The organism is Bifidobacterium sp. W8114, assembly GCF_016101165.1.
Lineage (GTDB): Bacteria > Actinomycetota > Actinomycetes > Actinomycetales > Bifidobacteriaceae > Bombiscardovia > Bombiscardovia asteroides.
In genome coordinates, this window is the sequence record NZ_JACFRA010000003.1 from 230,510 (window position 1) to 288,180 (window position 57,671).

44 protein-coding genes and 2 tRNA genes (2 of these 46 running past the window's edge) are annotated in these 57,671 nt (G+C 59.4%); 30 read left to right on the forward strand and 16 right to left on the reverse strand.

Going from position 1 to position 57,671, the window contains the following annotated elements; genetic code table 11:
- From H3T89_RS05610 to H3T89_RS05625, 4 genes are all read left to right on the forward strand, one after another.
- On the forward strand, positions 1-53 hold the end of the coding sequence (locus H3T89_RS05610) for an ABC transporter substrate-binding protein (protein WP_198216468.1). Its footprint begins 1,258 nt before the window's first position; only the last 53 of its 1,311 coding nucleotides appear in the window; its start codon lies off the left edge, out of view; the stop codon is at positions 51-53.
- A gap of 31 nt (positions 54-84) precedes the next feature.
- The gene (locus tag H3T89_RS05615) at positions 85-1,020 is read left to right on the forward strand and encodes a carbohydrate ABC transporter permease (RefSeq protein ID WP_024627639.1); all 936 of its coding nucleotides are present in this window, start codon (positions 85-87) and stop codon (positions 1,018-1,020) included.
- Positions 1,021-1,040: 20 nt separating this feature from the next.
- The gene (locus tag H3T89_RS05620) at positions 1,041-1,922 is read left to right on the forward strand and encodes a carbohydrate ABC transporter permease (protein ID WP_046322455.1); all 882 of its coding nucleotides are present in this window, start codon (positions 1,041-1,043) and stop codon (positions 1,920-1,922) included.
- A 100-nt stretch (positions 1,923-2,022) separates the two neighbouring features.
- Positions 2,023-3,147 (forward strand): glycoside hydrolase family 172 protein, encoded by a 1,125-nt coding sequence (locus tag H3T89_RS05625; protein ID WP_232348500.1) that lies wholly within the window; start codon positions 2,023-2,025, stop codon positions 3,145-3,147.
- 20 nt (positions 3,148-3,167) lie between these two features.
- Here the strand turns inward: H3T89_RS05625 and H3T89_RS05630 are convergent, their stop codons facing one another.
- Together H3T89_RS05630 and cysS are read right to left on the reverse strand one after the other, a co-directional pair.
- Entirely contained in the window at positions 3,168-4,181 is a 1,014-nt protein-coding gene (locus H3T89_RS05630) for a LacI family DNA-binding transcriptional regulator (protein WP_198216470.1), read from the reverse strand.
- Positions 4,182-4,184: 3 nt separating this feature from the next.
- Positions 4,185-5,762 carry a cysteine--tRNA ligase gene (cysS, locus tag H3T89_RS05635; protein ID WP_198203659.1) on the reverse strand — a complete coding sequence of 526 codons (1,578 nt, stop codon included), beginning with the start codon at positions 5,760-5,762 and terminating at the stop codon, positions 4,185-4,187.
- A gap of 91 nt (positions 5,763-5,853) precedes the next feature.
- Here cysS and H3T89_RS05640 point away from each other — a divergent pair, with 91 nt between their 5' ends.
- Positions 5,854-6,579 (forward strand): type 1 glutamine amidotransferase, encoded by a 726-nt coding sequence (locus H3T89_RS05640; protein WP_198216471.1) that lies wholly within the window; start codon positions 5,854-5,856, stop codon positions 6,577-6,579.
- A 2-nt stretch (positions 6,580-6,581) separates the two neighbouring features.
- Here H3T89_RS05640 and H3T89_RS05645 read toward each other — a convergent pair whose 3' ends face one another.
- The 9 genes from H3T89_RS05645 to coaD form a co-directional block, all read right to left on the reverse strand.
- On the reverse strand, positions 6,582-8,546 hold the full coding sequence (locus H3T89_RS05645) for an ABC-F family ATP-binding cassette domain-containing protein (RefSeq protein ID WP_198216472.1): 1,965 nt from the start codon (positions 8,544-8,546) through the stop codon (positions 6,582-6,584).
- A gap of 63 nt (positions 8,547-8,609) precedes the next feature.
- Complete coding sequence (locus H3T89_RS05650) at positions 8,610-9,269, reverse strand: sugar O-acetyltransferase (RefSeq protein ID WP_198216473.1); 660 nt, start codon at positions 9,267-9,269, stop codon at positions 8,610-8,612.
- 30 nt (positions 9,270-9,299) lie between these two features.
- Positions 9,300-9,854 carry an acetolactate synthase small subunit gene (gene ilvN / locus H3T89_RS05655; protein ID WP_015021375.1) on the reverse strand — a complete coding sequence of 185 codons (555 nt, stop codon included), beginning with the start codon at positions 9,852-9,854 and terminating at the stop codon, positions 9,300-9,302.
- 14 nt (positions 9,855-9,868) lie between these two features.
- Entirely contained in the window at positions 9,869-11,809 is a 1,941-nt protein-coding gene (locus H3T89_RS05660; protein WP_110416839.1) for an acetolactate synthase large subunit, read from the reverse strand.
- 217 nt (positions 11,810-12,026) lie between these two features.
- The gene (rnc, locus tag H3T89_RS05665; protein ID WP_198216520.1) at positions 12,027-12,788 is read right to left on the reverse strand and encodes a ribonuclease III; all 762 of its coding nucleotides are present in this window, start codon (positions 12,786-12,788) and stop codon (positions 12,027-12,029) included.
- Between the two features lie 142 nt (positions 12,789-12,930).
- Positions 12,931-13,125: a 50S ribosomal protein L32 gene (rpmF, locus tag H3T89_RS05670; protein ID WP_015021378.1), complete on the reverse strand. Its 195-nt coding sequence runs from the start codon at positions 13,123-13,125 to the stop codon at positions 12,931-12,933.
- 64 nt (positions 13,126-13,189) lie between these two features.
- Positions 13,190-13,810, reverse strand: coding sequence for a YceD family protein (locus tag H3T89_RS05675; protein ID WP_198216474.1), 621 nt, complete (start codon positions 13,808-13,810; stop codon positions 13,190-13,192).
- Entirely contained in the window at positions 13,807-14,499 is a 693-nt protein-coding gene (locus H3T89_RS05680) for a cell division protein (protein WP_198216475.1), read from the reverse strand. Before H3T89_RS05680 ends, H3T89_RS05675 begins: the two co-directional genes overlap by 4 nt.
- A complete protein-coding gene (coaD, locus tag H3T89_RS05685; RefSeq protein ID WP_198203665.1) occupies positions 14,496-15,005 on the reverse strand; it encodes a pantetheine-phosphate adenylyltransferase in 510 nt (169 codons plus the stop codon). The genes H3T89_RS05680 and coaD overlap by 4 nt, the downstream gene beginning before the upstream one ends.
- A 61-nt stretch (positions 15,006-15,066) precedes the next feature.
- Here coaD and H3T89_RS05690 point away from each other — a divergent pair, with 61 nt between their 5' ends.
- Positions 15,067-15,378, forward strand: coding sequence for a DUF3039 domain-containing protein (locus H3T89_RS05690; RefSeq protein WP_024627652.1), 312 nt, complete (start codon positions 15,067-15,069; stop codon positions 15,376-15,378).
- Between the two features lie 25 nt (positions 15,379-15,403).
- On the opposite strand, the gene H3T89_RS05695 is transcribed toward H3T89_RS05690, so the two are convergent.
- On the reverse strand, positions 15,404-16,423 hold the full coding sequence (locus tag H3T89_RS05695) for an aldo/keto reductase (RefSeq protein WP_198216476.1): 1,020 nt from the start codon (positions 16,421-16,423) through the stop codon (positions 15,404-15,406).
- Positions 16,423-17,769: a nicotinate phosphoribosyltransferase gene (locus tag H3T89_RS05700; protein WP_198203667.1), complete on the reverse strand. Its 1,347-nt coding sequence runs from the start codon at positions 17,767-17,769 to the stop codon at positions 16,423-16,425. The genes H3T89_RS05695 and H3T89_RS05700 overlap by 1 nt, the downstream gene beginning before the upstream one ends.
- A gap of 103 nt (positions 17,770-17,872) precedes the next feature.
- Between H3T89_RS05700 and H3T89_RS05705 the strand changes: the two genes are divergently transcribed.
- The 8 genes from H3T89_RS05705 (at position 17,873) to H3T89_RS05740 (ending at position 36,355) form a co-directional block, all read left to right on the forward strand.
- Positions 17,873-18,511: a Pr6Pr family membrane protein gene (locus tag H3T89_RS05705; protein ID WP_033511228.1), complete on the forward strand. Its 639-nt coding sequence runs from the start codon at positions 17,873-17,875 to the stop codon at positions 18,509-18,511.
- A 65-nt stretch (positions 18,512-18,576) separates the two neighbouring features.
- Complete coding sequence (gene rph, locus H3T89_RS05710) at positions 18,577-19,341, forward strand: ribonuclease PH (protein ID WP_015021386.1); 765 nt, start codon at positions 18,577-18,579, stop codon at positions 19,339-19,341.
- Positions 19,342-19,376: 35 nt separating this feature from the next.
- Complete coding sequence (gene rdgB, locus H3T89_RS05715; protein WP_015021387.1) at positions 19,377-20,063, forward strand: RdgB/HAM1 family non-canonical purine NTP pyrophosphatase; 687 nt, start codon at positions 19,377-19,379, stop codon at positions 20,061-20,063.
- A 174-nt stretch (positions 20,064-20,237) separates the two neighbouring features.
- Complete coding sequence (locus H3T89_RS09200) at positions 20,238-23,198, forward strand: hypothetical protein (RefSeq protein ID WP_198216477.1); 2,961 nt, start codon at positions 20,238-20,240, stop codon at positions 23,196-23,198.
- A 381-nt stretch (positions 23,199-23,579) separates the two neighbouring features.
- Entirely contained in the window at positions 23,580-26,483 is a 2,904-nt protein-coding gene (locus H3T89_RS05725) for a hypothetical protein (RefSeq protein WP_198203669.1), read from the forward strand.
- Positions 26,484-26,895: 412 nt separating this feature from the next.
- The gene (locus H3T89_RS05730) at positions 26,896-29,757 is read left to right on the forward strand and encodes a hypothetical protein (RefSeq protein ID WP_332461047.1); all 2,862 of its coding nucleotides are present in this window, start codon (positions 26,896-26,898) and stop codon (positions 29,755-29,757) included.
- Positions 29,758-31,371: 1,614 nt separating this feature from the next.
- Positions 31,372-33,003 carry a hypothetical protein gene (locus H3T89_RS08990; protein ID WP_232348485.1) on the forward strand — a complete coding sequence of 544 codons (1,632 nt, stop codon included), beginning with the start codon at positions 31,372-31,374 and terminating at the stop codon, positions 33,001-33,003.
- 418 nt (positions 33,004-33,421) lie between these two features.
- Positions 33,422-36,355, forward strand: coding sequence for a hypothetical protein (locus tag H3T89_RS05740; protein ID WP_198216480.1), 2,934 nt, complete (start codon positions 33,422-33,424; stop codon positions 36,353-36,355).
- Positions 36,356-36,406: 51 nt separating this feature from the next.
- On the opposite strand, the gene H3T89_RS05745 is transcribed toward H3T89_RS05740, so the two are convergent.
- Together H3T89_RS05745 and H3T89_RS05750 are read right to left on the reverse strand one after the other, a co-directional pair.
- Positions 36,407-36,487 (reverse strand) — tRNA-Leu (locus H3T89_RS05745).
- Positions 36,488-36,527: 40 nt separating this feature from the next.
- Positions 36,528-36,600 (reverse strand) — tRNA-Thr (locus H3T89_RS05750).
- Positions 36,601-36,722: 122 nt separating this feature from the next.
- On the opposite strand from H3T89_RS05750, the gene H3T89_RS05755 reads away from it, so the two are divergent.
- The 14 genes from H3T89_RS05755 (at position 36,723) to H3T89_RS05820 (ending at position 53,827) form a co-directional block, all read left to right on the forward strand.
- Complete coding sequence (locus H3T89_RS05755) at positions 36,723-37,847, forward strand: mannose-1-phosphate guanylyltransferase (protein ID WP_015021393.1); 1,125 nt, start codon at positions 36,723-36,725, stop codon at positions 37,845-37,847.
- Between the two features lie 129 nt (positions 37,848-37,976).
- Positions 37,977-39,674, forward strand: coding sequence for a glucose-6-phosphate isomerase (gene pgi, locus H3T89_RS05760; RefSeq protein ID WP_015021394.1), 1,698 nt, complete (start codon positions 37,977-37,979; stop codon positions 39,672-39,674).
- A 222-nt stretch (positions 39,675-39,896) separates the two neighbouring features.
- Positions 39,897-40,268 carry a 50S ribosomal protein L19 gene (gene rplS, locus H3T89_RS05765; protein ID WP_015021395.1) on the forward strand — a complete coding sequence of 124 codons (372 nt, stop codon included), beginning with the start codon at positions 39,897-39,899 and terminating at the stop codon, positions 40,266-40,268.
- Positions 40,269-40,413: 145 nt separating this feature from the next.
- Positions 40,414-41,178 carry a signal peptidase I gene (gene lepB, locus H3T89_RS05770; RefSeq protein ID WP_015021396.1) on the forward strand — a complete coding sequence of 255 codons (765 nt, stop codon included), beginning with the start codon at positions 40,414-40,416 and terminating at the stop codon, positions 41,176-41,178.
- Positions 41,179-41,185: 7 nt separating this feature from the next.
- Positions 41,186-41,893 carry a ribonuclease HII gene (locus H3T89_RS05775; protein WP_015021397.1) on the forward strand — a complete coding sequence of 236 codons (708 nt, stop codon included), beginning with the start codon at positions 41,186-41,188 and terminating at the stop codon, positions 41,891-41,893.
- Between the two features lie 38 nt (positions 41,894-41,931).
- The gene (locus H3T89_RS05780) at positions 41,932-43,053 is read left to right on the forward strand and encodes a LacI family DNA-binding transcriptional regulator (RefSeq protein WP_015021398.1); all 1,122 of its coding nucleotides are present in this window, start codon (positions 41,932-41,934) and stop codon (positions 43,051-43,053) included.
- A gap of 102 nt (positions 43,054-43,155) precedes the next feature.
- Entirely contained in the window at positions 43,156-44,769 is a 1,614-nt protein-coding gene (locus tag H3T89_RS05785; RefSeq protein WP_198216481.1) for a xylulokinase, read from the forward strand.
- A 64-nt stretch (positions 44,770-44,833) separates the two neighbouring features.
- Positions 44,834-45,526: an L-ribulose-5-phosphate 4-epimerase gene (locus H3T89_RS05790; RefSeq protein ID WP_015021401.1), complete on the forward strand. Its 693-nt coding sequence runs from the start codon at positions 44,834-44,836 to the stop codon at positions 45,524-45,526.
- Between the two features lie 28 nt (positions 45,527-45,554).
- Positions 45,555-47,069 carry an L-arabinose isomerase gene (gene araA / locus H3T89_RS05795; RefSeq protein WP_198203674.1) on the forward strand — a complete coding sequence of 505 codons (1,515 nt, stop codon included), beginning with the start codon at positions 45,555-45,557 and terminating at the stop codon, positions 47,067-47,069.
- Positions 47,070-47,313: 244 nt separating this feature from the next.
- The gene (locus tag H3T89_RS05800; protein WP_015021402.1) at positions 47,314-49,290 is read left to right on the forward strand and encodes a pilin N-terminal domain-containing protein; all 1,977 of its coding nucleotides are present in this window, start codon (positions 47,314-47,316) and stop codon (positions 49,288-49,290) included.
- A 195-nt stretch (positions 49,291-49,485) separates the two neighbouring features.
- Positions 49,486-50,337 (forward strand): hypothetical protein, encoded by an 852-nt coding sequence (locus H3T89_RS05805; protein ID WP_198216482.1) that lies wholly within the window; start codon positions 49,486-49,488, stop codon positions 50,335-50,337.
- A gap of 571 nt (positions 50,338-50,908) precedes the next feature.
- Positions 50,909-51,997, forward strand: a complete 1,089-nt coding sequence (locus H3T89_RS05810; RefSeq protein WP_198216483.1) for a class C sortase — start codon at positions 50,909-50,911, stop codon at positions 51,995-51,997.
- 117 nt (positions 51,998-52,114) lie between these two features.
- Positions 52,115-52,975 carry an aldo/keto reductase gene (locus tag H3T89_RS05815; protein WP_198216521.1) on the forward strand — a complete coding sequence of 287 codons (861 nt, stop codon included), beginning with the start codon at positions 52,115-52,117 and terminating at the stop codon, positions 52,973-52,975.
- A 54-nt stretch (positions 52,976-53,029) separates the two neighbouring features.
- A complete protein-coding gene (locus H3T89_RS05820; protein ID WP_232348486.1) occupies positions 53,030-53,827 on the forward strand; it encodes an HNH endonuclease family protein in 798 nt (265 codons plus the stop codon).
- Positions 53,828-53,985: 158 nt separating this feature from the next.
- On the opposite strand, the gene H3T89_RS05825 is transcribed toward H3T89_RS05820, so the two are convergent.
- Positions 53,986-55,557 (reverse strand): MDR family MFS transporter, encoded by a 1,572-nt coding sequence (locus H3T89_RS05825; RefSeq protein WP_015021407.1) that lies wholly within the window; start codon positions 55,555-55,557, stop codon positions 53,986-53,988.
- Positions 55,558-55,887: 330 nt separating this feature from the next.
- Between H3T89_RS05825 and H3T89_RS05830 the strand changes: the two genes are divergently transcribed.
- Together H3T89_RS05830 and pstC are read left to right on the forward strand one after the other, a co-directional pair.
- Complete coding sequence (locus tag H3T89_RS05830) at positions 55,888-57,036, forward strand: phosphate ABC transporter substrate-binding protein PstS (RefSeq protein ID WP_198216484.1); 1,149 nt, start codon at positions 55,888-55,890, stop codon at positions 57,034-57,036.
- A protein-coding gene (gene pstC, locus H3T89_RS05835; protein WP_015021409.1) for a phosphate ABC transporter permease subunit PstC crosses the window boundary here: on the forward strand, positions 57,033-57,671 show its 5' portion. The gene runs 315 nt beyond the window's last position; 639 of the gene's 954 nt are visible here — the first part of the coding sequence; it begins with the start codon at positions 57,033-57,035; the stop codon falls past the right edge of the window. Before H3T89_RS05830 ends, pstC begins: the two co-directional genes overlap by 4 nt.

Here is a 57,671-nt window from a genome sequence, read left to right on the forward strand (position 1 = left end):
TGCATAAGAACTACGACGACGGCGTCGCCCAGCTCGATCTGGATGACGACTGAGTTGCGTCAATCCGCCAAGGAGAGTACAAGCATGTCTGACACACATAGCAGGAAGAAGGCGCAGTCCCGCATACCGGGCAGTGCGCCCTCGCGCTTCGTCCCTTATCTGATTCCCGGTCTGATAGGCATTGTGGCCATCGTCATCGTGCCCATCTTCTGGAACATCTACTTGAGCTTCACCCGTTGGAGGGGGGTGGGGCCGACCAAATGGGTGGGTCTGCGCAACTGGCGACGACTCATGGGCGACTCGACCTTCTGGGTCTCCTTCGGGCACACCCTCTGGATCATCGTGGCCATCGTCATTATTCCCACGGTTCTGGGTCTGCTGATCTCCTCGGCCCTGACCGATGTGATCCAGAAGAAGTTCGGCCCCCACACCTCTTCGACCCTGCGGGCCCTCTATTACCTGCCCCAGGTCCTGCCTGTGGCCGTGGCCACCATCATTATGGGCTGGATCTTTCGGCCTGAAGACGGAGCGGTCAACGACCTGCTGACCAAGATCGGCCTGGGTGGCCTGGCCCATAACTGGCTGGGTTCGACCACCACGGCCCTGCCCATCCTTATGGTCATCCTGATCTGGATCCAGCTGGGCTATCCCATCGTCATCTTCATGTCCGGACTGCAGCGGGTGGATCCCGAGCTCTACGAGGCGGCCAGCCTGGACGGGGCCAACTGGTGGCAGAAGTTCCGCGTCATTACCCTGCCCTCCATCATTCCCGAGCTGCTGGTGGTCATCCTCACCTCCACCATCGGCGCTCTGAAGACCTTCGCTCCGGTCTATCTGCTGACCAAGGGCGGGCCCGGCACCTCCACCATGGTCCCCTCCTACTACTCCTACAACCAGTTCTTCCAGGTGCAGCAGGTGGGCTACGGCGCCGCCATCTCGACATCCCTGACCGTGGTCATCGTCATCTTCTCCATCGTCTTCACCATCGTGCAGAAGCGCGTGCAAAAGAGCATCGCCTGAGGAAGGCAAGGAAGCACATCATGAATAATCAAGCTACACTGCAAGCCGACGCCCGGGTGTCCTCCCGGCATGCCCGTAGAATCCGCACCTGGGGGAACTGGGCCGGTCTGATCCTGCTCATCGCGGGAGCTGTGATCATGCTCTTCCCACTGCTGATCCTGGTCCTGAATGCCTTCAAGACCACGGCTGACTACAACGCCACGGGCCCCCTGTCCGTGCCCGCCCACTTCAGCATGGACGGCATCATCTCCTTCTGGAACAAGAGCAATTTCCCGCTCAAACTGGGCAACTCCCTGCTGATCTCCCTGGTGGTGGCCGTGGTCGGGGTCCTGCTTTCGGTCCTCAACTCCTTCGCCCTGGGCATCGGCAGGGTCAAGGGCAACACGGTCATCCTCCTGTTCATCATGCTGGCCAACATGGTTCCCCAGGAGGCCTTGCTCTACCCGCTCTACGTCATGTTCAAGTGGATGGGCTTCTATAACTCCCAGTGGTCCATCATCATCATCTTCACCATCATCCAGAGCGCCTACGGCACCTACCTGCTCTCCTCGGTCTACGGGACCTTCCCCCAGGCCATCCTGGAGGCGGCCACCGTCGACGGGGCCTCGCGCTGGCAGATTCTTCGCAAGATTGTACTGCCGGTGTCCTGGTCGACCATCAGCGTCCTCTTTGTCTTCTTCTTCATCTGGACCTGGAACGAGTACATGATCCCCATGGCCTTCCTGATGAGCGAGAAGACGCAGACCATCCCGCTGGCCCTGGCAACCATGCAGGGGCAGCACACCATGGCCGCCACTGACCTGGCCTCCGCCTCCCTGCTCAGCATCATTCCCACCATCATCTTCTTCATCTTCTTCCAGAGGAAGCTCTCGCAGGGAATAGTGGCGGGCGCTGTCAAGTAATCGCCGCTGCACAAGTACACTGAACATGGCCGCCTGCTGCAAGAAGGCAGAGGAGGGGGAGCGGGCGGCCCGAATATGAAAGGCAATCACAACCATGGGTATGACCATGCCGAACATCACCAACGGTCTTGAGGCGCTGACGCGCCCATCCGCAGACCGCACCCGCTGCATCAACGCCGAGAACCCTCGGGGAGGCAAGGGCAGTGCAGCCATGACGGCCAGCAATCTCGGTCCATCCAGAAAGGGGACCCCTTGCCTCAGGAACATTCCTCCCGGGCAGGATATGGTCCTGGCCGATCTGTCCGGCGCGGGCGAGATCCGTCATATCTGGATGACCGTGACCGATGCCACCTCGCCCACCGGGCCCAACGTCCTGCGCAATCTGATCCTGGAATGCTACTGGGATGGCGAGCAGACACCCTCGGTTTGCGTGCCCTTGGGCGACTTCTTCTGCTGCGGTCACGCCCAGGCCTGCAGGGTGGAGTCCGTGCCTGTGGCCGTCTACCCGCGCCGGGGCTTCAACTGCTATTGGCCCATGCCCTTCCATGACGGGGCCCGGATTGTCCTGCGCAACCGGCACAACGAACCCATTGAGGCCTTCTTCTACCAGATCGACTATGTGGAGAAGGACGAGCTGCCCGAGGAGGTCATGACCTTCCATGCCCAGTGGCGCCGTCAGCGGGTCACCGAACTTGGCCAGGACTATGTGATCCTGGATGGGGTGCATGGCCGGGGCTCATACGTGGGCACCTATCTGGCTCTGACCGCTCTGGAGAGCCGCTGGTGGGGGGAAGGCGAGGTCAAGGTCTACCTGGACGGAGACAAGGACTATCCAACCTGGTGCTCCACGGGAAGCGAGGACTACTTCGGCGGTGCCTGGAGCTTTGCCGGGCAGGACCCGGATGGCAGGATGCGCGAGGTCACCTACAGCGGGGCCTACATGGGATTTCCCTTCCACTCCAGGCAGTTGGACAACCGCGAATCCCAGTACTGGGATGCCGACACCCCGGTGACCAGGGGGTTCTACCGTTGGCACATCCCCGACCCGATTATTTTCAACAGCGATATCAAGGTGACCTTGCAGCAGATAGGCGTTGACGAACAGGGCTACTTCGAACGTCAGGATGACTTGGCCAGTGTGGCTTACTGGTACCAGCAGGAGCCCCATCAGCCCTTCCCGCGAAACGTGCTGGAGACAGGGGAGCGGGACCGTCGGCCCCGGTGATTGGCTCAGGCGGCATCCTGCTACTGTCGGCTGATGGAGGCTCGATCAATCAGCGTGGGGCGCTCCAGTAGGACTCGTCCAGCCAGGGAAGCCCCCTCCTCCACAGCCTGGGTCAGCAGATCCGCAGCCTTGGCACACAGCGAGCGGGGGGTAAGTGGCATCTCAGAGATGCCTTGAAGCTCAAGAGTGGGGCTGGTCTTGCCTGCGGCGCAGGACAGAACAGCCACGTCATCGGGAATGCTTATACCGTCTGAGCGCATGCGGACCACCACGGTGTCCAGCAGGGAGGGGCGGATCTGGCCGATCAGGCCATCAATGCGGCCGTGATGGATGATGTTCAGCACCTGCTGGGTGTATGCCAGATCGCTGCCGGTAGGTCCCGGTTCAAGTTGCAGATCTATGCCCAGACGGCTGGCCCAGGTCTTGAGACTGCGTAGCAGGATGAGGCGGAAGCCGGAACCGCGCCGGTACTCGCCCTCCAGATCCTCCAGAAAGAGCAGGCGTTTGCGTCCCGCTCTGGCCATGGCTTCCACCGCCATACGACCCATCAGGTCGAAGTCCAGATCCACACAGGCACATGCTGTGTGCTGCCGAGGCAACCCCAGTGCCACGCAGGGGCGTCCATACGAGGCGGCCTGGGTGGCGCGGATGTCATCGTCCACCAGATCCATCAGAACCACGCCGTCGGCCAGATTGCTGCGGGTGACCCGCCGGATGTCTTCAGCGCCATTCTCGGCAGTCAGCAATAGGGAGTCATAGCCACGGGCATGCTCGCAGCTGGCCATCTCTATGAAGTAGTCCGCGTAGGAGGCCCGGTTCTGACCGGGTCGGAGCGGGGCGCTCAGAGCGACGATCTGATTGCGCTTGGCCCGCAGCATCCGGGCGCCGGCATCCGGGGCGTAGTCCAGTTCATCGGCGGCCTGCATGATCCGCTGGTAGGTTCCCGGAGAGACGGGACGCTTGCCGGAGAAGGCATAAGAGACTGTGCTGACCGAAACACCGGCCTTCCTGGCAACGTCGCGTATGTCGGACATGGGTTAGCGGCTCAGGTCCCAGGTGCTGCCAGCGGGTGTGTCAGCCACGGTCACGCCGGCCGCCGTCAGCTGGTCCCGGATGGCATCGGCCCGGGCGAAGTCATGATCTTTACGCGCCTGATCGCGTTCCCGCAACTGCTGGCCTACCAAGGCATCCAAGGTGTTCATGGCCCGATTGTCACTGACGGCTGCGGCTCCTGGCCAGTGGGGATCAAGTGGATCAAGTCCGAAGACATCCAGCATGGCTCTGACCTGGAGCAGGGCATTAGCCAGCCACTTGCGATCCAGGGCAGCCGGGTCCGAATCCATGGTCGCGTTGGCTTGACGAATCAGCGCATAGAGGGCAGCCAGGCCGCCAGAGACGTTGATGTCGTCATTCATGGCCTGCACAAAGTCTTCCGGCAGATCGTCCGCGTCCAGTCCAGTCACGCGGTCACGCTCGGGCTGTGCTCCCAGGATCCGACCGGCCCGGTCCACAAAGTTGCTGATGCGCTCGTAGGCGCCTTCGGCCTCCTGCAAGGATTGGTCTGACCATTCCAACATGGACCGGTACTGCACCGAGACCAGAGCGTAGCGCACCACCCAGGCTGGGTGCTGGGACAGCACCTGGTCCACGGACAGCCCGTTGCCCAGGGACTTGCTCATCTTCTCGCCCTTCTGGGTCACCCAGGCCGTGTGCATCCATCGATGGGCGAATCCCCAGCCAGCCGCGTGCGACTGGGCCATCTCGTTCTCGTGATGGGGGAATCGGAGATCAAGGCCGCCTCCGTGGATGTCGAAATCCGCACCCAGATAGCGGTGGCTCATGGCCGAGCATTCCAGATGCCAGCCTGGCCGACCTGTGCCGAAGGGGGTTTGCCAGCGGGCCGTGGGCGGATCGGTGGGCTTGGGTGCCTTCCAAAGTGCGAAGTCACGGGGGTCACGCTTGCCTGGCTCCTCCTCGGCATCGGTATTCTGCCCATCGGTGTCGATGCTGGGTCCCAGCCGGTCGTTGGCGGCGGCCTGTTCGTCGGCGGGCTGGGTACCGGTCTGCTGGTGGGTCAGGGCACCATACTCAGGCCAGGAGGCCACGTCGAAGTAGACGTTGCCTGATGGTCGGCCCTGCTCGTCGGGCACCACATAGGCGTGGCCGTGGTCGATGATGCGCTGGATCAGGTCGATCATCTCGGGGATGTGCCCGGTGGCCCTGGGCTCGTAAGTAGGTGGCAGGACTCCCATGGTCTCGTATGCATGGGTGAATTCGCGCTCGTAGATGTAGGCCCGCTCCCACCAGCGCTGGCCGTTGGCCGCCGCCTTGGCCAGGATCTTGTCGTCGATGTCGGTCACGTTCCGGATCAGGGTCACCTGGTATCCCAGCCTGAGCAGCCAGCGTCGGATCACGTCGAAGGCCAAGGTAGTCCTGATATGGCCAATGTGGGGCGAGCTTTGTACCGTGGCTCCGCACACGTAGATGCCGACCTTGCCCGGTTCAATGGGGCTGAAGGGGGTCACCTGGTGATCAGCAGTGTCATACAGACGTAGACCAGCTGCGGCCAGGCTGACTGAAGCCTTGGAATCATGCGGTTGCGAACTCGTATCCATATCCTTGAGCCTACCAAGGCTTACTGACCGTCCAAGGGGAAATGCCGAGCCCGCAGACCCGGTCCGACGGCATGTGTGCAAGAATGGAATCATGGCGAAACCTAGGGTGCTGGTGCTTCAGCATGTGGATTGGGAAAAGCCGGGTCGCATTCTCGACAATCTTCAGGAGTGCGGGCTGGACACCGAGATCACCAATATCGTGGATGAGAAGAAGCCCGAGTTGCCGCGCTCACGTGAATTGGCGGGGCTGGTCATCATGGGCGGGCCCATGTCGGCTGACGATTATGAGCATCACCCCGGACTCAAGATGGAGACCAAGCTGGCCAAGGCGGCGATGGCTGCCAACAAGCCCATTCTGGGGATCTGCCTGGGTCATCAGATTCTGGCGCACGCCCTGGGAGGCACCCTGATGAAGGACCAGGATCCCGAATACGGCATGGGGCCCATCCGCTGGGTGGGGCAGGACGACGACGTGGCCATGTGGAGCAAGAACACGGATGTGCTGCACTGGCATGCCGACCAGGTCACCCTGCCGCCGGGGGCCAAGCTACTGGCCCGCTCCCAGGCAACCAAGGTTCAGGCTTTTCGGCTTGGGTCAGCCCTGGGTCTGCAGTTCCACCTAGAGGTGACGGCGCCCATCTTCGAGGAGTGGATGCAGGTGCCCAGCATGGTTGGCACGATGAAGAAGTCCAAAATCGCTAAAATGCGCGACGAATTTATCAAAGGGATGCCGCAGATGCAACCTCTGGCCGACGCAATCTTCTCCGCCTTTGCAGCCCGGTGCTCGACCCAGGCCGCCCAGTTGGCTGCCGCCTGAGACTACTCCAGCTCCTCCCCGATGGTCAGCCACTCCTCCTCCAGCTGGTCCGACTGCCCGGTCAGATCCTTGAGCTTGCTGTTTAGCTCGTTGAGACCCTGATAGTCGCCGGGGTCGTGCTCAGCCATCTGCCGTTCAAGTTCCTTGCGCTGATCGGACAGCTTGGCCAGCTTGCGTTCGATGGCGGAGGCCTGCTTGCTCAGATTCCGTCTGGCAACTCGTTCGGCCTTGGCCTGATTGGGATCCCCAGCCTCCTTGGCTGATGTCCCGGCTGGTGCATCCGCAGCCTCCCGGTCGGCAGACTCGACCATATCCAGGTAGTCCTGGACACCGCCGGGCAGATGAACCACCTTGCCGTTGATCAGCGCGAACTGCTGGTCGGTCACCCTCTCCAACAGGTAGCGATCGTGGGAGACCACGATCAGTGTGCCGGGCCATGAGTCCAGCATGTCCTCCATGACGGCCAGCATGTCAGTATCCAGGTCGTTGCCTGGCTCGTCCATGATCAACACGTTCGGCTCGTCCAGCAGGATAAGCAAGAGCTGCATGCGGCGCTTCTGTCCGCCAGACAGGTCGCTGATCCTGGTCATCAGCTGGGAGCTTTCAAAGCCCAGGCGCTCCATCAATTGGCTCGGGGACACCTCCTTGCCCTCCACCAGATAGGTGGGCTTGTAACGGCTGAGGACCTCCTTGATTCTATAGCGGCCCAGTTTCTCCAGTTCATCCAGCCGCTGGGTCAGCACCGCAAAGCGGACCGTCTTGCCGACCTTGACGTGTCCTGCCGTGGGAGCCACACTGCCGTCGATCAGACCCAGCAGAGTGGACTTGCCCGCTCCGTTGGCGCCTACGATGCCAAACCGGTCGCCAGGGCCGATCAACCAGGTCACATCGTCCAGGACCTTGTGTCCGCTGATGGTAAGGGTGCCGGCAGCCGCAGTGCCCGGGCGGTCCTGGCCGTCCTCACCTGCCTTGTCGGGATCAGCGGCCACGGTCACTGATCCCATCAGAGGGCGTTCGGCATGAGGGGAGGGGACCCGGTCGTTCTCGTTCCCATCGACATCGGAGTCGGCCCCTGGATAGATCTTGGTCACGTCGACCAGGTCCACCACCTGTTTGCCCAGGCGGGAGGTGGCCATTCGCTTGAGTTCCAGGCTGTTGCGCATGGGTGGCACGTCGGCGATCAGCTCCTGCGCGGCCTTGACATGGAACTTCTGCTTGGTCGAGCGGGCCCGGGCGCCTCGGGTCAGCCAGGCCAGTTCCTTGCGGGCCAGGTTCCGGCGCTTGGTCTCGGCCAGATCCGCCTGGCGCTCGCGCTCGACCCGCTGGAGCATGTATGCGCTGTAGCCGCCTTCGAAGGGGTCGATGGTTCCGTCATGCACCTCCCACATGGAGGTGCAGACCTCGTCCAGGAACCAGCGGTCGTGGGTGACCAGCAGGAGTGCTCCGGAATTCTTGGCCCAGCGGTTCTTCAGGTGCTCGGCCAGCCAGTGGATGGTGAGCAGGTCCAGATGGTTGGTCGGCTCATCCAGGGCCAGGATGTCCCAATCTCGGAGCAGCAGCCGTGCCAGATCCACCCTGCGGCGCTGACCGCCTGACAGAGTACCCACCTTGGCCTCCAGTTCCATGCCGCCCAGGAGGGACTCGACGATCTCGCGGGATCTGGGGTCGGCAGCCCATTCATAGTCTTGTCGATTCTCCAAGGCCGCCTTGCGGACCGTGTCTTGGTCCTTCAGGGGATCGCGCTGGTCCAGCATGCCGAAGGTGAGTCCATTGCGCATGGTCACCCGGCCCTGATCCGGTTCCTGGGTGCCTTTCAGCAGGTGCAGCAGGGTGGACTTGCCGTCGCCGTTTCGGCCCACGATGCCGATCCGATCACCCTCGAAGATGCCCTGAGTCACATCCGTAAAGACGGTTTTGGTGGCGAATGACAGAGCGACGTGTTCCAGACCGAGATCATAGATGGGCATGATTCCCCAATCTACCGCCAGCCTTGGATGGAATGAGCTGTGGGCTTTTCAGGGGGGGGGGAGTTATTGGTCCTGGACGTTCTCCTGGTCACGCTGATGAATTCTGTCCAGGTAACCGGTTTCGTCCGCATCGGTGATAGGCCGTAGAACAGTGCATGGGTTGCCGACTGCAACTACCTGATCCGGTATGTCATGGGTGACGACAGACCCTGCCCCGATGACGGCTCCACGGCCAATCCGCACGCCGCCTAGGACGACCACGTGACCTCCCAGCCAGACACCCTGGCAGATTTCGATGGGTCGGGCCTGGCAGGCGCCAGCCTTCCGTTCCTCATAGTCCAAGGCATGGTTTGTGCAAAAGAGCCCCGCGCCGGGGCCTATCCACACGTTCCTACCTATGGTGATCGGAGCGTTGTCCAGCATGACGGCTCCGTAATTGATCAGAGTCTGGCTGCCGATCCGTATGTTGCAGCCGACCTCGCATCTGAAGTCCGGGTTGATGACGACATCTTGCCCCACCTGGCCGAGCAGGTCTTCCAGAATCCGTCGGCGTTCCTGCTTCTGCCCGGGGCCGGTCCTGTTGTATGCCAGAAAGAGGTTTTCCGCCCGTTCCCTTTGGCGATCGATGTCGGGATGGGTGTCCTGGTAGACCTGACCGGATACCATCCGCTCCCATTCGGCCCGGCCGGCCCGGCTCATTCCCGCCGTTTCATCGTCAGTCACGCGCACCACCTTCCAGGATTACAGGACCAATCAGCGGCCGGTGATCTGGGAGCCCAGCACCTTCTCGCTTAGGGCCCGGGGTCCCCGGGTTACGGCTACAGCGCCCGAACGGACCAGCTCGATGATGCCGAAGGGTCGCAGCAGCCGCAAAAGGGCTTCCAATTTGCCCTCGGCCCCGGTGGCCTCGATGGTCAGGGACTCGGGGTGGACGTCGACCACTCGTACTCGGAAGAGCTTGACAATCTCCAACACGTCGGAACGGTTGCGCTCGTTGGCTTTGACCTTGATCATGACCAGTTCGCGTTCCACGGCCTCATCGCCTTTGAGCTCGACGATCTTGAGCACATGCAGGAGCTTGTTGAGCTGCTTGATGATCTGCTCCAGGGGGACGGCCTCCACGTCTGCTGTGACCGTGATCCGGGAGATGTCGTCCCGTTCAGTGGACGAGACTGACAGTGAGTTGATGTTGAAAGCGCGCCGGGCGAACAGGCCGGCCACCCTGGCCAGGACGCCGGGGCGGTTTTCGACCAGGACGGAAAGGGTGTGCCGTTCGGAACCGGGCTTGGATGCTGGATAATTGGCCATGTGGTGCCCCTTTCCTACTTGTTTATACGACCAGCGGCGTCGCTGGCCATGGCTGCTCGATCGGCTCCGGTCTGCTCATGCGGCTCGGTCTGCTCCTGCTCCGGACGGATGCCGGCCAGGGGCTGCACGCCAGGCTTATAGATGATGGTGTCATTGGAGGCGCCTGCCGGGACCATGGGCCATACCATGGCATCCTTCCAGACGCGGAAGTCGATCAGAACCGGTCGATCAGTCACTGCGTTGGCCTTATCGATGGCCTCCAGGGCTTGCTCCTGGGTAAAGGCCCGCAGTCCCAGGCAGCCATAGGCCTCGGCGAGCTTGACGAAGTCGGGGATGCCGTTGCCGTCTGTGGGCTTTGCGCCGCCGTCCTCCAGGTTGGTCTGGGAGTAGTGGCTGCCGTAGAAGAGGGTCTGCCACTGACGGACCATGCCGTAGACCGAGTTGTTGAGTATGGCGATGCGAATGGGCAGCCCCGCCTGCCCGGCCGTGGCCAGCTCCTCGGAGGTCATCTGGAAGGAGCCATCCCCGTCGATCAGCCAGACGGGCCGTGGATCTTCCTGTTCCCTGGTGCCGATTGCCGTGCCGATGGCGGCGGGCAGACCATAGCCCATGGTCCCCAATCCGCAGGAGGAGACCCAGGAGCGGGTGCGTTCGAAGTCGATGAACTGGCTGGCCCACATCTGGTGCTGGCCTACGCCCGATACCCAGATGGTATTCGGATCGGCCTTGTTGCTCAGGGTCTGAACCACCCACTGGGGGGCCAGGGTACCGTCCGGGCTGGGCTCAAAGGTGGTGGGGTAGTCGTGCCGCCAGCCGTCGATCAGCCGCCACCAGGGCTTGAGATCGGGCTTGCCCCAGGTGCGTTGAGCCGCCTTGAGCGCCGGGATCAGGTCGTCCAGTACCTGGCCCACATCCCCGACGATGGGTACATCCGCCTGCCGGTTCTTGCCGATCTCGGCCGGGTCTATGTCTATATGAATGACCCTGGCCACCGGGGCGAAGTCCTCCAGGCTACCGGTCACCCGGTCGTCGAAGCGTGTGCCCACAGCCACCAGCAGATCAGAGTGCTGGATAGCCCCATTGGCGGCCACCGTGCCGTGCATTCCGGGCATTCCCAGAACTGCTGGGTCGGAGTCGGGCACGATGCCTCGCGCAGGCAGGGTAGTGACCATGGGGGCACCCGTAGCTCGAACGAGCTCCTGGACCTGCCGACGGGCGTCTGACCGGACTGCGCCGCCACCCACATAGAGGACAGGTCTGTGTGACTGGACCAGGAGTCGGGCGGCATCGTCCAGGACGTGCCCATGGGCCCGCGTCACCGGGTTATAGCCGGGCAGGATCATCTCCTGGGGCCAGGAGTAGAGCATTTTGCCGTTCTGAGCCGTCTTGCTCAGGTCCACTACTACCGGGCCGGGCCTTCCCGAGCGGGCGATGTGGTAGGCCTCGGTCATGACCCGGGGGATGTCCTGGGCCTTGGTCACCAGATAGGAGTGCTTGGCCACCGGGTAGGTGATGCCCACGATGTCAGCCTCCTGGAAGGCGTCGGTGCCGATGGAGTCCACGCCCACCTGGCCGGTCACCACCACCAGGGGAACCGAGTCCATCATGGCATCGGCTATGGGGGTGACCATATTGGTGGCTCCGGGTCCAGAAGTCACCAGGCAGACTCCCACCTTGCCTGTGGAGACGGCGTAGCCCTCGGCGGCGTGTCCGGCGGCCTGTTCGTGGCGGACCAAGGTGAAGTTAAAGCGCGCCTTTTCGTCAATGGCATCGTAGGTAGGCAGAATGGCCCCTCCTGGAACGCCGAATACCTGGGTGACCCCCAGGTCCTCCAGGGACCGAATCAGCGCTTGGGCTCCCGTCATGGGCTCGCCCTGGGCGGGGACATCCTTGTCGTCATGGTCCCAGTTCTTGGGTACCGAGCTGAACGCTTGCAGAGGTGTCGGCAGACTCATGTTTCCTCTCGACCTCCAGACTGCGCGCCGACCTGCGGCCGTGCATGTCGAAATACGAACCTGTCGGAGCGTCGGCGGGGTGGGCGGACGAATCCCGATCAGGAGGAGGCACCTTTGCTGCTCGTGACGGCGTGCCTCCGGGTTATGCCCATAGTCTAAACAGGGGTCTGGTCGGGGCGTGGCGGCAGTACCGTATGCCGGAATTCCGGCTGGAGACTCATGATGATTGCTCGGTGCGAAGGGTCTTAAGCAGATCCTGGTCGTCCAGCCGCTTCCACCCCTGGGCGGCCGCAGCCAGCTGGGCCTTCCGCTTGCTGCTGGCCCGGCCCTTGCCGATCACGGTCCCGCCGTCTTCCAGTCGCAGCTCGGCTGTGAAGACCTGGGCGTATTCCGGCCCGGAGACCGCCATGGCGTACCGGGGCTCACCCAAACCCAACTTGTGGGCCTTGACGGTAATCGAGGTCTTCCAATCCAGTGCTGGTCCCTCGGTGGCCACCTCGGCCAGGGTGCCGTCAAGAAGGGTGTGGACTGTGGTCCTGGCCCCCTCGATGCCGTGCTCCACGAAGACCGACCCGATCAGTGATTCGACGGTGTCGCAGAGTATGGAGTCCTTGTCGGCTCCGCCGTTCTCGCTCTCTCCCCGACCCAGAAGAATATATTGCCCCAGGTGCAGCTTCTCCCGGGCGATGGCCGACAGGGCCTCCTCGGAGACCGCCTTGGCCCGCATTTTGGCCAGTTGGCCCTCGGTCATGTCCGGATGAACCTTGTATAAGGTCTCGGTGGCAACCAGCTCCAGAACCGCATCGCCCAGGAATTCCAGCCGTTCGTTGTTGGGCATGCCTGGGTGCTCATGGGCGAAGGAGCGATGGGTCAGTGCGTGTACCAACAGTCCCGGGCTGATTCTGCCGCCCAGGGCCTGGAAGAGCTCCTCAGCCGCTTGGTTGCCGGGATTTACCTGCTCCTGTTCCTTCTGCTGCATGTGGTCTTCCTGATCCTTCCTGGAGTGCCCTGCCTGCATGGCCATTCTCGCTTCCTTGGCCTTTTCATCTGATGATATGGAAAAACCCCTGCCACCCGTCGATGGCCGGGGTTCTTTCATTGTGTACTGATCGCCGATCGGCTCACTTGCTGAACTGCGAGCGAATGGCGTCGCGGTAGACTCGCCCGCGGTACATGCCGCAGCTGGGGCATGCCATATGCGGCAGCGCGGGAGCTCCGCAGTTGGGGCAGGTAACCGTAGCGGCGGCCTGGGTCTTCCAGTTGGCGCGCCGGGAATGGGTGTTGGCGCGCGAGGTCTTGTACTTTGGCAGTGCCATATTGTCCTCTGTTTCGATCGAATACTTCGAGCTTAAGCGTAGAGCAGTTTACCGCAACCTCCGGTCATTCGCCAGTCTGGCCGTCGTTGCCGGGGTTCTCCTCCTGCTCCAGACGCTGCTTGAGTCCCTCCAGGGCCGCCCACCGGTCGTCCATTATCTCGTGGTGGTGATCGGGATGGTCATTCAGATCCATGCCGCACTGGGGGCACAGGCCCCGGCAGTCGGGTCGGCACAGGGGCTGCAGGGGCAGGGCCTCAACAAGTGTGTCACGCAGCAGGGCCTCCAGATCCATGAAGGCGCCGCCGCTGACCAGAGGATAGGTCTGGCCGCTGCCCTCCTCCTGTTCCGCCAGGATCTCCTCCTTGCCATGGGTCGGCTCCGGTTCGGGATCCTTGTAGGGGAAGAAGGCCACCGGATCGTCCTGGATGATGGTATTGACGGGCCTCAGGCAGCGGGTGCATTCGGTTTTCAGGGGTACGCTGATGTGGGCCTGCAATAAGAGTCCATCCACCAGGGAGTCGATGTCGCCCTCCACATGCACGGATGTTCCTGCAGGAATGCCCACCACCTGGTCGCCGATGCCCTCCGGGGCTGGAAAATCACGGTCCACCCGGGTGCTCTGCCCTGCCCGCGTCGACACCTGGGCCACTGAAACCGCCCAGGGGGAATCTTCCGCTCTGCTCATCCCTGCGTGTCCTTTCCCTGGTCCGAGACTGACGAGTTCATGCTACGCGCCGCCTCCTGCTCACGCTGGTGGAGAACCTCCAGGCCGGCGCGGACATCCTGACTCATCTTGCCCAGCTGGGTGTCAAGCTCGCCCATGACCTGGGCGGCATATCCATCGGCCCCTTGGACGAGACGGTCCGCCTGGGACTGGGCTGTGTCGATGATGGTCTGGGCCTTCTGTCGGGCTATGGCCACTACATTCTCCTGGCCTGCCAAAAAGCGGGCCTGCTCGCCGGCCTCCTTGACGATGTCTGCAGCCCGGCTCTGGGCGTCGGATATGGTGGCGTTGGCCTGGGTCTGCGCCGTGTTCAGCCGACGCTCCGCCTCCCTCATGAGCGCCGAGGCCCGCTCCAGTTGCACTGGCAGCATTTTCTTGAGCTCGTTGAGGTCGTCGGTTAGCTCGTCTCGGTCCACTTTGACCAGTCCAGGGCTGAAAATGGGAGCCTTGGCCTCATCCAGCATGGCCTGGATCCGGTCGATGATGTCATAGACGGTGGTGAATTCCGATCGAGGATTCCCGCTCTCGTTTCGATCCTCCTGCAGGTCGGGCAGGTCCTTCATGTCGACTGCGGACCTGGGGGCGCTCGCTTTGGTCGAGTCGTCGATAGGCTCGTCATCGTCCCTTTCCTGGGTCTGCTCGTTCATCATTGGCTCTTTTCCGTGTGCGGTGTGTCCCTGTGCAGTGTGCCCATCAGTGTGTCCACGACGCTGTTGGGGACCATGCCGGTGATGTCCCCTCCGTGTCTGGCCACGTCCTTGACGATGGTGCTGGAGATGTGCTCCCTCACCGGATCGGCTGGCAGGAAGAGTGTTTCCACCCCGGACAGCTTGCGATTGACCAGGGCCATGCCCAGCTCGGCCTCATAGTCACCGTTCTGCCGCAGCCCCTTGACGATGACCGAGGCGCCCACCTTACTGCAGTAGTCGGTGATCAGGCCATCTGTGGAGGCTACGGTGATGTTCGGGTATCCGTCCTCGTCCAGGGCTTGGCGGATCATGGCCACCCGCTTCTGTTCGCTGAACATGGGGGTCTTGGCGGCGTTGACGGCCACAACCACGTGGACCGTCTCGAAGAAGCAGGCGCAACGTTCGATCACATCCATGTGGCCGGAGGTGACCGGATCGTATGAGCCAGGGCATACAGCGATAGTCATGATTCTCAGCGTAGCGCGTCATAGGGAGCGAACGTGCAGCTTGCCGCCGTACCATGGTGTCATGACTGCAAGCAAGAGCATTCGCATGGAGGATCCGGAGCGGGAGCAGAACCCCGACCAGGGCACTGGCACGGCCGTGCTGGACCGCCCGGACACTGAGACCGCCGAGAAGACCCGGTTGAACGATCAGGGCGATGCCGACCGGTTCGCCCATTACGTCTCCCGTGAGCGCATCGCCGAGTCCAAGCTGACCGGCCGACCGGTCGTGGCCCTCTGCGGCAAGGTCTGGGTGCCCAAGCATGACCCCTCCCAGTATCCGGTCTGCCCGGACTGCAAGCGCATCTACGAACAGATGACCGGTGGCAGCCACTGAGCGCTACTGAACGGTCCAGGCTGCTTCAGGACTGCTTGTCCAAGGCGATCCGGTCGATCATCTCCAGTTCTTCCTGGCTGAAATCGGCCGACTGGACGGCTTTGAGATTGTCCAGGATCTGCTCGGGCTTGGAGGCGCCGATGAGCACCGAGGTGACAGTCGGGTCCCTTAGCAGCCAGGCCAGTGCCATCTCTGCCAGACTCTGGCCGCGTTGGTGGGCCATCTCGTTCAGAGCCTGGATCTGCTTCAGCCGCTGTGGGGTCAGGGCGGACTCCTTGAGGAAGCGACCGTCGGCACGAATCCGACTGTCCTCGGGAATCCCATGCAGGTAGCGGTCGGTCAGCAGCCCCTGGGCCAGCGGGCTGAAGGTGATCAGTCCCTTCTTCTCTTTCGTCACGGCCTCTTTGAGCCCGTTGTCCTCGATGGTTCTGTCGAAGATGGAGTAGCGGTTCTGGTTGATGACGAAGGGGACGTGCATCTCGGTCAGGATGGCCGAGGCCCGTGCCATGGTCGGCCCGTCATAGTTGGACAGTCCCAGGTAGAGGGCCTTGCCGCTGGTGACCGCCTGGGCCATGGCGCCCATGGTTTCTTCCAGGGGAGTGTCCGGGTCGGGGCGGTGGTGGTAGAAGATGTCCACATAGTCAAGTCCCAGCCGTTTCAGGCTCTGGTCCAGTCCGGACAGCAGATGCTTGCGTGAGCCGAAGTCTCCGTATGGGCCAGGCCACATTTCATAGCCGGCCTTGGTGGAGATGACCAGCTCCTGGCGGTGGTGGCTGAAGCACCGCCGCAGGATGATCCCCATGTTGCGCTCGGCGGCGCCCGGTTCAGGGCCGTAGTTGTCGGCCAGGTCAAAGTGGGTGATGCCGTGGTCGAAGGCCGTCGTGCATAGCTCCTGCATACGATCCAGGGGCGCGGTGTCGCCGAAGTTGTGCCAGCAGCCCAGGCAGATGGGTGGCAGTTTCAGGCCGCTGTCGCCGCAGGGCCGGTAGGTTGTGGCATCGTACCGGCTCGGGTCGGGCTGGTAGGTTTCGGATTGCGCGTTCATCAGATGCTCCTCACTAAGGTGGGCAGGACCGGTTCGCCCTTCATCAGGCTGAGTGCGTTGATGGGCATCTCCTCCAGGGCCTTGGCCCGGTGCTCCCGGGCATCCAGGACCGCCTGCCCGCCCTGGAACTCCGGCATGCTCTGGCCATGGTCCACATAGGTGACCAGCAGATCCCGCCAGCTCTCCTCAGGCGTATAGGCTGCCAGAGCCTGTTCGGCTCCAGAGACGACGTGCTCGGCATCAGCCACCCCGTTGTGGTAGGAGCGGTAGGCCAACTTGCGTCCCGGCACCGAGGCCTTGCCCACCGACTTCTTGGCCACAGCCTGCATGACCCCGTCGGAGTTCTCGCGCTCGGTCAGCTTGTAGACCATGGCGCAGGTGGGGGCTCCCGAACCGGTGACCAGCATGGTGCCCACCCCATAGGAGTCCACCGGGGCATCCTGCAGGGAGGCGATGGCGTACTCGTCCAGATCATTGGTGACGGTGATGGTGGCCTTGGTGGCTCCCAGGGAGTCCAGCTGGGCGCGGACCTGCTGTGCCAGCGAGCCCAGGTCTCCGGAGTCGATGCGAACCCCGCCCAGCTCCGGTCCAGCCACCTCGACTGCTGTCCTGACGGCCTCCTCGATGGAGTAGGTGTCGGTCAGCAGGGTGGTCCCCTTGCCCAGTGCCTGGATCTGACCTTGGAAAGCCTCGCGTTCATTGTCATGCAGGAGGGTGAAGGAGTGGGCTGCGGTTCCGATGGCCTTGAAGCCGTATCGCTTGGCCGCCAGCAGGTTCGAGGTCCCCTGGAATCCGCCGACTATGGCCGCTCTGGCCGCTGCCACGGCCGCATATTCGTTGGCTCGGCGCGCGCCCATGTCCATGCAGGGCCGGCCCTTGGCTGCGGTGACCATTCGGGAGGCGGCCGAGGCCACAGCCGAGTCGTAGTTGAGTATGGACAGGATCAGGGTCTCCAGCAGTGTGCACTCGCCGAAACTGCCTTCGACCTGCAGAATGGGGGAGTCGGGGAAGAATATCTCGCCCTCCCGGTAGCCGCGGATGGTTCCGGTGAAGCGGAAGTGCTCCAGCCAGTCGATGGTGGTCTGGCTGACGATGTGACGGTCGGACAGAAAGCGCAGCTCGTCCTCGCTGGGGTGGAAATCCGCCAGCGCGTCCAGAATCCGTCCGGTGCCTGCTACAACTCCGTAGCGGCGCCCTGCCGGCAGGTGCCGGGTGTAGACCTCGAAGACGGATTGGCGTCCGGCCGTGCCGTCCTGCAGGGCGGCATCCAGCATGGTGTATTCATACATATCGGTCATCAGAGCCGTGGAGGTTCCGGTGTCCTTACTATTGTTTTCAGCGTTCATATCTTCCCCTTTGTGGGTGGAAAGGCCCTTGGTTGGCACCCAGTCTAATCCTCTGAGCACTTGGCTCGCCCTGCCCTCCCAAGGTCGGGCTAAGCTGGTCCGCATGAGATTCGTCGTGGGCATCTACCGATTGCTGATCGCCTTTTTCTGCCTGGGCGGCACCTACGAGGCCTGGCTGCTGGGAATCGGCAACAAGTGGGTCTATTTTACCTTCCAGACCAATATCGCCCTGGGTCTGGTCATGCTCTGGGCCGGAGCCGCCACCCTGCTCAAGGGCATCCAGCCTCCCGCCTGGCTCAAAGGCTGTCTGACGCTTTACATCGTCATCACCGGACTGGTGGCCATCCTGGTCCTGGGGCTGAACAGCACGGACTACCAGCTGGTCCTGGGCATCAGGACCACATGGATGATTCACGTCATCAGCCCCATCCTGGCATCGGTGGACTTCCTCTTGTTCGACCCTCATCGTCGTTTCCACTGGCACAATGTGCTGACCTGGCTGATCTACTTCCCCTTCTATGTAGCCTTTGTGCTGATCAGGGCCGCCATCTGGCCCCATTCGGGACCGGAGGCGGGCGGTAACCCTTATCCCTATGCCTTCTTGGATCTCGGGCACTTGGGATGGGCCCAGTTGACGGTCAACATGGCTGAGTATCTGGTCGTCTTCTTTGCTCTGTCGCTGGTCATCTTCCTGATTGATCGCATTCTGCCGGCCAAGACACCACTGACCATTGATCGGTAGACGGCTGACGGAATAATGGGACCAGACCAGGGGAGCCTGGGCGGAACGGGAAAGGATCATCACTGATGGTTGCTATCAAGGACATGCTCCAGGAGGGTGCCGTACTGCGGCCTGACGGCAGGGCGGCTGATGAGTTGCGACCGGTCGTCATCACCAGGCATTGGACGGAGGCCCCCGAGGGATCGGTGCTGATCGAGTGCGGCAAGACCCGGGTCATGTGCACGGCCTCCTTCACACCGACGCTGCCCCGTTGGCGCAAGGACTCCGGATTGGGTTGGGTCACTGCCGAGTACGCCATGCTTCCCAGGGCCACCAGCGACCGGACTGCACGCGAGTCGGTCCGGGGAAAGGTCGGCGGCCGCACCCAGGAGATCAGCCGGCTGATAGGCCGTTGCCTGCGCGGTGTGGTGGATATGAAGGCCCTGGGTGAGAATCAGATTCAGCTTGACTGCGATGTGCTTCAGGCCGATGGTGGCACCCGTACAGCCTCGGTCACCGGTGCTTACGTTGCCATGGTCGATGCCCTCAGATGGGCCCAGGACCACCATCACATCCGTAGCGCCGACAAGGTGACCAAGGATTGCGTCTCGGCCGTCTCGGTGGGCATCATTGATGGCAAGCCCATGCTTGACCTTCCCTATCTGGAGGACAGCAGGGCCATGACCGATATGAACGTGTCCATGACCGGCTCCGGCGATTTCATAGAGATACAGGGAACGGCGGAGCATCGTCCCTTCAATCGTCAGGAGCTTGGCATCTTGCTGGACCTGGCAACCAAGGGGAACAAGGAGCTTCAGGCCGCTCAGCGCAAGGCTCTGGCATCCGACTGACGTCCGGAACAGGTATTTCAGCGAGGAGGACCGGTATGGGGCAGGCCAGAAAGGTGGTTGTGGCCACGCACAACGAGGGCAAACTAGGTGAGCTTCGTCGCATCCTCGGCGGTTTCCTGGCCGATGAGGGTCAGAGGATCGAGCTGGTTTCGGCCGGCCAGTTGGGCCTGCCCGATCCGGTAGAGACGGGCACCACTTTTCAGGAGAATGCACTTCTCAAGGCTGGGCAGGCCGCTCGGGAGTCAGGTCTGCCCGCGCTGGCGGACGACTCGGGGCTGGTCGTTGATGTGATGGGCGCTGCCCCGGGAATCCTTTCGGCACGGTGGAGTGGCCGCCATGGCGACGACCAGGCCAACTTGGAGCTCTTGCTGAACCAGCTGAACGACATTCCCGACGACCACAGAGGAGGGCGGTTTGTCTGTGCTGCCGCCCTGGTAGTTCCGGATGTGCCGGGGTACGCCGTCCGGGGACGTCAAGTGACCAGGGTCGGCGAGATGCCTGGAAGCATCATCCGCCAGGCACGAGGGGACAATGGGTTCGGCTACGACCCGATCTTCGTGCCCCGTGATCAGCCTCGGCGTGCTAGCGACCGGCATCCGCTGACCTCGGCGGAAATGACCTCGGATGAAAAGAATGCCATTTCGCACAGGGGCAAGGCCTTGGCGTCCATCATGCCGATTCTCGTCAGCTGGGTGCTGGGCGACGGTCACATTAAAGGCTGATAAATCCTTATAGATTCCGTACGGCGAATGGTCGTGAAGCGTCGACAATTATGCTCTGAGCACCGGTTACACTTGAAGTATGCAAGGAAACGCGAAGGTGCGATTTTTTTATCTCTATGATACAGTCGGCGGTATTGGGGACAACTTAAAAACAGAGCTGATCTGTTCTAGCAGATGATTCCATCGGGATTTGGGGGTTTCGTATTGAAGCGATTGCAAGAACGGAACAATAAGGGATCGCTGCACGTGAACCGTTCGATCATCGCCGTTTTGGTAACCCTTCTGGCGACACTAGCCATGGTTGTTCCGCTTGGGCTGAGTGCTCTGTCGGCCAGTCAGGCCAATGCCGTTGATGGACAGGACGAGACGGCGAGCAGGAAGCCTCTGCTCTATAGAATGATGGCCTTCAACGACAGGATCGATACCTATCAGGATGAGCTGCGCATGGACTTCATCCTGCGCGTGAAACACAACGAGTTCAAGCCGGATTGTGTCGACCTTGGTAAGGCAGACACCGGTGGTAAGTCAAAGTGCAATTTATCTTTTGTATATCAGTATGTTGGTTCTGATAACCCTGCAGATTATCATCGTGTAAAGTATATAAACACTATAACTCCAGATGATTATCTTGAAAATAACAAAACTGGGTATGCATATGATGGAGCTACAGCGTGGGCTGATAATCATCTGCAGCGCTTTACTGTTCATAAGATAATCAATTCGGGTTTATACGACTACTTGACCATATCCATCGAAGGCGACATGAACATTGCGGATAAGTCTAAAGATCCCGCAAAGTTCGTGGCTGGTGGTCACCCTGAGCCCTTGAATGTCTTTGCTATCGTTGGTGAACAGAATACCATCCTGTCTTGCGGTAGTTCTTCGTGGGCATGGGGTACCGAAACCTGCTCAACTTTCGATCCAGCCTCCATGAGCAACTTGCAGGATAGATATTCAAATATCACCGCGAGTTTATCGAAGGATAAACAGATGAAAGTGTATATGGGTGACTGCTTGGGTAGCGGAGGAGACGACCTGCAATGCAGCGGCCCATATTCCTGGGTTGGGTGGGACAGCAACCCATATCTCTATCGAAACCATCAGGCTAATTGGGGTATGGTGACCGATTATGGTTTTCCGGCTTATAGCGATGGTACGGTTGGAAATATAAATGCCACAGCCCCGGGCACGGCCCCGGCACGGTCTTTCTTCGTGTATTGGATGAACTTGCGTGGTCCAGGCAACAAAACCAATGGCATATGTTCTGAGACCAGTTCCTATTACTATCAGTGGGTGGCTCTTAAGGACAGCCAGTGGGTGCCTGTTAAGGAACTGACTCCTGAGCCGGTCCTGGTGACAGGCCAGCAGCCGAGTCCCAACACTTTGACTACCACCTACGGACTGCAGGGCATGGTCAATACCAATGGCGCTTATAACGTTAATCCGACCGACCCAAAGTATGCGAATACCACCAATGTGCTTTTTGCGACTGATAAGGATGGCAATCCTATGCCTGCTCAGAAGGCTGATGGCGGGATTGATTTCAAGGAGGCCAAGGAGAAGCAGGATCTTGACGGCTATTTCAAGCTGGTGACCTGGCCTGACACCAGGAATTCTGATGGCACGGAATGTACAGCCGTCAGCCCTGAGGTGTACAGCCCCAAGAGCGCTGGTCTTGTGGGGATTGACGATAACATGTCCGCCGCGCAAAAGGATACGAATCTCTCTGCGGGTTGGACGATTGATACTGCTTTTTATAAGTATAATGTGCCGCGTCCTGATGATCCGACGATCACGAAGATCGAGAATGATGCGGATGCCGGCCTGGATGCTTCTGGAAGCGTGTATACGACCAAGCTTGACCCGGTAATCAGCGGTGAGTGCACGCCTTCCAAGGATGACAAGCATCCTAATACGGTTGTCCTGTATGGAGAGGATCCCACCAATCCGATTGCGGATGGTCAGGGCACAAATGGCGATGACCTGGTGAAAAGCTCGGACACGTGGGGGTTCAGGCTGGGGGAAGCTGTTTGCGAGACCGACACTGGCAGCAAGCAGGGAGGGTCCTGGTGGATACAGGACACCAATAAGCAGTATCCGTCGCCGGATCCCGGCAATAAGTACAACAGCTACAGGCGCTATCACGCCTGGGTGGTTGAGTCCACGTCAGGGTTCGGCCTGACCTCCTACTTCTCGAATGTTGGCACGGCTTATTTCGTCTCGGGCGAGAACGTGCCGGATGCGGCCAAGTTCTCGGTGGCGGTGCCCCATACGGTCAACGGGAGCCTGCCGGCAGGCTCGGTGGTCACGTTCAAGGGTGAGGTGTCGCCTGTGTATACGGCCTGGTCGTCGGGGAAGCTGGGGATGACTGATTCCAAGATGGCCATTTCCATGAAGCAGAACACTGCCTCGGACTGGACCAGCCTGCTGACTACTCCGGCCAACACTTTCCAGAGGGATGCGGCGGTTGGCACCACGTCTTCCGTCACGGATTCCGCGACGGGTCTCACGCTGGGCCTGACCAAGACGGGGGCTTCCACCTGGTCCTGGACGCTGAACATACCTGCCGGCAGGTTCGCCGGCTACAACGGCAGTGACGAGACGCAGACCTATACCTTCCAGGTTGAGATGATCAACCCGATGAACCTCCGATCGGATCCGGCTTCCATCGAGCGGAAGGTCGACATCACACCGACCACGCTGACCTTGGAGCGGTACGACGTCTTCCAGGTGGCGGGCAAAGCCTACAAGTATGTGGATGGGGATACGAAGGTTCCCGAGACCAAGGGGACCGTGGTGCATATAACCTGGCCCGGCAAGGGCAATAGCAGCACCGATGTCGTTGTGGGGGACCATGGCCTGTGGCAGGCGGTTCCTCCTGAGGGGATCAACCAGGGTGAGTTCTCTGCTCAGGTGCTCTCCGACGATGCCGAGAGCGCTGACCCCAAGGGCGGGTTCCAGGGCGGGAACCAGTCGGTCCCGGTGTCGCATGCGCTGGAGTTCCGTCCTTCCAATTCGGCTTTGCCTCTGACCGGCGGTTGGCCGCTTTCGGTGCTCAGGATCCTGTCGCTCATTGCGTTGGGTCTGGTCGGCTTTGTGGCCTGTCTGAGGAACAGGCAGGAAAGCCGGCACTGATCCTCGCGGCATAAGACAGGGCCCGCACTCATCTTTCCAATTCCATGAAGATGAGTGCGGGCCCTGTTTTCCTTATTGCTGTGTCGCTGCAGTTACGTCATTCGCGCCGGCTGCGTGCCCTCCGTAGAAGGCGACTTATTGCTTCTCGCCAACTGGTTGCTGGGCCTGTCGGGGTCAAGATTTCGGAAAGTCGCAAAACACCCTATCTGAATCCCAGATCGCGCCTTCTATTTCTGTACGATTTGGAGCCGTAATGAAAAATTGAAGACGCTTTGTTGTGCTCTATATGCAGTTGTCTTAATTGGGGATAAGTCAAAAGCGGAGTTGATCTGTTCTATCTGTTCTGGGGCATGATTTCATTGTGGTTTGGGGGGTATTGTATTGAGGCGTTTGCAGGAGCGGGGCAATAGGGGATCACTGCACGTAAGCCGTTCGATCATCGTCGTTCTGGTAACCCTTCTGGCGACGTTGGCCATGGTTGTTCCGCTTGGGTTGAGTGCGCTTTCGGCCAGCCAGGCCAATGCCGTCGATGATCAGGACGAGACGGCCAGCAGGAAGCCTCTGCTCTATAGGATGTTGGGCTACAACAACAAAATCGATGCTTACCAGGATGAGCTGCGCATGGACTTCATCCTGCGCGTGAAACACAACGAGTTCGATCCTTCTTGCGCCGATGGTACCAAGGGTGCCGACACCACGGGCAGTTGTAATCTAGCCTTTGTCTATCAGTACAGGGGTTCAGAAAACCCAACATACTATCGCAGGATAAAGTATCTGAACACCATAGCTTCAGCGTCATCCTCGGATCAGCCCTGGTCCGGAGCCTCTAAGTGGGCGCAGAACAGGGATGAGTATTTCACCGTGCACACGATAATCAATTCCGGTTTGTATGATTATCTGACCGTTTCCATTGAGGGTGATCTGGCTCTTAAGAATTCTGCCGATGCGTCATACTACCGGCCTGGTGGGGCCAGCGAGCCGGTGAATATCTATGCGGTTGTTGGACAGCAGAAAGGGACACTATCCTGCCTTGTTCCTGGTAGTTCATGGAATTGGGTCGCAGGAATCGATGACTGTGGCATTTTTAAACCTGACACCATGATTAATGCGCCGGACAGGGTATCCAACATTACCTCAGCCTTAACGGCAGATGGCAAGGATTTCACCTTGTATATGCAGACATGCCAGGGTAAGGGCGCTGATCTTCAGTGCAGTGGCCCGTATTCTTGGGTTGGCTGGGATGGCAATCCCTTACTCTATGGTGGCAGTCAGTCCAACTGGGGCATGGTAACCGACTATGGTTTTCCTGATTACAATAGCCTTACTCTTGGGAAAATGCCGGGCTCTGATCCGGGCCTAGCTCCGCCCCGCTCTTTCTTCGCCTACTGGCTGAATGTGCGTGGCAGCACTAGAGATAATCCTGATGGCATCTGTTCTGAGACCAATTCCTACTATTACCAGTGGGTGGCTTTGAAGGATAGCGAGTGGGTGCCTGTTGATGAGCTGACCCCTGAGCCGGTCCTGGTGACAGGCCAGCAGCCGTCTCCCAATTCGTTGACTACCACAGTAGGCGCGGAAGTCCAAGCTAGTAGGTATTCGGCTTTCAACTTGCCCAAACAGCCGGATAATCCCAATGAGATGTTTGCCACTGACAAGAAGGGCCAGCCTATGCCTGCCCAGAAGGCTGATGGCTCCATTAATTTCAAAGAGGCCAAGGCAAAGCAGGGTCTTGACGGCTATTTCAAGATGGTGACCTGGCCTGTCACCACGAACCGGGATGGCAGCGCTTGTACCGTCAGCCCTGAGGTGTACAACCCTGAGCGGAAAGGTCTTGTCGGAATACGTGACGGCATGAACAGCTCGGATATAGAACGAAACCTGTCTGCTGGTTGGACGATTAACAGTGCTTTTTACAAGTATGATGTGCCTCGCCCTAAGGATCCGACAATCACCAACATCCAGAATGATGCAGATGGTAGCTTGGATGCTTCGGGGAGCGTGTATACATCGAAGCTTGATCCGGTGGTCAGTGGCGAGTGCACGCCTTCCAAGGATGCCGCGCATCCCAACAAGGTTGTTCTCTACGGGGAGGATCCCGCCAATCCAATCAGTGACGAGCAGAGCCAGAACGGCGGGGACTTGGTGAAGACCGCGGACACGTGGGGGTTCAAGCTTGGTGAAGTTGAGTGCAAGGTCGATCCCAAGAGCAGGGAGGGAGGGTCCTGGCAGATACAGGACACCAACAAGCAATACCCATCGCCGGACCCAGGCAACAAGTATGACGGGTACAGGCGCTATCACGCCTGGGAGATCGAGTCCACGTCTGGTTTCGGCTTGACCTCGTTCTTCTCGAATATCGGCACGGCTTATTTCGTCTCGGGGGAGAACGTGCCGGATGCGAGCAAGTTCTCGGTGACGGTGCCTCATACGGTCAACGGGAGTCTGCCGGCGGGTTCGGCGGTCACGTTCAAGGGTGTGGCATCTCCTGTGTATACGGCCTGGTCGTCGGGGAAGCTGGGGATGACTGATTCGAAGATGGCTATTTCTATGAAGCAGAACACCGCCTCGGACTGGACCAGCCTGCTGACTACTCCGGCCAACACCTTCCAGAGGGATGCGGCGGTCAATACTCCGTCAGCTGTCACGGATTCCACGACGGGCCTCACGCTTAGCTTGACCAAGACGGCGGATTCCAATTGGTCGTGGTCGCTGAACATCCCTGCCGACAAATTCAGCGGTTACAACGGCGGCGATGAGACTCAGATGTATGACTTTCAGGTTGAGATGATCAACCCGATGAACATTCGTTCGGGCCCGGTGTCCATCGAGCGGAAGGTCGACATCACACCGACCACGCTGACCTTGGAGCGGTACGATGTCTTCCAAGTAGCGGGCAAGGCATACAAGTATGTAAACGGTGACACGAAGGTTCCAGAGACCAAGGGCACCGTGGTACATGTGATCTGGCCTGACAATACTGGCACGGATGTGACTGTTGGTGATCAGGGCTTGTGGCAGGCGGTTCCTCCTGAGGGCGTCAATCAGGGGGAGTTCACTGCTCAGGTGCTTTCCGATGATGCCGAGGGTGCTGACCCCAAGGGCGGGTTCCAGGGCGGCAATCAGTCGGCTTCGGTGTCGCATGCGTTGGAGTTCCGTCCTTCCAACTCGGCTTTGCCGCTGACCGGCGGCTGGCCGCTTTCGGTGCTCAAGATCCTGCTGCTGATGGCATTGGGCCTGGCTGGCTTTGTGGCTTGTCTGAGGAACAAGCAGGAAAGCCGGCACTGACCCCCCCAGCATACGACAGGGCCCGTGCCCACCTGCAAGCAATTTGGCAGATGAAGACAGGCCCTGTTTTTCATTCCTGTGCCGCTGCTGCCAAGGCAGTATTCGCCCCCAATCCGGAACGACCCGAAGAAGACAACATATTGCTTCTTACCAGCTGGGTGCTGGTCCTGCATGGTCGAGAACTTGAACCGCCGCAAAACACCCGATTTGAATCCCAGATTTTGCCCTTCATTTCTGTAGCCTTGAAAAGGCAAAGAACAATTTATATGCATTGTTGTGCTCTATGTGCAGTTGCCTTAATTGGGGGTAGGCCAAAAGCAGACTTGATTTGTTCTGGAGCATGATTTCATTGTGGTTTGGGGGTATTGTATTGAAGCGTTTGCAAGAACGGGGCGCTAAGGGTTCACAAGGTGTGAACCGTCCGATAATTGCCGTTCTGGTAACCCTTCTGGCGACGCTGGCCATGGTTGTTCCGTTGGGGCTGAGCGCACTTTCGGCCAATCAGGCCAACGCCATTGATGGACAGGACGAAACGGCCAGCAGAAAGCCCAAACTCTATAGGATGTTGGGCTACAACAACAAGCTTGATTCCTATCAGGATGAGCTGCGCATGGACTTCATCCTGCGGGTAAAACACAACGAGTTTGACCCTTCTTGTGCCGACGCCACTTCTGGTGCCGATACCAAGGGCAATTGCAATCTGGCTTTCGTCTATCAGTACAAGGGGTCAGATGACACTTCCTTTTATCGCAGAATAAAGTATCTGAACACCATAGCCTCAGCGTCATCCTCGGATCAGCCCTGGTCCGGAGCCTACAAGTGGGCGCAAAATAAAGATGAGTATTTCACCGTGCACACGATAATCAATTCCGGTTTGTATGACTATCTGACCGTTTCCATTGAGGGTGATCTGGCTCTTAAGAATTCTGCCGATGCGTCATATTATCAGCCTGGTGGGGCCAGCGAGCCGGTGAATATCTACGCGGTTGTTGGCAAACAGGACGACGCCCTATCCTGCCTTCGTCCCGGTAGTCCATGGAGTTGGAGCACCGGAATCGATAATTGTCGCAATTTTAACCCTGACACCATGATCAATGCGCCGGACAGGGTATCCAACATTACCTCAGCCTTAACGGCAGATGGCAAGGATTTCACCTTGTATATGCAAGAATGCCTGGGCACGGGTGCTGATCTTCAGTGCAGTGGCCCGTATTCTTGGGTAGGGTGGGACAGCAACCCTAATCTCTATGGTGGCAATCAGGCTAACTGGGGTATGGTGACGGATTATGGTTTTCCTGACTATAAGAGCATTGCTACTGGGGCAATCGCCGGCACTGCTCCGGGAACAGCTCCGCCCCGCTCTTTCTTCGTGTACTGGCTGAATGTGCGCGGCAGCACTAGAGATAATCCTGATGGCATCTGTTCTGAGACCAATTCCTACTATTACCAGTGGGTGGCTCTGAAGGATAGCGAGTGGGTGCCTGTCGATGAGCTGACCCCTGAGCCGGTCCTGGTGACAGGCCAGCAGCCGTCTCCCAATACGGCGACTACCACGACCAGCAAGGCGGCCCAAGTCAGTAAGTATTCCGCCTTCAACTTGCCCAAACAGCCGGATAATCCCAATGAGATGTTTGCCACTGACAAGAACGGCCAGCCTATGCCTGCCCAGAAGGCTGATGGCGGGATTGATTTCAAGGAGGCCAAGGAGAAGCAGGACCTTGACGGTTATTTCAAGATGGTCACCTGGCCTGTCACCACGAACCGGGATGGCAGCGCTTGTACCGTCAGCCCTGAAGTGTACAACCCTGATCAGAAGGGCCTCGTCGGAATCCGTGACGGCATGAACAGCTCAGATATAGAACGAAATATTTCAGCGGGCTGGACGATCAACAGTGCCTTCTATAAGTATGATGTGCCTCGCCCCGATGATCCAACGATTACGAAGATCGAAAATGACGCCGACAGCGCTTTGGATGCTTCGGGCAGTGTGTATACGTCGAAGCTTGATCCGGTGATCAGTGGTGAGTGCACGCCTTCCAAGGATCCTGCGCGCCCCAACAAGGTTGTTCTCTACGGGGAGGATCCTGCCAATCCGATTGCGGAGGGGCAGGGCGCGAATGGCGATGACCTGGTGAAAGCCGCGGACACGTGGGGGTTCTGGTTGGGTGAAGTTGAGTGCAAGGTCGATCCTAAGAGCAAGCAGGGAGGGTCCTGGCAGATACAGGACACCAACAAGCAATATCCGTCGCCGGATCCAGGCAACAAGTACAGCGGCTACAGGCGGTACCATGCCTGGGTGATCGAGTCTATCTCCGGATTCGGCTTGACCTCCTACTTCTCGAATATCGGCACTGCCTATTTCGTCTCCGCGGAGAACGTGCCGGATGCGAGCAAGTTCTCGCTGACGGTGCCCCATACGGTCAACGGGAGCCTGCCGGCGGACTCGGTCGTCGTGTTCAAGGGTGAAGTGTCTCCTGTATATACTGCCTGGTCCTCGGGAGCACTAGGGATGACGGATTCAAGGATGACTGTTTCGATGAAGCAGAAGACAGCCTCGGACTGGACCAGCCTGCTGACTACTCCGGCCAACACCTTCCTACGGGACGCGGCGGCTGGCACCACGTCTTCCGCCGAAGATTCCGCGACGGGCTTTACGCTGGGCCTGAACAAGATAGCAGCTTCCACCTGGTCCTGGACGCTGAACATCCCTGCCGACAAATTCAGCGGTTACAACGGCAATGACGAGACACAGATGTATGATTTCCGCGTTGAAATGGTCAATCCGATGAACATCCGTTCAGAGCCGGCGTCCATCGAGCGGAAGGTCGACATGACACCCACCACGCTGGTCCTGGAACGGTACGACGTCTTCCAGGTGGCAGGGAAAGCCTACAAGTATGTGGACGGGGATACGAAGGTTCCCGAGGCCAAGGGGACTATGGTGCATATAGCCTGGCCCGGCGGCAGCGGCACGGATGTCGTTGTGGGGGACGAAGGTTCGTGGCAGGCGACTCCGCCTGAGGGGATCAACCAGGGGCAGTTCTCTGCTCAGGTGCATTCCGATGATGCCGAGGGCCCTGATGCCCAAGGCAGGTTCCAGGGCGGGAATCAGTCGGCCCCGGTGTCGCACACGCTGGAGTTCCGGCCTTCCAACTCGGCTTTGCCTCTGACCGGCGGATGGCCGCTTTCGGTGCTCAAGATCATGCTGCTGATGGCCCTGGGCCTGGCTGGCTTCGTGGCTTGTCTGAGGAACAAGCAGGAAAGCCGGCACTGAACCAGGACATAAGACAGGTCCCCCCACCCCACGGAGTTGAGAGGATGGGTGGGGTCCTGCCGTTGCCCAACCGACCTCATTACCCATGCAGACAGTCCTTAGTCAAGATGGTGGACGGCCGCGAAACACCCTATCTGAATCCCAGATCACGCTTTCAGCCTCGGTACTCTTAAAGCATGTAAGGGGAAGAGAAGATGCCATAAATAAGGATGTAGCACTTGTGCTCTAGGGTTTCGTGGCCTGCACCGGGGACCAATCAAGCGTGCAGTCCATCTGATTCTGGAGATGGTTGCATTGAGGTGTGGGGGTAACGTGTTGAACCGATTGCAAGAACAGGGCAATAAGGGTCCACGGCATGTGGATCGCCCCATAGTTGCTCTTTTGATAACCCTTCTGGCGACCCTGGCCATGGTTGTTCCGCTCGGGCTCAGCGCTCTGTCGGCAAACCAAGCCAATGCCATCGCTGGTCAAGGCGAGACAGCTAGCAGGAAGCCGCTGCTCTATAAGATGCTTGGTTACAACGACAAGATTGATTCCTGGCAGGATGAGCTGCGCATGGATTTTATCCTGCGCGTGAGACATAACGATTTCAATCCTAATTGCGCCAATGCTACCAACGGTGCCGATACTCAGGGCACTTGTAATTTATCCTTTGTCTATCCGTTCTGGGGTTCGCAGAATCGAACCTGGTATCGCAGGATAAAGTATTTGAACACTATAGCTTCAGCATCGTCTACGAGTAAGCCTTGGTCTGGAGCCTACAAGTGGGCGCAAAATAGAGAAGAATACTTCACAGTACATAAGATAATAAACTCTGGTTTATATGACTACCTTGCTATTTCCCTTGAAGGCGATTTGAACCTCAGGGATAATTCCTCTAATCCTTCATACTATAAAGCTGGTGGTACAAGCGAGCCCTTAAATGTGTTCGCGGTCGTTGGCCAACAGCAGGGAGCGCTGTCGTGTGGTAGTCCCGGTTCTCCGTGGAATTGGAATTCCGGAGTTGATGAGTGTGGCAGTTTCGATTCTAAAACCATGATTAATGCGCCGGATAGAACATCCAATATTACCGAATCTTTAACGGCGAACGGTAAGAACTTCAAGCTGTATATGGGGGACTGCCTGGGCTCGGATGCTAATCTTCAATGCAGCGGACCGTACTCCTGGATCGGATGGGATGACCATCCGAAGCTCTATGGTGGGAATCAGGCTAACTGGGGCATGGTGACCGATTATGGTTTTCCTGCCTATTCTGACGTTGGTAATGGAAACGTTGTTGGAAATGTCAACGGTACTCAACCCGGGGTGGCTCCGGCCCGCTCTTTCTTCGTGTACTGGGAAAATCCTCGTGGAGGCAATATAGGCAAGGGTATATGCTCCGAGACCACCTCATATTACTATCAATGGGTAGGTCTCAAAAACAACACCCAATGGGTGCCTGTCGATGATCTGACTCCTGAGCCGATCTTGGTGGAGGGTCAGAAGCCAAGCCCGAACACACTGACATCCACTTATTGGACCCAAGGAATAGTCGACGATAATGCGGCGTTCAATTTGCCTAAAAAACCGAGTAATTCCAATGAGATGTTTGCCACGGACAGGAACGGCCAGCCTATGCCCGCTCAGAATGCTGATGGCTCCATTGACTTCAGGAAGGCCAAGGAAGACCAGGATCTTGACGGCTACTTCAAGATGGTCACCTGGCCTGTGACCAAGAATTTGAATGACACCGGCACCGACAACAACTGCAATGTCAATCCCGAAGTATACAACCCCATGCGCAAAGGTCTTGTGGGTATCGATGATGGCATGTCTGACGCGAAGAAAGATGAGAACCTGAGTGCAGGCTGGACTATCGATACTGCCTTCTATAAGTATGATGTGCCTCGTCCCGATGATCCGACCATCACCAACATTCAGAATGACACCGATGGCTCCTTGAATGCCTCGGGAAGCGTCTATACCGGCAAGCTTGATCCGGTGGTCAGCGGCGAGTGCACTCCCTCCAAAGACGACACGCATCCCAACACGGTTACTCTGTTCGGCGAGGATCCCGGCAATCCTTTCACGGAGGAGCAGAGCAAGAGCAGTGACGACCTGGTGAAAAGCTCGGACTCCTGGGGGTTCAAGCTGGGAGAAACGGTGTGCAAGGTCGATCCCAAGAGCAGGCAGGGAGGGTCCTGGCAGATACAGGACACCAATAAGCAGTATCCATCGCCGGATCCCGGCAACAAGTACAACGGGTACAGGCGTTATCATGCCTGGGTGACCGAGTCCGCCTCCGGGTTCGGCCTGACCTCCTTCTTCTCGAATATAGGAACAGCCTATTTCGTCTCCAACGAGAATGCTCCGGATGGCAAGCTCTCCGTCACAGTGCCCCATACGAAAAACGGGATTCTACCGGCAAACTCGGTCGTCACCTTCCAGGGCTCGGTTTCGCCTATATATACGGCCTGGTCCTCGGGAGGGCTGGGGATGACTGATTCCAGGATGGCCATTTCCATGAAACAGAACACTGCCTCGGACTGGACCAGTCTGGTGACCACTCCGGCCAACACCTTCCAGAGGGATGCGGCGGTCAATACCACGTCGCCTTCCGTCGCTGACCCCACATCGGGCTCTGTGCTCAAGGTCGTCAAGACGGCGGCTTCCACCTGGTCCTGGACCTTGACGATACCTGCTGGCAGATTCACCGGCTACAACGGTGACGATGAGACAGAGAAATATACTTTCCAGGTTAAGATGATCAACCCTCTGAATGTCCCTTCGGATCCGGTTTCCACCAACCGGACGGTTGATATTACGCCGACCACGCTGAGCTTGGAACGGTACGACGTCTTCCAGGTGGCGGGCAAGGCATATAAGTATGTCAATGGCAACACGAGGGTTCCTGAGACTAAAGGGACTCTGGTCCATATAACCTGGCCCGACAACAGCAGCACCGATGTCGCCGTGGGAGACCAGGGTTCATGGCAGGCGACTCCGCCTGAGGGGATAAACCAGGGACAATTCACCGCTCAGGTTTCTTCCGATGATGCCGAAAGCGTTGATCCTCAAAGTGGCAACTTCCAGGGAGGAAACGAGTCGGCTGCGGTGTCGCATGCGCTGGAATTCCGGCCCTCCAACTCATCCCTGCCCTTCGCTGGAGGATGGCCGCTTTCCGTGTTCAAGATCCTGTTGATGCTGATACTGGGTCTGGCCGGCTTTGTGGCCTGCCTGAGGAACAGGCAGGAGAGCCGATACTGATTCTCCGGCGGGCATAAGGCAGGGTCTGTGCTCATCTCCAAGGAATTTGGGGGTGAGGGCAGGCCCTGCTTGTGTTGCCTGTGCGAGATGGGACTCGAGCCTAGACGTCTGAAGGCCACTGGTGGAAGAGTCGCTTGACAGAAGCGAATTGTCGACTTTTCCATGACAAAGTGGCCTCCACCTCCAACTCAAACCAGTAAGATGAAGACCATAAACGGTCGCGCAAGACCGGTCGTGACACACCCTATCGGAATCCCGGATAATGCTTGCAATTCCAGTGCTCGTGGAGCATGTATGGAAAAAGCGAAGATGCCATTTTTTTATCGCTATGATAGAGTCGAAGCAATTGGGGACAGATTAAAAGAGCAAAGTTTAGCCGCTCTTAAGCATAATTGTAACTTGATTTGGGGGTATTGTATTGAAGCGTTTGCAAGAACGGATCGCCAAGGGTTCGCAGCATGCGAGCCGTCCGATCATCGCCGTTCTGGTAACCCTTCTGGCGACGCTGGCCATGGTTGTTCCGCTTGGGCTGAGCGCCCTTTCGGCCAATCGGGCCAATGCCGTCGATGGACAGGACGAAACAGCCAGCAGAAAACCCCTGCTCTATAGGATGATGGCCTTCAACGACAGGATCGATGCCTACCAGGATGAGCTGCGCATGGACTTCATCCTGCGCGTGAAGCACAATGAATTTAAGCCGGATTGCGTCGGTGTTGGTGGGACTGATACCAAAAATCCGTCACAATGCAATTTGTCTTTCATATATCAGTTTGTTGGTTCTGAAAATCCTGACTATTACAGACGCGTGCGGTATATGAACACTATTACCCCGGATGATTACGTAGACAGCAATAAAAATGCCAACGCTTATGATGGCGCCCTAGCCTGGGCCAGGAATCAGGATGAGTTCTTCACCGTTCACAAGATCATCAATTCTGGTTTGTATGACTACCTGACCATATCCATTGAGGGTGATATGAACATTAAGGATAAGTCTCCAGATCCCGCAAAATTTGCGGTTGGCGGTCACCCTGAGCCCTTGAATGTCTTTGCCATCGTTGGTGACCAGAATACCGCCCTGTCTTGCGGCAATTCTTCCTGGTCCTGGACTACCGATAACTGCAAAAATTTTGATCCGGCTTCCATGAGTGATTTACAGGCTCAGGATAGATATTCAAATATCACAGCGAGCATGTCCCAGGATAAACAGATGAAAGTGTATATGGGTTACTGCTTGGACAGCAAAGAGGATATGAAGTGCAGTGGCCCCTATTCTTGGGTTGGTTGGGACACCAACCCAAATCTCTACCAAAACAATCAGGCTAATTGGGGCATGGTGACGGATTACGGTTTTCCTGATTATAAGAGCAATGCTACTGGGCCAATCGCCGGCACTGCTCCGGGCACAGCTCCGGCACGGTCGTTCTTCGTGTACTGGCTGAATCCGCGTGGCAGTACAAATGACAATCCTGATGGCATCTGTTCTGAGACCAATTCCTACTATTACCAGTGGGTGGCTCTGAAGGATAGCGAGTGGGTGCCTGTTGATGAGCTGACCCCTGAGCCGGTCCTGGTGACAGGCCAGCAGCCGTCTCCCAATACGGCGACTACCACTACCAGCAAGGCGGCCCAAGTCAGTAAGTATTCCGCCTTCAACGTGAGTCCGAAGGATCCTCAATATCTCGACAACCCCAACGTGCTTTTTGCCACTGATAAGGATGGCAATCCCATGCCTGCTCAGAAGGCTGATGGCGGGATTGATTTCAAGGAGGCCAAGGAGAAGCAGGATCTTGACGGCTATTTCAAGATGGTCACCTGGCCTGTCACCACGAACCGGGACGGCAGCGCTTGCACTGTCAGTCCTGAAGTGTACGACCCCAAGAGCGCTGGTCTTGTAGGGATAAACGATGGTATGTCCGCCGTGCAAAAGGATACGAATCTCTCTGCGGGTTGGACGATCAACAGTGCCTTCTATAAGTATGACGTGCCTCGCCCCGATGATCCGACGATCACCAAGATCGAAAATGGCGAGGATGCCGGTTTGGATGCTTCGGGGAGCGTGTATACGACCAAGCTCGAGCCGGTGATCAGTGGCGAGTGCATGCCTTCCAAGGATCCTGCGCGTCCCAACAAGGTCGTTCTCTACGGCGAGGATCCCAATAATCCCATTGTGGAGGGGCAGGGCACGAATGGCGATGACCTGGTCAAAGGCTCGGATACATGGGGATTCAGGCTGGGCGAGACCGTGTGTGAGGTCGACACTGGCAGTAAGCAGGGGGGTTCCTGGCGGATACAGGACACGAACAAGCAGTATCCGTCGCCGGATCCGGGCAACAAGTACAGCGGCTACCGACGGTACCATGCCTGGGTGACTGAGTCTATCTCCGGGTTCGGCCTGACCTCCTACTTCTCGAATATCGGCACGGCTTATTTCGTCTCAGGCGAGAACGTCCCGGATACGAGCAAGTTCTCGGTCACCGTGCCCCACACGGTAAACGGGAGTCTCCCGGCGGATTCGGTGGTCACATTCAAGGGTGAGGTGTCGCCTGTGTATACGGCCTGGTCCTCGGGAGGGCTGGGGATGACGGATTCCAGGATGGCTGTTTCCATGAAGCAGAATGCTGACTCGGACTGGACGCCCCTGGTGACCACCTCGGCCAACACCTTCCTACGGGACGTAGCGGCCGGCACTGTGTCTTCCGTCGCGGATTCCGCGACAGGTCTTACGCTGGGCTTGACCAAGACGGCGGATTCCACCTGGTCCTGGACGCTGAACATACCTGCTGACAAGTTCGCTGGCTACAACGGCAGCGACGAGACGCAGACCTATACCTTCCAGGTTGAGATGATCAACCCGATGAACCTCCGATCGAATCCGGCATTCATCGAGCGCAAGGTCGACATGACGTCCACCACACTGGTCTTGGAGCGGTACGACGTCTTCCAGGTGGCTGGCAAGGCCTACAAGTACGTGGACGGGGACAGGAAGGTTCCCGAGACCAAGGGGACCGCTGTCCGGATAACCTGGCCTGGAAATGGCAACAACAGCACCGATGTCATTGTGGGGGACCAGGGTTCATGGCAGGCGACTCCGCCTGAGGGTGTCAACCAGGGTGAGTTTACAGCTCAGGTGCTTTCCGACGATGCCGAGGGCCCTGATGCCCAAGGCAGGTTCCAGGGCGGGAACCAGTCGGCTCCGGTGTCGCATGAGCTGGAGTTCCGTCCTTCCAACTCGGCTTTGCCTCTGACCGGTGGATGGCCGCTTTCGGTGCTCAGGATCCTGTCGCTTATGGCGTTGGGCCTGGTCGGCTTTGTGGCCTGTCTGAGAAACAAGCAGGAAAGCCGGCACTGACCACGGCAGCATCAGACAGGGCCTGTTCGCAGGCCCTGTTCTTAATTCCTGTGCGCGAGATGGGACTCGAACCCACACGTCCGAAGACACAGGAACCTAAATCCTGCGCGGCTACCATTACGCCACTCGCGCGTACGACATGCCCTGCCGTTGAAAGGGCAGCTGGTGAAAGAGCCACTTGACAGAATCGAACTGTCGACCTTCTCATTACGAGTGAGACGCTCTGCCAACTGAGCTAAAGTGGCCTTCGCCTTCCGTCCGGACCTGCCGGAAGAAGACAACATGCTACATCATACTGGATGCGCGCGATAAAAACGCCTTGAGCTTCGGGCCAAGGGTGTACAAGCTTCTTGACACAATGGAGGGCATGGATCTCAATGATTTCTATGCCGTCATTCCGGCCGGTGGCGTGGGTACCCGGCTCTGGCCATTGAGCCGCCAGGACCGGCCCAAGTTCCTCTACGATCTGTTGGGGTCAGGCAGAACAATGATCCAGGGCACCTTTGACCGGCTGGCTGGCATCTGCGGGACCGATCATGTGGTCGTCTCCACTGGCCAGCGGCATGTGGATCAGGTGCGTCAGCAGCTTCCTGATCTGGCTGAGGACGCGCTCTTCGCCGAGCCTGTTCCTCGCGATTCCACGGCGGCCATTGCCCTGGCTACTGCTGTGCTGGCACAGCGGCACGGCGGGGAAATCATCGTGGGCTCCTTCGCCGCCGACCACGTCATCCGAGACGACAAGGCGTTTGCGGCCTCAGTGGGGCAGGCGGTGGCAGCGGCCCGAGCCGGGTATGTGACCACCATCGGCATCGCCGCCTCCCGTCCCTCCACCGCCTTCGGCTACATCCACCAAGGCCCTTCCCTGGCCGATCGCATTCCCGGGGCCCCTGATGCCCGCTTGGTCAGCGAATTCGTCGAGAAGCCGGATGCCTCTACGGCACAGGCCTACCTGTCAACAGGAGAGTATCGCTGGAATGCGGGCATGTTCGTCATGCAGGCGCAGGTGCTCCTGGATTGCCTTCGTCGTTACAAGCCGGAGCTCCACGCCGCCGTCATGGCCATCGCCCAGGTCTGGGATCAGGGTGGGCAGGCTCGTAGCCAGGCTATGGAGGAGCATTGGCCGGGCATCGAGAAGATTGCCTTCGACTATGCCGTGGCCGAGCCCCTATCGGCGGCTGGCGGCGTGGCGGTTGTTCCCGGGGGTTTCGATTGGGATGACATCGGCGACTTCAATTCAGTGGCGGGTCTGCTGCCGTCCTCCAACAGGCGCAACATCAAGATTCTTGGGGATGCCGACCGGGTCATGTATCTGGATTCCGCTGGGGACATGGTCGTGCCAGGCTCCGAACGCACGGTCGCCCTTCTCGGTGTGGATGACATGATCGTCGTCGACACTCCCGACGCGCTCCTGGTGGCCCCCCGGGCCCGCAGTCAGGAAGTCAAGGACATGGTGGCCAAGCTGGCCCAGTACGGCTGTGACGACATACTCTGAGCACAATCCGACTTGGCTCAGAAGATTGACTGATTTTGTTGTCTTCTGTCTGCTTTTGTGAGTAGTTTGGGTTACAGAACCGGGTGCTCGGTAGACCGGGCATCACCTCATGAAAGGACCCGAACAACCATGGCCATCAATCCTCCAGTGGACGCTACCAGCACCAAGGCCTGGGCGGCCTTGCACCAGCACTTCGACGACATGCAGCGCCAGGGGATCGATCTGCGCGCATGGTTCGACAAGGACCCGCAGCGCACAGAAAAGCTCAGCTTCGAGCTGGGCGATCTCTATATCGATCTGTCCAAGAACCTGATTCAGCCCGAGACCCTGTCCCTGCTGGCCCAGCTGGGCCGCGAGGTCGGCCTTGAGGAGCGGATCGAGGCCATGTTCAACGGCGAGCACATCAACAACACCGAAGACAGGGCCGTCCTACACACAGCGCTGCGCCGCCCCGAGGAGGACCGCGGCCGGCTGATGGTGGACGGCCAGGATGTGGTGGGCGACGTCCGCGACACACTCAAGCGCATCTACGCCTTTGCCGACCAGGTTCGCTCGGGCAGCTGGACCGGTCTGACCGGCAAGCGAATCACCACCGTGGTCAACATCGGCATCGGCGGCTCCGACCTTGGCCCGGTCATGGCCTACGAGGCTCTGAAGCCCTACGCGGATGCCGGCATCAGCGCCCGCTACATCTCCAACATCGACCCCAACGACCTGGCCGAGAAGACGCGCGATCTGGATCCGGAGACCACGCTCTTCATCATCGTCTCCAAGACCTTCACCACCTTGGAGACCCTGACCAACGCCCGCCAGGCCCGCGCCTGGCTCCTCAAGAGCCTGGGGGAGCGCGGCCTGCTGTCCAAGGACGGCGAGGACCTCTCGGCCGAGGCCATCCGCCGGCACTTCATCGCCGTCTCGACCGCCCTGGACAAGGTGCGCGACTTCGGCATCGATCCGGACAACGTCTTCGGCTTCTGGAACTGGGTCGGCGGCCGGTACTCGGTGGATTCCGCCGTGGGCACCTCCCTGGCCATCACCATCGGCCCCGAGCGCTTCGAGGAGTTCCTCAAGGGCTTCAACACCGTTGATCGCTACTTCCGCGCCACTCCTCTGGATCGGAACGTGGTGGCCCTGATGGGCCTGCTCAACGTCTGGTATGTCAACTTCTTCGGCGCCCACTCGCACGCCGTGCTGCCCTATGACCAGTATCTGCACCGTTTCCCGGCCTACCTGCAGCAGCTGACCATGGAGTCCAACGGCAAGTCCGTGCGTTGGGACGGCACGCCAGTGACCAGCCTGACCGGCGAAATCTTCTGGGGGGAGCCCGGCACCAACGGCCAGCACGCATTCTACCAGCTGATCCACCAGGGCACCCGTTTGATCCCCGCTGACTTCATAGCCTTCGCCAACACCCCCAACCCTGCCAAGGACGGCGACCAGGACGTGCATGAACTCTTCCTGGCCAACTTCCTGGCCCAGACCAAGGCGTTGGCCTTTGGCAAGACCGCCGACGAGGTCCGCGCCGAGGGCACTCCGGAGGCCATCGTCCCTGCCCGTGTCTTCACCGGCAACCGGCCCACAACCTCCATTTTCGGTGACGCGCTGACTCCAGCCGCTCTGGGCGAGCTGATCGCCCTCTACGAGCACATTACGCTGACCGAGGGCACTGTCTGGGGCATTGATTCCTTCGACCAGTGGGGCGTTGAGCTGGGCAAGAAGCTGGCTCGCGAGATCACCCCAGCCATCTCCCGGGACGATCAGGCGCTGGCCGAGCAGGATCAGTCCACAAAGTCCCTGATTGCCTTCTACAGGGCCCACCGCCGCTGATATCCAGCCGGGCCCTTGCAGGTCCGGCTCGTGGTATATTATTGAACAGTTGTTCGCCGGAAGGGCGGCTGCCGCATGGGCTCCCTTCCTTTCAGGTCCAGCCGGATGCTCCGGCGGATCGGCACCCCCGACGGCAGACCGTCGGGTTCCGTCCAGGATCGCCTCCTTTGGTGGTTGCGATCCATGTCATGGGTCGATGTGCGGCGGCCATGGAGGAACAGCATGAACGCGATTCAGGAATTTGACGCAAGTCACATGAAGCCTGCGGAGCAGATCCCCGACTTCCGCCCCGGCGATACCGTCGAGGTCAACGTCAACATCACTGAGGGCAACAACTCCCGTATCCAGGCTTTCACTGGCGTGGTGATCGCCCGTCAGGGCTCCGGCGTGCGCGAGACCATCCTGGTGCGCAAGGTCAGCTTCGGCGTGGGCGTCGAGCGTCGCTTCCCTCTGCACTCTCCGCAGATTGACTCCATCAAGGTACTGCGCCACGGCCGTGTCCGCCGCGCCAAGCTCTACTACCTGCGTGGTCTGCACGGCAAGGCCGCCCGCATTGTCGAGCGTCGCGACAACAAGGCCGATTCCAACAAGTAGGTTTCGGCCAGGGCGACCCAGCCCAGGCCTGACCGCTAACACCCGGGAAGCAATTATCCCGGGTTTTTCCATGCTTGGGTGTGTACGCTATGAGGCATGCGGAACCTGTTTGCGTGCGGGTTCCGGTGGATGACAAGGAGTGGATATGGCCTTTCGGGATGAGGAAGCGACCCCGTCGGGAATCCCGTACCCCGACGGCATACGAGCCACCTCAGCCCCAGTGCCGCCCCGTCATGCCTTGGACCGTCCCGATGGACGCGGCTCCACCAAGGGCAGTCACCCGCGGCTGGGTGAACGCGGTTTCCTGCCCGAGTTTCTGTTCGAGCTGGTTACCCTCTTGGCCGTCGTTGCCATCCTGCGCATATTTTTGTTCAGCATCTATGTCATCCCCTCCGGCTCCATGGAGAACACCCTTGGCATTGGGGACAGAATCCTGACCACTCACCGGCTGACCAGATCCATGGTGACCCCCCGCCGAGGGGATGTGGTGGTCTTCACTGACCCTGCCAACTGGCTGGGTGAAGAGTCCGGGCCCAGCTTCCGTGGCAATCACCTGGTCAAACGCCTGATTGGCATGCCCGGCGACACGGTGGCCTGCAAGGGTCATGGCGCCCCGGTCACCGTCAACGGCGTCGCCCTGGACGAGAGCTCCTACCTGCGCCCAGGAGTGGAGCCCAGCTCCTTTGCCTTCAAGGTCAAGGTGGATCCTGGGTACGTCTTCGTCATGGGCGACAACCGTTCCAACTCCGCCGACTCCCGCCTGCACAAGGACGACGGTCACAATGGCCTGGTCCCCATGGACAACATCAAGGGCACCGCACTGCTGACCTATTACCCGGTGGGCAGCTGGAAGCTGCTCAACAACCAGCACAAGGTCTTCGACTCCGTGCCCGAGCCGACGCAGGACTGAACCGGCTGTGAGACGGATTCTGCCGACCCTGGCCACCGAGGTTGCCTTGGCTGACCAGGGAGCTGAGTATGTGCTGGGCCTGGACGAGGTCGGCAGGGGAGCCTTGGCGGGGCCGGCCATGGTCGGCGTGGTGGCGGTCAGGTCGGCCGACCTGCCCCATTTGAAAGTCCCTGACGGGGTGGCGGATTCCAAGATGCTGACCCCCGCGCGTCGGCTGGCCATGTATCGTGACCTGGAGGACTGGGCTGCAGGCTGGGCGGTGGGAGCCTGCTCCAATCATGAGATCGATCAGTGGGGCATCGTCCATGCCCTGGGCATTGCCGCCCTGCGTGCGCTGGCCGATTTGGAGCATGGGATGAACCTGGGGCCTGGCCGCCGCCTGGCTGCCATCCTTGACGGCCCCAATGACTACATCACCCCGGCAGCCGACAGTTTTGACGCCCCCGACCTTCCGGTTCTGCCCAAGGTGTCCACCCAGGTCAAGGGCGATGCCCACTGTGCCAGTGTGGCCTGCGCAGCGGTCATCGCCAAGGTCACCCGTGACCGGCTTATGGTCCGCCTGGCCGCCTCCGATCCCGCCCTGGCCCCATACCAGTGGGAGCACAACAAGGGCTATGGGTCACGTGCACACCTGGAGGCCATTCGCCGTCTGGGGCCCAGCCGTCTGCACCGGGTCAGCTGGCATTTGCCCTCGTCCGGTCCCTGCAGGGGCTAATATCGGAACGGTCGACACGGCTATCGGAAGAAGGTCACATGCCCGCAGGCAACGGGGGCAGGTCACGGTCCAAGCGCCCCTCCATGTTCGAGGTTGCCCGGCTGGCCGGGGTCTCCCATCAGACTGTGTCCAGGGTCATCAACAATTCCAAGGACGTTTCTCCCGCCACCCGGATCAAGGTCCAGCAGGCCATCAGGAAGCTGGGTTATCGACCCAGCAACTCTGCGCGGGCCCTGGCATCCAGCCGCAGCCGGACCATTGGGTTGGTGGCTGGCGGTGTCAGTCTCTTCGGTCCTGTCTCATCGATAACGGCCATCGAGACCGTGGCCCGTTCCCATGGTCTGTTCATGTCGGTCATGATGGTGGACGAGTCAGCCTGCACGCTTGCCGGATTCCAGGAGCTCTGCGGCACCTTCCTGGAGCAGAATGTGGATGCCTTCATCTTTCTGACGCCCACCGACACCATGTTCCGGGCCGCCTGCCAGGTTGAGGTGAGCCAGCCCCGGGTCATCGTCACCTCGACGCATGGGATCACCAGCGTCGAAGAGGCCCTGAGCCGCCGCCGGGGCGACGGCCGGATTGCCCTGACCGGAATCGATCAGTGGGGTGCAGTGCAGCGGCTGGCCCGGCTGCTGGTCTCCCGAGGCCATAGACGGGTGCTCTATATGGCCGGTCCTGCGCAATGGCGGGACGCCGCCACCCGACTGGCTTCCTGGAAGGTGGCCTGCGCCCGCTGCCGCATACGAACGGCTGTGGTCCACGCCCGCAGCTGGGAGGCTGGGGAGTCCTACACGCTGATGAACCACCTGATTGATCAGCGGGGGATGAGCGGCACCTCCCTGCCCTCAGCCGTGGTCACGGCCAACGACAACCAGGCCGTGGGTGTGGCCCGATCCCTGCAGGAGCACGGCATACGCATTCCCGGTGACATCAGTCTGGTGGGCTTCGACGACGTTCCCACGGTAGACAACATGTTTCCGCCGCTGGCCACGGTTCGTCCCCGCTTTGAGGATCTGGGGGTGGCTACCATGCGGCAGGTCCTGGCCCTTCTTCACCAGGGGCAGCCGGTGGAATTCCCGGTCACCCATCACGGTGTGGGGCTGATCCAGGCGGATGTGATTCAGCGTCGGTCCCTGGGCTACGCAGTCAAGCGCCTCTGACCACCGTCGGTCCGCATCCCGCGGGCTTGCCTGATGCTCGGGTCTCAGTTACAATCGTAACCAGACTATGTGAGCGTTAACATATCAGGCAAAGGAGCGGACATGGTTGTTGGCGAACAAGGCGTCATCGTAAGCGAACTAAAGGAGGGCACGACCAGTCTGGGCATCGAATTCGGCTCCACCCGCATCAAGGCTGTACTGATCGACCATGACTACCGGACGCTGGCCACCGGGGACGTCGAGTGGGAGAACCGGCTGGAGGACGGCCTCTGGACCTACTCCATGGACCAGATCCACCAGGGTCTGCAGGCGGCCTATGCGGCCATGGCCGAGGACGTCCGTCGCCGGTACGGGGTGACGCTGACCAAAATCGGCGCCATGGGGGTCTCGGCCATGATGCACGGCTACCTGGCCTTCGACAAGGATGGCCAGCTGCTGGTGCCCTTCCGCACCTGGCGCAACACCAACACCCGCCAGGCACACGAGGAGCTTTCGCGGGTCTTCAAGATCAATATTCCCGAGCGCTGGTCCATCGCCCACCTCTACCAGGCCATCCTGAACGGCGAAGAGCATGTGCGGAAGGTGGCCTACATCACCACCCTGGCAGGCTACATGCACTGGAGGCTTTCCGGCCGCAAGGTCATCGGCATCGGCGATGCCTCGGGCATGTTCCCCATCGACTCCTCCCGCAAGGAGTTCGACCAGGGCCTGCTGGACATCTTCTCCCGGTTGCCCCGTGTCCAGGCCCAGCCCTGGGACATCCACGACCTGCTGCCCGAGCCATTGACCGCCGGCAGCGATGCGGGGGTACTGACCGCAGAAGGTGCCGCCCTGCTCGATCCCAGTGGTCGGCTGCAGCCGGGCGTGCCCATGGCCCCGCCCGAGGGCGACGCGGGAACCGGCATGGTGGCGACCAACGCGGTTCGTCCCCGCACCGGCAACGTGTCTGCAGGCACGTCCATCTTCGCCATGGTGGTTCTGGAGCATCCCCTGCGTGACTTCCACCCCGAGGTGGATCCGGTCACCACACCGGCTGGGGATCCGGCCGGCATGAGCCATGCCAACAACTTCACCTCGGATCTGAACGCCTGGGTGGGGCTGTTCGGGGACTTCGCCAAGGCCGCCGGTCTGGATCTCAAGGGGGATGCGCTCTACGCCACCCTGTTCAACCAAGCGCTCCTTGGAGACAAGGATGCAGGCGGGCTGATCAACTACTGCTTCTATTCCGGGGAGTTCCTGGCTGGCCTGGAGGAGGGCCGGCCCGTCTTCGCCCGTGGCCCCGAGGGACGGATGACCCTGGCCAACTTCATGCGCGCCCAGCTCTTCTCGGCCTTCTCGCCGGTCACCATCGGCATGGATGTGATGACCCGCCAGGAGCATGTCCAGGTGGACACCATGGTCGGGCACGGCGGCATCTTCGCCACCCCCAAGGTGGCCCAGCGGATCCTGGCCGCCGCCTTCAATGCCCCCATCAAGGTCATGTCCACCGCTGTGGAAGGAGGTGCCTGGGGGATGGCCGTGCTGGCCGACTACCTGGGTCATGCCGACCAGACCCTGGCCGACTATCTGGATGCCAATGTATTCGCGGGCGTTCAGTCTACAACAGAACAGCCGGACCCGGCCGACGTGAAGGGCTTCAGAACCTTCTTCGACCGCTTCACCAAGGGTCTGCCCATCGAGCAGGCGGCTGTGAAGACCATCCCCCTGCAGGGATGAGGACGAGAGCTGAAAACGTCAAGCGGCCGGATCAGCGTGATCGGGCCGGGAAAAGGAGTTGCTGATGGTGTCCTTGGCTGATTATTCGCCCGAGGTGCGCGATGAGGTGAAACTGGTGCGCGAGCAGGTGGCCACCCTGCATGCGCAGCTGACCAGGTGGAATCTGGTGGTTTGGACGGCGGGCAACGTCTCGCAGCGTTTGCGCTCCGCTGATCTGATGGTCATCAAGCCCTCGGGGGTGCGCTATGAGCATCTGACCCCGGGATCCATGGTGGTCACCGATCTGGATGGCAATGTGGTGGATGGTACTGAGGCTCCCTCTTCGGACACACTATCCCACGCTTATATCTACCGGCACATGCCCGAGGTCTATGGCGTGGTCCACACCCACTCCACCTATGCCACCGCCTGGGCGGCCACGGGCAGGGACATCCCCTGCGTGCTGACCATGATGGGCGACGAGTTTGGCGGCCCCGTGCCGGTGGGGCCCTTCGAGCTGATCGGCTCCGAGGCCATCGGCAAGGGCGTGGTCGATACCTTAAAGGATCACCCGGGCTGCCCGGCCGTACTCATGCGCAACCATGGGCCCTTCACCGTGGGGGCCGATGCCGAGGCTGCCGTCAAGGCGGCGGCCATGACCGAGGAGGTGGCCCACACGGTCTGGGCGGCTGAGCAGATCGGCACGCCCAAGCCCATTGATCCGGCCGATATAGCCAAGCTCAACGACCGGTACCAGCACGTCTACGGCCAGCACTGAGCCGTAAAGCATAAGCAAAGGAGCAAGTATGAGCATGAAAAATCCCTTCGAGGGCAAGGAGCTTTGGTTCGCCGTTGGTTCGCAGGACCTCTACGGCGAGGAGACCCTGCGCCAGGTGGGCGTCCAGGCGGCGGACATCGCCCAGTCGCTCAACGACTCGGGTAGGATCCCGGTCAAGCTGGTCTTGAAGCCCACGCTGAAGGATTCGGATTCCATCCTGAACTTCATGGTCGATGCCTCGTCGAACCCGGCCTGCATCGGCGTGGTGGCCTGGATGCACACCTTCAGTCCTGCCAAGATGTGGATCAGGGGTCTGGAGAAGCTGCGCAAGCCTCTCCTGCAACTGAACACCCAGCATCATGTGGAGATCCCCTGGGACACCATCGACATGGACTTCATGAACCTGAACCAGTCGGCCCATGGCGACCGTGAGTTCGGCTACATCCTGACCAGGCTGGGAATCCCGCGCAAGATCGTGGTCGGCCACTACGCCGACCCCGAGGTTGCCGACAAGATCGGCGTCTGGGCGCGCGCCTGCGCCGGTTGGGATGCCGCCAACAACATGAAGGTCTGCCGCTGGGGCGACAACATGCGCGACGTCGCCGTCACCGAGGGCGACAAGACCGAGGCCGAGAGGGTCTTCGGCGTCTCCGTCAACACCTGGCCGGTCAACGAACTGGTGGACCATGTGAACGCCGTCACCGACGACCAGGTCAAGGATCTGATAGAGGACTACAAGCGCAGCTATGAGGTGGCTCCCGAACTTCTGGACTCCCGGTACGACTCCCTTGTGGTGGCCGCCCGCGAGGAGCTCGGCATGCGGGCCATGATGGAAGAGGTGGGCGCCACTGCCGCCGTTGACAACTTCCAGGATCTGGGAGGCCTGCGTCAGCTGCCCGGCGTGGGAGCCCAGCGGCTGATGGCTGACGGGTACGGATTCTCGGCAGAGGGTGACTGGAAGACCTCGGTTCTGATCCGGATCGGCAACGTCATGGGCTATGGGCTCAAGGGCGGCTGCTCGCTCATGGAGGACTATTCCTACAACTTCGTGCCAGGCCATGAGGAGATCATGGGCGCCCACATGCTGGAGGTCTCGCCCACGCTGCTGACCGAGGGACGGCCCCGCCTGGAGATCCACCCCCTGTCCATAGGCGACAGGGAGGACCCGGTGCGTCTGGTCTTCACGGCCACCCCCTGCAGTGATGCTGTGGTCGTCTCCCTGGCGGATGTACGCGAGCGTTTCCGCCTGGTCATGAATGTGGTGGATGTGGTCGAGCCCGGCGGGTCCCTGGCCAAGCTGCCTGTGGCACGCGCTCTCTGGAAGCCCCGGCCATCGCTCAAGGTTTCGGCTGAATGCTGGTTGCGCGCCGGCGCGGCTCATCATACCTGCATGACCACCACCGTGGGTCGTGAGGCCTGGGAGGACTTCGCCCGCATGGCTGGCGTGGAACTGGCCGTCATAGACGAAAACACCGAACCTCGGCGTTTCGAGGCCGACCTGCGTGCAGCCGAACTCTACCATCGGCTGGATAACAGGCACTGATCGCCTGTTCCAGGAAAGATAACAAGGCCCTGCCGCTGTATAAGTGGCGGGGCCTTTACATGTTCGGCTTGTCGGTTTGCGTTGTCCCTACTTTGTCGGTACAGTGATGATTAGGCAATGGGAACAGTGGCATGTCCCAAAGTTGACATATTGCCCACCCCCCTGAGTCGGGGAAGTGATCGGTTGGGGAGGCGAAGATGTGCCTGGCCATCCTGTGCCTATTAACAAAGAAGGGAATGCGTGCATGCACATGCAACGAGATAATGAAGGGATAAGGCTCCCTAAGCTTTTAGGCTTGGCGGTTGCCGGAGCGACGCTCCTGGCGGGCATGGTCGTTTTGCCAGCCACCCAGGCTTCTGCCGATGAAAACTATGGATTCACTAGTGAAGATAACTTTGTGCCCGGTGCCCTGGACGCTACCAAGGTGCCTCAGTTAACGGTCACCAAGTATCTGTCTCTGGCTGATGGGTATGCGCCCACCGGCTCAGCTAAAGATGCCGACACGTTGAACGGCAACCATGATCTCACTCCTGCCCAGGGCATCCTGTTTAATGTTAAAGAGGTTGTGCCGAAATCAGGTAAGAACCTAGCTGATATCGATGCAAACGACCCAAACACTTGGGATGCCAAGTACACCGATTCCAGCAAGAATTTTGCTGGTATCACCGATGGTCATGGTGTCATTAGTACGTGGTACCAAAGCGATGAGAACGGGAAGCCGACTGCGACGGAAGCAGCTTTCCCGGCAGGTCCCAACCATTACTATGTTCTGATCGAGAATACCGCTAATTCACCAGCTTTCGATACCAATAACAAGCATGGGATTGATCAGAACAAGTACAAGACTGCTGCAAACTCTTTCTTTGGTCTGCCCTATGCAACTAATGGATCGGATTCAAACCAGACTCGTGGTTTTATCTACCACCTTCACCTGTATCCAAAGAATGTCAATACGCAATCTTTCGCTAAGACTGTGCAGAGCATTAAGGGTGCTGACGGCAACGTTAAGACTCAAACAACGGCGGTTGCCGGTGATACGATCACTTACAAGCTGTCTCAGAAGCTCTACAAAGATACCACTCCCCACAAGAATGATGGTAAGCTCGACGTCTCGGAGCTGAAGGGTGAGGGCAAGGATGTACGGCTCGCCGATCGTATGTCAAGCTCGCTGAAGGGTGATCCAAACACCGTCAAGGCTGTCATTCATGATAGTGCCGGAAATTCGGTGGATTTAGCCGCTGCTGATTTCAGTAAGGATGTCGCTACTAATACGAATCCCGCTCGTCTGAACGATCCTACAAAGAAGATGTTTGCGGATGCGCCCACGAGTGACGTGACTTACTGGGTATTTGACTTCTTTACCGCTTCCGGCGTTACGAAAGCTCAGAGTGTCGGAACATCGGTTATGGAGCTGGAGGTCACCTATGATGCATTGGTGACTGGCAACGGTGATTCCACAGGTACTGGTGGTGTGGTTAACGATGCCGCATCAGACTACAGCGAGAACACGAACAGCGATGGTACGTCGAAGGATCCTGAACAAGATCATACAAATGTGACTAATGCTGTAATTGCTTTTGGTTCTGTTCAGAATAAGAAGACCAATTATGCAGCATTGCCGGGCACTGAGTATCGTCTGGTTCAGAACGCTGATTCTATTGACAAGTATCTGGCTTCGGATGGTAAGTTCTATGCTGAAGGTGACGCTCCAGCAGGTGTCCAGGTTTACAAGGCTACGGCCAATAATAAAGGTCTGGTATCCTTTGCGGCCCTGCCCATCTTTGGAACTGGGGCAGGAAGAGCAGCTGATAAGACTGTACAGAGTGTAAACTGGATGTTGGTTGAGACCAAGACTCCGACGGATTGGCGCAATCCTGGTATCCCCTTCGAAAAGATTACTTATGGGGATACAGGTTTAACTGAGGCTCAGATTGTTGAGAAGTATGGTCGTAATGCAACTCTTACGCCAGATTATCAGCAGTTGAACTTTGGTAAGTTCGAAGCTCCTGTGGGTGAAATGCCGGAAGGCAACAAGATGGTATTCAACCACGATGCTGTCGTCAGGTATTTGGCTCACTATAAGACAACTGACAGCGATTCACCATTGGCCTTGCCTCTAACCGGTGGTCGTGGCATCCTGCTGCTGCTTGTTGTCGGCGCACTGATCATGGGTGGTGCTCTCTATGCCCGCAATCGGCGCAATAACGCCGCCCGGGCCTGATGATCACGGTCACATCAAGAATCATGTGAGGTGACCCGATGGCGGACGGTTCCTCCGTGGATCGTCCGCCATTTTCATACGGATCGTTGAGATATTCTTCGGTTCGCACATGTCGGGACACTGGTTCGGTTTCATTTGGATTAGCGAATCCGACGCAACCACGTCGTCGAAAGGCGGCCTTGGAAGGGAAGGTTTATGAAGGGAATTGCCTTGCCGAAATGCCTCACCCACCGGGTCTTGCCCTGTCTGATTGCGGTCTTGGCCTGCTTAGGCCTTTCCGTTTTCGATATGACGCCGGCGGCAGAGGCGGCGACGGTCAACCCGACCCTGACGGTGCAACTCAAGAGAGGACCTTCAGGTCAAGGAGATCAGAAAGACATCCTACCGAGTTCTCCTGTATCGGCTGGGGCTGGGTACGTCTTTCGTGCCCTAAGATTGGATGCAGGTACTCTGAAGAGCCGGGTGGAGGCATTAGACCATAATCCTGGCGCTGATAAGGCACAAGCGGCCATCAGTAATGAGGTGGCAGCCAACCCAGATGCTTTCAAGGACAAGACGCAACCCGCTGAATACTATGGTGTCTCTGATCAAGAAGGCACTATAACCAACGCATCAGAAGACAAATCACAAGGTGTTTGGCTTACAGGAGCTCACCTCGATTTAGAGGCACCCAGCCTGACAGGCGGAAGTCCGGCTGTTTTTGATGGCGACTACTTCAACGCCTCATACTGGCTGGTCACTATGGTAGCCACACCCAACAATGCAAAGGTGAAAGCCGATCCTGTGGTCGTGCAGTTGCCGCTCTACCGTGAGCAGGGTGAGGTCCATCCGCTTTATGATGTGACTATAAGTCCCAAGCTTGTGGATGTACCTCAAGACGTGCCTCAGGATGTGTCTCAGGTCGTGCCAGTCGTGCGACCAGGATCAGGAAAGCTTGCAGCTACTGGTGTATCCATGGTAGCGCCTGTCATTTTGCTTACGATTCTGGTCATGATGGGTCTCTACTTGGCGGTAGTCGCGCGATCCTGGAACAGAGATGAGCGCTAGGCATACTCATAGCCATGTCGGTGTGATGCCATCAACTGGCGTCAAAGGCATCTGTGAAGGTGTATTAAGGCCGGCGGCATCGTACAGGTGCCGCCGGCCTTTGTATGCCAAGGCGTATAACTGGACTATTTGAAGCGGAGCACAAGGAGGGCTATAGATGGACCAGGACACTGACCCAGCTACTATGACACCATCTCAAGCCACCGGCAACGATGATGTTGCGTATGCGTACATGACTGCTGGGCCATCCTCGTCGGAAAAGGCTACTGAGCAAGAGGAAATGCCGCCTGCATATGCTCCTAGTTTCGATGTACCACCTTCTTATCCGCCTTCGGCTACACCTAAGGATCGCGGAGGCTCAGAATCGGATGATTCAGATTCAATAGAAGCTTCAGTGTCTGTTCCAGGCCAAGCTACAACGTCAGCTCCGATAATTGTAGTTTCAGGAAATCATTTCCAGGATAAAAGTCAACAAGGCAAAGCTGGTCAGGCAGCTGCGACTGCATCCAAGCAGGCCAAGAACGGTGGCAAGGCCAGCAAGTCGGGACGAGGGTTCGGGCTCCTAGAGACCTTGGCCTTCCTGATAGGCCTGGCAATTTTCCTCTATCCGCTGTTGTCAGCCTACGTGAACTATTCCAAGGATTCCGCCGCAGTGGACAACTACGATCAGATCGTGGATGCACTCTCGCCTGCACAGCGCAGAGCCATGTGGCGAGATGCCAAGAAGTACGATGAGGAATTGGGCAAGCCCACACTGAGGGACCCCTTCAAGTACAAGGAAGTCCAGGAACCACTGGGTCGCTACTACAAAATTCTCAATGTAGATGGCAAGGGCATGATGGCCTATGTGGAGATCCCCAAGATCCATGTCAAGCTGCCCGTCCGGCACGGTACCAGCGATGAGGTACTCAAGGACGGCACAGGGCATATCGCCACAACCCACGTGCCTACAGACAACCGGACTATTCACTCCGTCATCACCGGGCACACAGGCGAAGTCGGCTACATGCTTTTTGACAATCTGACCCAGCTGCGCAAGGGTGATGTCTTTCAGATTCGAGTACTCAAACGGCATATGAGCTACAAGGTGGACCAGATTAAGGTCATCTTGCCTACCGATGTCAGCGCACTGCAGCCAATCCAGAATTCCAACTATGTGACCCTGCTGACCTGCTATCCCTATGGAGTCAACTCCCACCGTCTGATTGTGCGTGGGCACTATATCGGCGATGATGTGCCACCCACCCAGCCTGAGGGGGCGCCCATTTACATGGTCTGGGTGCTTCTGGCCCTGTTTTTGATCTGTCTAGTGGGCTGGTACCTGCTCTCACGTCGCCGGCGCAACTGCCGTCACGAACTGGAGCAGATGGAGCATCTGGAGTCTCGGGCGACAGGACCGGGGACTATGGGCGAGCCGCTGGCCACAATCATGGTCAGCCATGACCAGGAGACCCGGTCAGAAGCCACTCGACGCCGCCGGTTGATCAGAACGCGGCGAATCTGCAGCGCCCTTATGTGGCTGTTGGCTGTACTCGGCCTCTTCTTCGCCTGGGGCACGGTCGGCATGATGATGAGGATCAGCTTGCTGCCCGTATTCGATCTTGGCTACCGCTGGTTCGATACCCACGTGTTGTACTTCTTCGGCATCAGCAAATTCTAAGCCCGTGCACAAGGGAGCGGGTTTGACCACATGCGCCTGTTCTGTGGTAACCGGGCTTTTGTCTGGCTCTAGAATGGAGCGAGCATGGCCCGGCAGACTGCTGGGCTGCATCCTGGGATGGTGTGGACCATGACAGCAGTTCCTGACATCTTATTGTCTGACGGCAATCGCATTCCGCAGGTTGGCCTGGGTGTGCTCAGGATCGACGATGATCAAACCGCTGGAGTAGTGCGTTCTGCCCTGGAACTGGGTTATCGCCACATCGATACGGCGGCGGGCTACCGTAATGAAGGAGGTGTGGGCCGTGGCCTCAAGGCCTTCGGTTGCCAGGATGGTTCTGAGCGTGCCAACCTTTGGCTGACCACCAAACTGCGTGACTCCGAGCAGGGGTATGACAGCGCTCTGCGGGCCTTCGACCGCCAGTTGGCCCTGCTGGGCACTGACTATGTAGACATGTATATGATCCATTGGCCCACTCCATTCGATTGGCGGGCCGACCAGGTTTGGCGAGCATTCCATCGGTTGCGCGATGAGGGGGTGGTGAAAACCCTTGGGGTCTGCAACTTCCTGCCAGAACATCTGGAACGGCTGCACCGGGAGACGGGGGAATATCCTGTAGTGGATCAGATAGAGCTGCACCCCAGCTGGCAGCAGCGCACGGTGACAGCTTTCTGCAAGGAGCATGGCATAGCCGTCGAGGCATACTCGCCATTGGCACGTGGCGCAGACCTGACAGCCGGTGGCGGAAGGCTGGAGCAAATCGCCCAGGCCCACAGGGTAACGCCGGCCCAGGTAGTGTTGCGCTGGCACATTGAAAACGGGACCATCATCATCCCCAAGTCTGTCCACCGGGAAAGGCAGGCGGAGAACCTGGACCTGTTCGGTTTCACACTGACCGCTGAGGAGCATGCCGCCATCGATGCCATGGACTCCCCAGTGCGCGCAGGACACGACCCGATGACCTATGCCTACGCCTGACCGCTATGATGGATGATTCATGCATGCAGTCGACATAGGAGGTATCGGCGGTAGATGACCGGTCCGAGACGCAGAAGATATCGGTATCGCGGCCGCAGCCGGTATGGTTCGGCATGGAGGAATCCCGCCCCGGCCCGCTTCCGTCGCGAATCGCTCACGGAACGGGTGCTGATCCTTCTGGTAGTGGCTGTGGTCCTGGGCATCACCATCGGCCTGATATTGCCAAGGGTCAATGGTGGAGTCGGACGGCTGACCGGCCGATACACGGCGACCGGCGATGCGGCTCAGACCCTGCAGAATCTGACGGTGGATGATCACGCACGCCCCGGCCGCCAGTACCGGCGCGATGCTTTCGGCTTCAAAGAGACCGATGAGGACGGCAACGGCTGCAATGTGCGCGAGGATGTGCTGACCCGTGACCTGACCGACCTGCGAACCACTACCCCCGGCGGGTGCAAGGTGGCCAGTGGCCGTCTGCAGGACCCATATACCGGACGGACCATCGAATTCGTCAGAGGCCCCAAGACCAGCTCGGCCGTACAGATCGACCATGTGGTCGCCCTGGAGAATGCCTGGCGGTCAGGAGCCAGCGAGTGGGACACGGCCCGTCGCTACCGCTTTGGCAACGACCCCTACAATCTTCTCGCCGTGGACGGCCCCGCCAACCAGGCCAAGGGGAGTGCCTCGGCTGACTACTGGCTGCCCGAGAACAAGGACTATCAGTGCTCCTATGTGGCCCGTCAGATAGGAGTCAAGGACAAGTACTCCCTGAGCGTCACCAGTTCGGAAAAGCAGGCCATGCTGGCCGTTCTGCATACCTGCCCAGGCCAGCCCCTTCCACAGGATCGCTGATTGCGAGCCTACAGGAGATCGACGCTTCCGTCGAAAGGGTTGACTGACAACTGACATCCTTCAATTGATGTCTTGTATTTACCGGTCTGTCGATCCTGCACCTTGCGATGAATCCGGTCAAATCCAGCAGGTACCGGAGAAAGACTCTCCGGTGATCATCAGTCCTGGGTCTTGGAGTCTGCAGTGGAGGCAGTGACGGCAGGCGCGTCGGTGTGGATGATGTGCATGTGGCGCAGAAGCATGCGGGTCATCTGGCGGCCGGAGCCAGCGCCGTTTCCGCGAACGCCGAAGTAGACCAGCAGGACCATGCCCAGGCAGATCAGTGCCGAAATGCGCAGGGCCCACTGCACGCCGAAGATGTTGGCTGCGATCTGGGTGGAGTGGCCTCCGCCCAAGGCGTTGTGGCGCAGGGCGGTGATGGACTCCATGAGGATGACCAGGATGGGTGCGCCGACAGCGCCGGCGATCTGCCGGGCCGTGTTGGTGACGGCAGAACCGGCGGAAACATCCTTGGGAGCCAGGTTGTTCAGGGACCAGGTGGTCAAGGGCATCAGTGTGAAGCCCATGCCGATCTGGCGGATGAACTGACAGATGGAGACCAGGCCGATCCAGGTGTTGGCACCGATCATGCTCATGGCGATGGTGCCCAGCAGCAGGACCGAGCAGCCGGTCATGGCTACAGGACGGGCTCCCCAGCGGTCCAACAGCCTGCCTCCGAAGAACTGGGCGATGGCGGTGCCGATGGCTCCTGGCAGCATGACCAGGCCGCTCATGGTGGCCGAGAAGCCGCGATCCGTCTGGATGTACATGGGCAGAATGACGGTGACCGAGCTGAAGGCGAAGAAGGACATGGAGGCGATGATGGTGCCCACAGTGAAGTTCCTGATCCGCAGCACATGCAGGTCCAGCAGGGGCTTGTCATGGTGAAGCTGGCGAAGAACGAACCAGATGATCCCGATCAGTCCGACCAGCATGAATGGCCAGGTCATGATGGAGGTGATGGGGAAGTTCTCGATGTTGGTGAAGCCGAACATAAGCCCGCCGAACCCGAAGATGGACAGGGCCACCGAAAAGAAGTCCGCCTTGACACTGGTGTCGCGTTGGCCGAAGTTGCGCAGGCCGAAGATGGACAGGAGCAGCGCCACAGCCCCGCAGATGCTCAGCGTCAGGAAGATGGAACGCCAGCCGTTGGCGTCGGTCTGCCAGCCGCCCAGGGTGGGGCCGATGGCCGGGGCCACACTCATGGCCAGACCTACGGTGCCCATGGCCATGCCGCGCTTGGCAAGAGGGTATATGGAGAAGACGGTGATTTGCAGGACGGGCCACATGGTTCCCGTGCCTATGGCCTCGAGGATGCGGCCCAGCAGGACCAGGGCGAAGGTCTGCGACTGCCAGCTCAACAGAGAACCCAGGGTGAAGACGGCCATGGAGGTGATGACGATCTGCCTGGTGGAGAAACGCTTGGTCAGAAAGCCGGTCAGCGGCACCATGACGCCCATGACCAGCTGGAATACCGAGGTCAGCCACTGGCCGGTGGTCAGGGTGATGTGGAACTCGTCCACTATGGTGGGCAGGGCCGAAGCCAGCTGTAGCTGGGTGAAGTTGCCCAGGAAAGTGATGACGGTCAGGATGGCCAGCGACAGGAAGGCTTCATGGGTGAGCTTTCCGTTGACGAAGGCTCCATCCTTGCTGAGGGTCCGCCCTTGCTTGGCGAGCTCCTGCTTCCTCATGCAACCACCACTTCCTCTGGGTTCGGTTTTCGCTGCGCATACCACTCCCTGCGGTGCCGTCCTAGAAAGCAAATCAGGGCATACCGATACCGGTGACACTAAGAAAAGAACAAGAGAGCTAAGCGTCTGACAATGACCTTATAATATACCCGGCTGTGGATTGTGATCGGGTTTTTCCACATGGCTGACGCGGATGTGAGGAGCTTGTCCGGCGGTCAGCGTTTCCAGTATGCTGTGTGAGGCGGGCTTCGCTAATGTGAATACGGGAAGGTCCAACACGGGCTGATAAGGACGGACGTTTGAAATGAAACGGCGGTCAAGGTAGGTAGCATGCACGCACATGGTCATGGTCGTGGAAGATTCACGGCCCTCCTCATGTCCCTGGCAATGATGATTTCCCTGGCGGCCTGCGGAGACAATGTCCCCGCCGATGGCGGCGGAACAGGCAATACTGCAGATCAGGCCCTATTCCAGGGCGAGTTCGCCGGATCTGGCGCATCCTCCCAGCAGAGCGCCGACGAGGCCTGGATAGCCGGTTTTCGCAAGCAGCATCCAGGGGCGCGAATCTCCTATGATCCGGCAGGTTCTGGTGCTGGAGTCAATGCTTTCCTGTCTGGTTCGACCATCTGGGCCGGCACCGATGCGCCGCTGACCGCCGACCAGCTTGAGCGCTCGCGCAAAGTCTGCGGTTCCGGTACAGCCTTTGACTTGCCCGTCTATGCCACTCCGATTGCTGTGGCCTACAATCTGCCTGATCTGTGGCCCAAGGGTTCAAGCGGCCATCTGCGGATGGACCCGGCTCTGATCGCCATGATCTTCTCCGGAAAGGTCACTAACTGGCGGGATCCGCGCATCGCAGCCCTCAATCCGGAAGCCGATCTGCCCGACCTGGACATCACCGTGATTCATCGTTCGGACAAGTCGGGCACCACGAAAAGTTTCCTCTCCTATCTGCACGACACGGCCGGATCCGCCTGGCCTTATCCAGCGGGCGAAAATTGGCCCAATGACCTGGGGCAGGGCGCCAAGGGCACTGCCGGAGTGGTCATGACCATGAACCAGGCGACGGGCACCTTCGGCTATGCGGACGCGGCCCAGACCACTGGGCTGGGCACCGTGGCCGTCCAGGTGGGGAAGACCTGGCAGCCGCCTACAGCCAAGAACGTGGCCAACCTGCTGGATGCGGCCCAGCGGGATCCACAGGTCAGTCAGCCTGGCCGGGTGGTTCTGACTGTGGATCACCGCACCAGCCGGGAGCACACCTATCCCATCGTCCTGGTCTCCTACAACGTGGTCTGCACTGCCTACCGAGATGATCGGGACGGGTCCAAGGCCCGGTTCGCCAAGGCCTGGCTGACCTATCTGCTGAGCGAGCAGGGCCAACGCATGGCTGCAGCCAACGCGGGCAGCGCCGAGCTGGGGGAGGGGCTGCGTAGCCAGGCCATGGCTTCGGTGGAGACCATCGGAGGGAAGTCATGAGTGACAAATCGGACCAGACCGCCACTCTGAACAAGGCCAAGCGGGTGGATCGGATCTTCAAGGCCTGCGCCACTGGTGCGGGCATTCTGATCTTGTTGGCCCTGGCTGCGGTCACCCTCTTTCTGATCCTGCGGGCCTTTCCGGCTTTCACCGGGGACCCGGATTCCCGAACCCAGGCCATCCTCTCCCTGAGCGGCGGACGGGCGAGCAACTTCCTGGGCTACGTGGGACCGCTGGTTTTTGGCACCATTCTGATTGCCGGCCTGGCCCTGCTCTTGGCCTTCCCCGTATCCCTGGGCATCGCCCTCTTCATTGGCTACTATGCCCCCGCCCGCCTGTCCACGCTGCTCAGCACGGTAATCGACCTGCTGGCTGCCGTGCCCTCGGTGATCTACGGCCTCTGGGGGGCTCTGGTCCTGGTTCCCAACATCACCGGCTTCTGGCGCTGGCTGTCTGTTCATTTGGGCTGGATTCCGCTCTTTTCCGGACCCGTTGCAGCCCCGGCCCGATCCGTGGCCACGGTGGCCCTGGTGTTGGCGGTCATGATTCTGCCAATCATCACCTCGGTCACCCGTGACATCCTGATCCAGGCCCCTCGATTGCAGCAGGAGGCCGCCTTGGCTCTGGGCGCCACC

Excerpts from the sequence above, each read along its gene's own strand:
- H3T89_RS05790 (WP_015021401.1), top strand. The coding sequence starts at position 44,834 with ATGGTGTCCTTGGCTGATTATTCGCCCGAGGTGCGCGATGAGGTGAAA.
- H3T89_RS05615 (WP_024627639.1), top strand. The coding sequence starts at position 85 with ATGTCTGACACACATAGCAGGAAGAAGGCGCAGTCCCGCATACCGGGC.
- H3T89_RS05630 (WP_198216470.1), bottom strand. The coding sequence starts at position 4,181 with ATGTCCGACATACGCGACGTTGCCAGGAAGGCCGGTGTTTCGGTCAGC.
- H3T89_RS05755 (WP_015021393.1), top strand. The coding sequence starts at position 36,723 with ATGGATCTCAATGATTTCTATGCCGTCATTCCGGCCGGTGGCGTGGGT.
- H3T89_RS05695 (WP_198216476.1), bottom strand. The coding sequence starts at position 16,423 with ATGAACGCGCAATCCGAAACCTACCAGCCCGACCCGAGCCGGTACGAT.
- H3T89_RS05815 (WP_198216521.1), top strand. The coding sequence starts at position 52,115 with ATGGTGTGGACCATGACAGCAGTTCCTGACATCTTATTGTCTGACGGC.
- H3T89_RS05830 (WP_198216484.1), top strand. The coding sequence starts at position 55,888 with ATGCACGCACATGGTCATGGTCGTGGAAGATTCACGGCCCTCCTCATG.
- pgi (WP_015021394.1), top strand. The coding sequence starts at position 37,977 with ATGGCCATCAATCCTCCAGTGGACGCTACCAGCACCAAGGCCTGGGCG.
- rpmF (WP_015021378.1), bottom strand. The coding sequence starts at position 13,125 with ATGGCACTGCCAAAGTACAAGACCTCGCGCGCCAACACCCATTCCCGG.
- H3T89_RS05800 (WP_015021402.1), top strand. The coding sequence starts at position 47,314 with ATGCACATGCAACGAGATAATGAAGGGATAAGGCTCCCTAAGCTTTTA.
- H3T89_RS05625 (WP_232348500.1), top strand. The coding sequence starts at position 2,023 with ATGACCATGCCGAACATCACCAACGGTCTTGAGGCGCTGACGCGCCCA.
- rplS (WP_015021395.1), top strand. The coding sequence starts at position 39,897 with ATGAACGCGATTCAGGAATTTGACGCAAGTCACATGAAGCCTGCGGAG.
- ilvN (WP_015021375.1), bottom strand. The coding sequence starts at position 9,854 with ATGGCCAATTATCCAGCATCCAAGCCCGGTTCCGAACGGCACACCCTT.
- cysS (WP_198203659.1), bottom strand. The coding sequence starts at position 5,762 with ATGGATACGAGTTCGCAACCGCATGATTCCAAGGCTTCAGTCAGCCTG.
- rph (WP_015021386.1), top strand. The coding sequence starts at position 18,577 with ATGGTTGCTATCAAGGACATGCTCCAGGAGGGTGCCGTACTGCGGCCT.
- H3T89_RS08990 (WP_232348485.1), top strand. The coding sequence starts at position 31,372 with ATGCCCGCTCAGAATGCTGATGGCTCCATTGACTTCAGGAAGGCCAAG.
- H3T89_RS05805 (WP_198216482.1), top strand. The coding sequence starts at position 49,486 with ATGAAGGGAATTGCCTTGCCGAAATGCCTCACCCACCGGGTCTTGCCC.
- rnc (WP_198216520.1), bottom strand. The coding sequence starts at position 12,788 with ATGCAGCAGAAGGAACAGGAGCAGGTAAATCCCGGCAACCAAGCGGCT.
- H3T89_RS05680 (WP_198216475.1), bottom strand. The coding sequence starts at position 14,499 with ATGATGAACGAGCAGACCCAGGAAAGGGACGATGACGAGCCTATCGAC.
- H3T89_RS09200 (WP_198216477.1), top strand. The coding sequence starts at position 20,238 with ATGATTCCATCGGGATTTGGGGGTTTCGTATTGAAGCGATTGCAAGAA.
- H3T89_RS05620 (WP_046322455.1), top strand. The coding sequence starts at position 1,041 with ATGAATAATCAAGCTACACTGCAAGCCGACGCCCGGGTGTCCTCCCGG.
- araA (WP_198203674.1), top strand. The coding sequence starts at position 45,555 with ATGAGCATGAAAAATCCCTTCGAGGGCAAGGAGCTTTGGTTCGCCGTT.
- H3T89_RS05640 (WP_198216471.1), top strand. The coding sequence starts at position 5,854 with ATGGCGAAACCTAGGGTGCTGGTGCTTCAGCATGTGGATTGGGAAAAG.
- H3T89_RS05690 (WP_024627652.1), top strand. The coding sequence starts at position 15,067 with ATGACTGCAAGCAAGAGCATTCGCATGGAGGATCCGGAGCGGGAGCAG.
- coaD (WP_198203665.1), bottom strand. The coding sequence starts at position 15,005 with ATGACTATCGCTGTATGCCCTGGCTCATACGATCCGGTCACCTCCGGC.
- H3T89_RS05785 (WP_198216481.1), top strand. The coding sequence starts at position 43,156 with ATGGTTGTTGGCGAACAAGGCGTCATCGTAAGCGAACTAAAGGAGGGC.
- H3T89_RS05675 (WP_198216474.1), bottom strand. The coding sequence starts at position 13,810 with ATGAGCAGAGCGGAAGATTCCCCCTGGGCGGTTTCAGTGGCCCAGGTG.
- H3T89_RS05820 (WP_232348486.1), top strand. The coding sequence starts at position 53,030 with ATGACCGGTCCGAGACGCAGAAGATATCGGTATCGCGGCCGCAGCCGG.
- lepB (WP_015021396.1), top strand. The coding sequence starts at position 40,414 with ATGGCCTTTCGGGATGAGGAAGCGACCCCGTCGGGAATCCCGTACCCC.
- H3T89_RS05645 (WP_198216472.1), bottom strand. The coding sequence starts at position 8,546 with ATGCCCATCTATGATCTCGGTCTGGAACACGTCGCTCTGTCATTCGCC.
- H3T89_RS05780 (WP_015021398.1), top strand. The coding sequence starts at position 41,932 with ATGCCCGCAGGCAACGGGGGCAGGTCACGGTCCAAGCGCCCCTCCATG.
- rdgB (WP_015021387.1), top strand. The coding sequence starts at position 19,377 with ATGGGGCAGGCCAGAAAGGTGGTTGTGGCCACGCACAACGAGGGCAAA.
- H3T89_RS05825 (WP_015021407.1), bottom strand. The coding sequence starts at position 55,557 with ATGAGGAAGCAGGAGCTCGCCAAGCAAGGGCGGACCCTCAGCAAGGAT.
- H3T89_RS05660 (WP_110416839.1), bottom strand. The coding sequence starts at position 11,809 with ATGAGTCTGCCGACACCTCTGCAAGCGTTCAGCTCGGTACCCAAGAAC.
- H3T89_RS05700 (WP_198203667.1), bottom strand. The coding sequence starts at position 17,769 with ATGAACGCTGAAAACAATAGTAAGGACACCGGAACCTCCACGGCTCTG.
- H3T89_RS05705 (WP_033511228.1), top strand. The coding sequence starts at position 17,873 with ATGAGATTCGTCGTGGGCATCTACCGATTGCTGATCGCCTTTTTCTGC.